Source organism: Pseudomonas sp. UBA6562 (assembly GCF_002434265.1).
Classification (GTDB): domain Bacteria; phylum Pseudomonadota; class Gammaproteobacteria; order Pseudomonadales; family Pseudomonadaceae; genus Aquipseudomonas.
Window position 1 is genome coordinate 114273 of record NZ_DJJS01000002.1, and the last position, 56594, is coordinate 170866.

The following is a 56594-nucleotide window of genomic DNA, read 5'->3' on the forward strand; positions in this document are numbered from 1 at the left end:
TGGCACAAGCAGCCGGGCGACGCCGTCAAGCGTGACGAACTGATCGTCGACATCGAAACCGACAAGGTGGTCCTGGAAGTACTGGCCACCGCCGATGGCGTGATGGGTGACATCGTCAAGGGCGAGGGCGACACCGTCCTGTCCGACGAAGTGCTGGGTTCGATCGTGGAAGGCGGCGCCGCAGCGCCTGCCCCTGCGGCCGCCGCTGCACCGGCTGCCGCGCCAGCCGCCGCTGGCAGCGATGCCGGCGAAGACGACCCGGTCGCCGCACCTGCCGCACGCAAGCTGGCCGAAGAGAACGGCATCGACCTGGCTACCGTTTCCGGTACCGGCAAAGGTGGCCGCGTGACCAAGGAAGACATGGTCGCCGCCATCGCCAACAAGAAGTCCGCGCCGGCCGCAGCGCCCGCTGCCAAGCCTGCTGCCGCCGCTGCCCCGGTCGTCGCCGCCGCCGGTGACCGCACCGAGAAGCGTGTGCCGATGACCCGCCTGCGTGCCAAGATCGCCGAGCGTCTGGTCGAAGCACAGTCGAACATGGCCATGCTGACCACCTTCAACGAAGTGGACATGACCGAAGTCATGGCCCTGCGCTCGAAGTACAAGGACCTGTTCGAGAAGACCCACAACGGCGTACGCCTGGGCTTCATGTCGTTCTTCGTCAAGGCTGCCACCGAGGCGCTCAAGCGCTTCCCGGCCGTCAACGCCTCGATCGACGGCAACGACATCGTCTACCACGGCTTCGCCGACGTCGGTGTGGCCGTGTCCAGCGACCGTGGCCTGGTGGTGCCGGTATTGCGCAACGCCGAATCCATGAGCCTGGCCGAAATCGAAAACGGCATCGCCACCTACGGCAAGAAGGCCCGTGACGGCAAGCTGTCGATCGAGGAGATGACCGGCGGCACCTTCACCATCACCAACGGTGGTACCTTCGGTTCGATGATGTCGACGCCGATCGTCAACCCACCACAAGCCGCGATTCTCGGCATGCACAACATCATCCAGCGTCCCATGGCGGTCAACGGCCAAGTGGCCATCCGCCCGATGATGTACCTGGCGCTGTCTTACGACCACCGTCTGATCGATGGCAAGGAAGCCGTGACCTTCCTCGTCACCATCAAGAACCTGCTCGAAGATCCGTCTCGCCTGCTGCTGGACATCTAATCCCCGAGCTGCCCGCCGCACACTACAAGCTTCATGTAGAAGCCTGTAGTCTTGCGGCCTGTGGCTGGTAGCTAGAAGCTGATTAAGGAATCCTTTATGACCCAGAAATTCGACGTTGTTGTGATTGGTGCAGGTCCTGGCGGCTACGTAGCCGCCATCAAGGCCGCCCAACTCGGTCTGAAGACTGCCTGCATCGAAAAATACACCGACGGCGAGGGCAAACTGGCCCTGGGCGGTACCTGCCTGAACGTCGGTTGCATCCCGTCCAAGGCGCTGCTCGACAGCTCCTGGAAGTACAAGGAAGCCAAAGAGAGCTTCAACGTGCACGGCATCTCCACGGGCGAAGTGAAGATGGACGTGCCGGCGATGGTCGGCCGCAAGGCCAACATCGTCAAGAATCTCACCGGTGGCGTCGCGACCCTGTTCAAAGCCAATGGCGTGACCTCGATCCAAGGCCACGGCAAGCTGCTGGCCGGCAAGAAAGTCGAAGTTACCAAGCCTGACGGCAGCACCGAAATCGTCGAAGCCGACAACGTGATCCTGGCGTCCGGTTCGCGTCCGATCGACATCCCGCCGGCGCCGGTCGACCAGAAGGTCATCGTCGACTCCACCGGCGCCCTGGAATTCCAGAGCGTACCCAAGCGTCTGGGCGTGATCGGTGCCGGCGTCATCGGCTTGGAGCTGGGTTCGGTCTGGTCGCGCCTCGGCGCCCAGGTCACCGTGCTCGAAGCACTGGACACCTTCCTGATGGCGGCCGACACCGCGGTCTCCAAGGAAGCCCAGAAAATCCTGACCAAGCAGGGTCTGGACATCAAGATGGGCGCGCGCGTCACCGGCTCCAGTGTCAATGGCGATGAAGTCGAAGTCACCTACACCGACGCCAACGGCGAACAGAAGATCGTCTTCGACCGCCTGATCGTCGCCGTAGGCCGTCGCCCGGTCACCACCGAGCTGCTGGCCTCTGATTCGGGCGTCAACATCGACGAGCGCGGCTACATCTATGTCGACGACCAGTGCGCCACCAGCGTACCGGGCGTGTACGCCATCGGTGACGTGGTGCGCGGCCTGATGCTGGCGCACAAGGCCTCGGAAGAGGGCATCATGGTCGTCGAACGCATCAAGGGCCATAAAGCCCAGATGAACTACGACCTGATCCCGTCCGTGATCTACACCCACCCGGAAATCGCGTGGGTCGGTAAGACCGAGCAAACCCTCAAGGCCGAAGGCGTCGAAGTCAACGTCGGTACCTTCCCGTTCGCAGCCAGCGGCCGTGCCATGGCAGCCAACGACACCGGCGGTTTCGTCAAGGTCATCGCCGACGCCAAGACCGACCGCGTCCTGGGCGTGCACGTGATCGGCCCATCGGCCGCCGAGCTGGTACAGCAGGGCGCGATCGCCATGGAATTCGGCACCAGCGCCGAAGACCTGGGCATGATGGTCTTCAGCCATCCGACCCTGTCCGAAGCCTTGCACGAAGCTGCACTGGCCGTGAATGGCGGTGCCATCCACGTCGCCAACCGTAAGAAGCGTTAACTATAAGAAACCACGGCGGGCTGCCCGTCGTGAGTCTTGCGTGCACGACTCACCGCGGAACGTTCGCCGGACCAGGCTCGCGGGACAACCCGAGGGCTGAGGGTCACAGGTGGCGCGGCACCGGAAACGGCGCAGCGCCGAAGCGCAGTACCTAACGAAGACGGTAAAAAGCATGAATCTTCACGAGTATCAGGGCAAACAGCTGTTCGCTGAGTATGGCCTGCCAGTATCCAAGGGTTTCGCAGTCGATACCCCTGAAGCTGCAGCAGAAGCCTGCGACAAGATCGGTGGTTCGGAGTGGGTCGTCAAAGCCCAGGTCCACGCCGGTGGTCGCGGTAAAGCGGGCGGCGTCAAGCTGGTTCGCAGCAAGGAAGACGCCAAGGCGTTCGCCGCACAATGGTTGGGCAAGAACCTGGTGACCTACCAGACCGACGCCAACGGCCAACCCGTTTCCAAGATTCTGGTCGAATCCTGCACCGACATCGCCAAAGAGCTGTACCTGGGCGCTGTGGTGGACCGTTCGAGCCGTCGTATCGTGTTCATGGCCTCCACCGAAGGTGGTGTGGACATCGAGAAAGTCGCGCACGAAACCCCCGAGAAGATCATCAAGGCGACTATCGATCCGCTGGTCGGCGCACAGCCGTTCCAGGGCCGTGAGCTGGCTTTCCAGCTGGGTCTGGAAGGCAAGCAAGTTACCCAGTTCGCGAAAATCTTCGTCGGTCTGGCCAAGCTGTTCCAGGACCACGACCTGGCCCTGCTGGAAGTCAACCCGCTGGTCATCAAGGCCGACGGCGACCTGCACTGCCTCGATGCCAAGCTGAACATCGACGCCAACGCCATGTACCGTCAGCCCAAGCTGAAGACCTTCCACGACCCGTCGCAAGATGACGCCCGTGAAGCCCACGCCGCCAAGTTCGAACTGAACTACGTCGCGCTGGAAGGCAACATCGGCTGCATGGTCAACGGTGCCGGCCTGGCCATGGGTACCATGGACATCGTCAACCTGCACGGCGGCAAGCCAGCCAACTTCCTCGACGTAGGTGGCGGCGCAACCAAAGAGCGCGTGACCGAAGCCTTCAAGATCATTCTGTCGGACAGCAATGTCGCGGCCGTTCTGGTCAACATCTTCGGCGGCATCGTTCGTTGCGACATGATTGCCGAAGGCATCATCGGCGCGGTGAAGGAAGTCGGCGTGAAAGTACCGGTTGTCGTCCGTCTGGAAGGCAACAACGCTGAACTCGGCGCCAAAGTACTGGCAGAAAGCGGTTTGAACATCATTGCTGCAACCAGCCTGACCGACGCTGCTCAACAAGTTGTCAAAGCTGCGGAGGGCAAGTAATGAGCGTCCTGATCAATAAAGACACCAAAGTCATCTGCCAGGGCTTCACCGGCTCGCAGGGTACCTTCCACTCCGAGCAAGCCATCGCCTACGGCACCAAGATGGTTGGCGGCGTGACCCCAGGCAAAGGCGGCACCACCCACCTGGGCCTGCCGGTGTTCAACACCGTCAAGGAAGCCGTCGAGACCACCGGCGCCGACGCTTCGGTGATCTACGTCCCGGCTCCGTTCTGCAAGGACTCGATCCTGGAAGCGGCCTTCGCCGGCATCAAGCTGATCGTCTGCATCACCGAAGGCATCCCGACCCTCGACATGCTGGACGCCAAGGTCAAGTGCGACGAGCTGGGCGTGACCCTGATCGGCCCTAACTGCCCAGGCGTCATCACGCCAGGCGAGTGCAAGATCGGCATCATGCCCGGTCACATCCACTTGCCAGGCAAGGTCGGTATCGTGTCGCGTTCCGGCACCCTGACCTACGAAGCGGTCAAGCAGACCACCGACGCCGGTTTCGGCCAGTCGACCTGCGTGGGCATCGGTGGCGACCCGATCCCAGGTTCGAACTTCATCGACATCCTCAAGCTGTTCCAGGAAGACCCGCAGACCGAAGCGATCGTCATGATCGGCGAGATCGGCGGTTCGGCTGAAGAAGAGGCGGCTGCCTACATCAAGGCCAACGTCACCAAACCAGTCGTTTCCTACATCGCCGGCGTTACCGCGCCTGCGGGCAAGCGCATGGGCCATGCTGGCGCCATCATCTCCGGCGGCAAAGGCACTGCGGACGAGAAGTTCGCCGCCCTGCAAGACGCCGGTGTGAAGACCGTGCGTTCGCTGGCCGACATCGGCAAGGCCTTGGCCGAGCTGACCGGTTGGGAAGTGAAGCGCTAATACGCTGACGCCCCCACGCGGCACAGAAACCACCTTCGGGTGGTTTTTGTGTTTTCAGGGACCATACAGCCAGCCGATCGAAAGCATAGGAATTTTCGTACAGACGTTGCGCCATTCGGCGAGTAACTTTCCTACACGTCTGGTCGTTTAGACGACAAGAACAGTCGCCTATCGGACAGGGTGGCGGGGCGCCGTGTGTTTTCCCGGCAAATTGGGTAACCTACGCGCCATTTTGTGCCCGATCCCCAAAAGGGACCGACACGCTAAACGGGTCTGGCTCATCACGCCGGGCAGCATTTCCCTCATCCCTAGGGCAATCCCTTCTCGACTCCCGATTTCAGCAGTGTGGTACTTCCCTAAATGAAAGTGTTAAAAGGCCAGGACATCCTGGCGCTTGGCTTCATGACGTTCGCCCTGTTCGTAGGCGCCGGCAACATCATCTTCCCGCCCATCGTCGGTTTGCAGGCTGGCCCCAACGTGTGGATGGCCGCCTTGGGCTTTCTGGTCACGGCCGTGGGCCTGCCGGTCATCACCGTGGTCGCGCTGGCCAAGGTCGGTGGCGGCATGGACGCGCTGAGCAGCCCGATCGGCAAGTTCTTCGGCGGCCTGCTGGCGGCGGTGTGCTACCTGTCGGTCGGCCCGCTGTTCGCCACCCCGCGCACCGCCACCGTCTCGTTCGAGGTGGGTGTGGCGCCGCTGACGGGTGAAAGCCCACTGGCGTTGTTCATCTACAGCCTGGTGTATTTCCTGATCGTGCTGGCCGTGTCGATGTATCCCGGCAAGCTGCTCGATACCGTGGGCCGCTTCCTGGCGCCGCTGAAGATCATCGCCCTGGCCGCGCTCGGCATCGCCGCCTTCGCATTGCCGGCAGGCGACATCGGTGAAGCGCAGCAGGCCTACGTGGCTTCGCCGTTCTCCCAGGGCTTCATCAGCGGTTATCTGACCATGGATACCCTGGGTGCGTTGGTGTTCGGCATCGTCATCGTCAATGCCATCCGCTCGCGTGGCGTCGAATCGCCCAAGCTGATCACCCGCTACGCCATCATCGCCGGCCTGATCGCCGGTGTCGGCCTGGCACTGGTGTACGTCAGCCTGTTCCGCCTGGGTGCCGGCAGCCACGACATCGCCATGGGAGCCAGCAACGGTGCCGCGGTACTGCACGCTTACGTGCAGCACACCTTCGGTTCGCTGGGCAGCGGCTTCCTGGCGGTGCTGATCGCCTTGGCCTGTCTGGTCACGGCCGTCGGCCTGACCTGCGCCTGCGCCGAGTACTTCAGTCAGATCCTGCCGGTGTCCTACCGTGCGCTGGTGGTGATTCTGGCCGGCTTTTCGCTGCTGGTGTCGAACCTGGGCCTGACCAAGCTGATCATGTTCTCCATTCCCGTGCTGACGGCGATCTATCCGCCCTGCATCGTGATGGTGGCCTTGAGCTTCGTCAAAGGCCTGTTCAATGCCCCAGCACGCGTCCTGGGCCCAGTGATGCTGGTGTCGCTGATATTCGGCGTCATCGACGCCATCAAAGGCAGCAGCCTGGCGCATTACCTGCCGGACCTGGTCGCCAATCTGCCGCTTAGCGAGCAGGGCCTGGCCTGGCTGGTGCCGTCGCTGGCCGCGCTGGTAGTGTGTTTCGCCGTGGACCGCATGCTCGGTCAGTCGCAAGAAGCGCTGGCCTGACGCTTCGCGGCAGGCCGGGTTGGATAACCGGAGGCCTGAGTCGCAAGAAACCCCGCAGTGAGCTGCGGGGTTTTTTTATCTGCGCGAAAAAGGCGTGCCTTTTCACCGCACCGAACGTCGAACATCGGTCTATACCTGTGCATCGTTCAGCGTTCGAGGCCGCCCATGATCTTCATCGAAAACAACCTCAACCACTTGCTGGCTGTCTGCTGGTTCGCCCTGGCTTGGGGCGGCTACACCCGCTATGCCCTCTGGAAAGCCCGGGACACCGCGTGTCTGGCCAGCGTGTTGCACCTGTACCGTGAAGACTGGATGCGACGCATGCTGATGCGCGACAACCGCATCGCCGATGCCAGCGTGATCGGCAATCTGGAACGCAATGCCTCGTTCTTCGCCTCCAGCACCCTGATCATCCTGGCCGGCATCCTCACCGTGCTCGGCGCTTCGGACCGCGCCCTGTCGCTGTTGGCCGATCTGCCCTTGGTGCAGCCAGCTTCCCAAGGCATCTCGGAGCTCAAGCTGCTGTGCCTGGCGATGGTCTTCGTCTATGCCTTCTTCACCTTCAGCTGGTGCATGCGCCAGTACAATTTCGCGGCAGTCGTGGTCGGTTCGGCGCCGATGATCGGCGAACGGCAGGTCAGCGAGCAGCAGCGCAACGCTTTTGCGGCAAGGGCAGCGCGTGTGTTGTCGTTGGCGGCCAACCAGTTCAACCTGGGATTGCGCGCCTACTACTTCGGAATGGCCCTGTTGACCTGGTTCATCAGCCCCTGGATGTTCATGCTGACCACCGTCGGTGTCGTGCTGATTCTCTATCGGCGCGAATTCCATTCGGATGTACTCGAAGTGATGGTGTTCACTGCCACCGAAAGTGCGCCGAATGAAGCGGCCAAAGACGCCGTGCCCGGTCAATCGCAAACGCAATCGGTTTAATCGGCGCATAAAAAAACCCGGCATCGCCGGGTTTTTTATTACCGCCAGGCAATTACTGCTTGGCAGGCTCTGCAGGAACGGTGGTGTTCGGTGCAGTGGTAGCTGGCGTGGCGTCGTCGCGCGCTTCTTCAGCGGCTTTCTGCTGGGCTTCGGCCTGGTCGGCAGCAGCTTTGGCTTTCTCTTCGTTCGCTTCGTTGACCTTGTCCTGAGCGTCGTTCATTTTTTCCTGAGCGTTCTGGGAATGCTCCTGTGCGTCCTGGGCTTTGTCTTCGCTGGCTTTATCGCAAGCGGCCAAGCCCAGGGTAGCGGCCAACATCAGAGCAAAAGCAAAAGGTTTACGCATGATTGTGTATCTCCGTGGGTGAATAACTGACTTGTTGCTTCGAGTTGTGCCCTGCGAAAGAAGTTCCAAGTCCATTTCAGATAAACAGCGGGTTGTCGTGAAAGCACACATACAGGCCTTGTTGCTTCGGCGTGTGTGGCTGAAGGTGCGTTTTATTACTACCTCGGCAAAGGCTCGCACTTGTAAGTGCACGCGCACGCCGCGCATGCGCATGCTTCGGCAGATTCTAGAGCGGTTGTAAATCTCGCCCCTTGAAATGCCTGAGCCAGCCCCCATCTGTTGGACATCCCGCCCTGAAAGCAGGCCTTGGCCGTCACGGCGACCTCCGCCAACCAATTGGAGTTTTGAAGACCATGAGTGTGGATACTCAAAAGGAAACCCTGGGCTTCCAGACCGAAGTGAAGCAACTGCTGCACCTGATGATTCATTCCTTGTATTCGAACAAGGAAATCTTCCTGCGTGAGCTGATCTCCAACGCCTCCGACGCCGCCGACAAGCTGCGTTTCGAAGCCCTGGCCAAGCCCGAGCTGCTCGAAGGCGACTCGGAACTCAAGATCCGCGTCAGCTTCGACAAAGCGGCCAATACCGTGACCCTGGAAGACAACGGCATCGGCATGAGCCGCCAGGACGTCATCACCCACCTGGGTACCATCGCCAAGTCCGGCACTGCCGACTTCATGAAGAACCTCACCGGCGACCAGAAGAAGGACTCGCACCTGATCGGTCAGTTCGGCGTGGGCTTCTACTCGGCCTTCATCGTCGCCGACAAGGTCGACGTGTTCAGCCGTCGCGCCGGCCAGCCGGCCGCCGAGGGTGTGCACTGGTCGTCCAAGGGCGAGGGTGACTTCGAGGTCGAGACCATCGACAAGCCCGAGCGCGGTACCCGCATCGTGCTGCACCTCAAAGCCGGTGAAGACGAGTTCGCCGACGGCTGGCGCCTGCGCAACGTGATCAAGAAGTACTCCGATCACATCGCCTTGCCGATCGAGCTGCCCAAAGAGCAGGCCGAAGCGGCCGAGGGCGAAGAGGCGCCTGCGCAGGAGTGGGAAACGGTCAACCGCGCCAGCGCCCTGTGGACGCGTTCGCGTTCCGAGGTCAAGGACGAGGAGTACCAAGAGTTCTACAAGCACATCGGCCACGACTTCGAAAACCCGCTGACCTGGAGCCACAACAAGGTCGAGGGCAAGCTTGAGTACAACTCGCTGCTGTACGTGCCGGCCCGTGCGCCGTTCGACCTGTACCAGCGCGAAGCGCCACGCGGCTTGAAGCTGTACGTGCAACGCGTGTTCATCATGGACCAGGCCGAGTCGTTCCTGCCGCTGTACCTGCGCTTCATCAAAGGTGTGGTCGACTCCAACGACCTGTCGCTGAACGTGTCGCGGGAAATCCTGCAGAAAGACCCGATCATCGACTCCATGAAAACCGCGTTGACCAAGCGCGTGCTGGACATGCTGGAGAAGTTGGCCAAGAACGAGCCCGAGCAATACAAAGGCTTCTGGAAAAACTTCGGCCAGGTGCTGAAAGAAGGTCCGGCCGAAGACTTCGCCAACAAGGAAAAGATCGCCGGCCTGCTGCGCTTCGCCTCCACCCAGGGCGAGAACGGCGAGCAGGACGTATCGCTGGCCGACTACCTGGCACGCGCAAAGGACGGCCAGGACAAGGTCTACTACCTCACCGGCGAGTCCTACGCGCAGGTCAAGAACAGCCCGCACCTGGAAGTCTTCCGCAAGAAAGGCATCGAAGTGCTGCTGCTGACCGACCGCATCGACGAGTGGCTGATGAGCTACCTCACCGAGTTCGACGGCAAGCAGTTCGTCGATGTCGCGCGCGGCGATCTGGACTTGGGCGCCTTGGATTCCGAGGAAGACAAGAAAGCCCAGGAAGAAGTCGCCAAGGATAAGGAAGGCTTGGTCGAGCGTTTGAAAACCGCACTGGGCGACAGCGTCGCCGAAGTGCGTGTGTCGCACCGTTTGACCGATTCTCCGGCGATTCTGGCCATCGGCGAGCAGGACTTGGGGTTGCAAATGCGTCAGATCCTGGAGGCGAGCGGGCAGAAGGTGCCGGACTCCAAGCCGATCTTCGAATTCAACCCGAGCCATCCGTTGATCGAAAAGCTCGACCATGAGCAGAGCGAAGACCGCTTCGCCGAACTGTCGCATATCCTCTTCGACCAGGCTGCCCTGGCCGCGGGCGACAGTTTGAAAGACCCGGCGGCCTATGTGCGCCGTCTGAACAAGCTGCTGGTCGAGCTGTCTGCTTGAGTTGATGCGTCTGTACGAAAGCCCGCTTCGGCGGGCTTTTTTCATGGGGCCGGCGCACGCTGCGTGGCGGCCGCGACGTGAAAACACAGGAGAAGTACATGAGCAAGGTCATCACCGAATCACTGACCTACCGTTGTTCCGGCCAGACCTTCGAAAGCCGTCTGGTCTATGCCCAGGACGGCCTGCCACGGCCGGCGCTGATCATGGCGCCGAACTGGATGGGCGTTACCCCGGGTGCCGAGCGCATCGCCCAGGAAGTCGCCAGCCGCGGCTACGTGGTGTTGCTGGTAGACCTCTATGGGCAAACGCTGCGCCCGAGCAACGCCGACGAAGCGCTGGCAGCCATGATGCCCCTCAAGGAAGACCGCAATGAGCTGCGCAAGCGCATGAACGAAGCGCTCGCGCAGTTGCTGGGCCAGTCCCGCGTGGTGCTGGCGCCGGGCAAGGTGGCGGCCTTCGGCTTCTGTTTCGGCGGCTGCTGCGCGCTGGAGCAGGCACGCAGCGGGGCGGACCTCAAGGCGGCGATCTCTTTCCACGGCACACTCGATACCCCTGACCCGGACGACGCCAAACGGATCGAAGGTGCCGTGCTGGTGTTGCACGGTGCCCAGGACCCTCTGGTGCCCAAAGAGCAGCTGCCGGCGTTCGAGGCGGAAATGTCCGCTGCCGATGTGGACTGGCAGTTGACCAGCTACGGCGGAGCGGTGCACTCGTTCACCGACCCCGATGCCAACGTGCCGGGTAAGAACCAGTACAACCGTAAAGTGGCGGAGCGGGCGTTCACCGCCATGTACAACCTACTGGACGAGGTGTTCGCACGCTGATCGGACAACCGTCCGTGCCGAGGCGTCGGCCCGTTATTCCAGGGCTGGCGCACAGGGCAGGGCAGGGCTGAACCCTGGGCTCCAGGCGCGGGTCTATCGGGCTTCAATTCGATGAAGGAAGCCCCCGCCATGATCGCCAGAGCGCTCGTCGCCGTGATCTGTTCCGGCCTGCTGTCGCAACCCTGCCTGGCGCGCGAATACCGCTACACCGACGCCCACCTGCATTACGTCGACTTCTTCCAGGAGACTGAAGGCATGCCCGCCTTGCTCAAGGCCATGGACGAGGCGGGCGTCGATCAGTCGATGATTTCCGGCATTCCGGTGGCCAAGAAATGGCACGAAGACGAACCCAAACGGCCTCGCTACTACGCAGGCGACGATGCCAGCGCCTACTGGTACAGCGCCACCGACGTGTACGTCGCCGCAGCCCTGCAGGCCTTGAACCCGGAACAACGTCAGCGCTTCCATCCGTTTCTCAGCGGCTTCAACCCGGTCGACAAGAACTCGGCCAAGCACATCGAGCGCATGCTCGACCTGTACCCAGGGCTGTGGCAAGGCATCGGCGAAGTCTTCACCCGCCACGACGACCTCACGGCTCTGACCAGTGGCGACACGCCCAGGGCCAACAACGAAGCCATGAACCTGATCTACACCTTGGCCGGCAAGCGCGACCTGCCGGTGTTGGTGCACTCCAACATCACCTCCAAGCGCGAGCGCAACGCGCTGTACCTGGAGGAGATCGAGCAGCCGCTGCGCGACCATCCGACCACGCGCTTCATCTGGGCCCATGCCGGCAGCAGCATGGAGATCCATCGCCATCAGACGCAGATGAAATTCCTTCTGCCGACCCTGACGCGGCTGCTGGAAACCTACCCGAACCTGTACGTCGACCTGTCCTGGAGCGTGCTCGAACCCTATCTGCTGGACGAGCAGGGCAAGCCACGGCAGGGCTGGCTCGATCTGGTCCAGCGCTTCCCGGACCGGTTCATGCTCGGCTCCGACGTGGTGGGGCGTTTCGACAGCATCGGCGAGCAGATGAAGGGCTTCGATCCGTTTCTCGACGCCTTGCCCGAGACGGTGGCCCATAAGGTGGCGCGCGACAACTTCCTCGCCTTATTGCCCAAAGGTCGTTGACGCCCAGCCATCAGGCCAACCGCAGAAACGAAAACGCCCCGAACCAGTCGGGGCGTTTTCAGTTGCTGCCTACAGTGTCACTTGCCCTGCCAGCGCTTGAGCACCAGGGTGGCGTTGGTGCCACCGAAGCCGAAGCTGTTGCTCATCACGGTGTCGATCTTGGCGTTTTCGACGGTAGTGCGCTGGATCGGCAGGTCGGCGACCGCTGGGTCCAGTTCGTCGATGTTGGCCGAACCGGCGATGAAGTTGTTTTCCATCATCAGCAGGCAGTAGATCGCCTCGTGCACACCTGCGGCGCCCAGCGAGTGACCGGACAGGCTCTTGGTGGAGCTGATGGCCGGTGCCTTGTCGCCGAACACTTCACGTACGCCCTTCATCTCGGCGACGTCGCCGACCGGAGTGGAGGTGCCGTGGGTGTTGAGGTAGTCGATCGGCGTGTCGACGGTGGACAGCGCCTGCTGCATGCAGCGGATGGCGCCTTCGCCGCTTGGCGCGACCATGTCGTAGCCATCGGAGGTAGCGCCGTAGCCGATGATTTCGGCGTAGATCTTGGCGCCGCGGGCCAGGGCGTGTTCGAGTTCCTCGACCACCACCATGCCGCCGCCGCCGGCGATGACGAAGCCGTCACGGTCGGCGTCGTAAGCGCGCGAGGCCGACTCCGGCGTCTCGTTGCGCTTGGTCGACAGCGCACCCATGGCGTCGAACAGGAACGATTGGCTCCAGTGCTCTTCTTCGCCGCCGCCGGCGAAGACGATGTCCTGCTTGCCCCACTGGATCTGCTCCAGCGCGGTGCCGATGCAGTGTGCGCTGGTCGCGCAGGCCGAGGAGATCGAGTAGTTGATGCCCTTGATCTTGAACGGCGTGGCCAGGCAGGCCGAAACGGTGCTGCCCATGGTGCGGGTGACGCGGTACGGGCCGACGCGCTTGACGCCTTTTTCGCGCAGGGTATCCAGCGCTTCCATCTGGTTCAGCGTGGACGCGCCACCGGAACCGGCGACCAGGCCGGTACGCGGGTTGGAGACCTGCTCTTCGGTCAGGCCGGCATCCTTGATGGCGTCCTGCATGGCCAGGTAGGCGTAGGCGGCGGCATGACCGACGAAGCGGAACACCTTGCGGTCGATCAGTTCTTCGAGGTTGAGGTCGATGGAGCCGGACACCTGGCTGCGCAGGCCTTGTTCCTTGTATTCCGGATTGTAACGGATACCTGGACGGCTGTTGCGCAGGCTTTCGGTGACAGTAGCTTTGTCATTGCCCAGGCACGAAACGATGCCCAAACCAGTAATAACGACGCGGCGCATGCGAATGACCCTTAGAAGTTGTCTGTGGAGGTGAACACGCCGACCCGCAGGCTTTCAGCGGTGTAGATCTCTTTACCATCGACGCTGACCGTGCCGTCGGCAATGGCCATGTTCAGCTTGCCCTTGAGGACGCGCTTGATGTGGATGTTGTAGGTGACCGTCTTGGCGGTCGGCAGGACCTGCCCGAAGAACTTCACCTCACCCGAACCCAGCGCCCGGCCGCGGCCCGGCAAGCCTTGCCAGCCCAGGTAGAACCCGACCAGTTGCCACATGGCATCGAGGCCCAGGCAGCCCGGCATGACCGGGTCGCCTTCGAAGTGGCAGGCGAAGAACCACAGGTCGGGCGTGATATCCAGCTCGGCGACCAATTCACCTTTGCCGTACTTGCCACCCTCGGCGCTGATATGGGTGATGCGGTCCACCATCAGCATGTTCGGGGCGGGCAGTTGCGCATTACCTGGGCCGAACAGCTCACCGCGACTGCAGCGCAGCAGGTCTTCCCGAGTAAAGGCGTTTTGTTTGGTCATGCGAGCTCCTCAATAACCCCCTGTGGCAGGGGACGAATCTTCCCGGCCAACCCCCGAACGCCTTGCGTCAGTGGGGCGGCAGCCTACAGGTAGACTATTGCGTTGTAGTGAAAGTCACAGTGCGTCCGGTAAACAAGTACAGGTGTTCACTGAAACGTGCATTTTCAGGCTATGCGACGGTCCTGTCCAGTGCGGGCAGCACATTAAGACTGCCGCAATTCTTTCTCAATCGCTACCCGACACGTCGTGATCGGGCAGCCAGCGTTGCAAAACGTCCAGCAGTTCGGTGCGTTTGAGTGGTTTGCTCAGGTAGTCGTTCATCCCGGCTGCCAGGCAGCGTTCGCGGTCGCCCTGCAAGGCGCTGGCGGTCAGGGCGATGATCGGCAGGTCGCGCCCTTCGGCCAACGCCCGGATCCGTCGCGTCGCCTCGTAGCCATCCATCAACGGCAAACGGCAGTCCATCAATACCGCCGCGAAGCGTCGTTGCTGGATCTGCTCCAAAGCCTGCTGGCCGTCGCCGGCGACGCAGGTCTGCAAGCCCAGGCTGCGCAGCATGGCTTCGATCACGCTGCGGTTGACCGGATTGTCCTCTACCAGCAGCACCGGCCGTTCCTGGCGGGGGGCGGCAGGCACGGCCGGCGCACGCGGCGCCAAGGTCGGCAGTTGCGACAGCGCGAGCGGCATTTCCAGGGTGAAGGTCGAGCCCAGCCCTTCGCGGCTCTGGGCGTACAGCACGCCGCCCATGCGCTCGGCCAGGGTCCGTGCGATCGACAGGCCCAGGCCGGTACCGCCATAACGGCGCGAGATCGAACTGTCGGCTTGCTGGAAGGCGACGAACATCGTTTCCAGACGCTGGTCGTCGATGCCGATGCCGGTATCGCGCACCGCGCAGACGAAGCGGATCTGCTCGTGTTCGATCAATCGCCACCCAGCCTCGACCACCACCTCGCCACGCTCGGTGAACTTCAGGGCGTTGCCGATCAGATTGAGCAGGATCTGCCGAATCCGCGTCGGATCCCCCTTCACCTGCAAAGCTTCGAGGCTCTCCGGCGCTTGCAGGCGCAAGTTCAGACCGCGTTGGTCGGCGCCATGCTGGAAGGAATGCACGCAGTTGGCGATCAGTTCGCCCAGGTTGAAATCGATCGACTCCAGTTGCAGCGTGGTGCGCTCGATGCGCGAGAAGTCCAGGATGTCGTTGATGACCTTGAGCAGGTGCCCGGTCGATTCGCTGGCCACACTGGTGTACTCGGCCTGCTCGGGCGTCAGTTCCGTAGTGTCGAGCAACTGCAGCATGCCCAGCACACCGTTCATCGGCGTGCGCAGTTCGTGGCTCATCATCGCCAGGAAGTCGGACTTGGCGCGGTTCGCCTGCTCGGCTTCTTCGCGGGCCTGGACCACCTGGGCCATGGCCTGGCGCTGCTCGTCGCTGGCCTGCTCCAAGGCGAAGGCCAGGTTGTTGATGTGCGCCGCCAGGTGGCCGAGTTCGCTGTCGTCCACCACCGGTACATGGGTGGTGAAGTCGCCTTGCTGGATCGCCCGTACCGCCTCGCCCATGGCGCTGATCGGGGTCGACAGCCGGGTCGCCAGGCGCCGCGCGAGGAAAAAGGTGAACAGCAGGGCGCACAAGGCCAGGATGCCGGCCTTGATTACCATCTCCTGCTGGCGCTCGCTGAAGGCGTCGTCCGACATGCCGACGATCACCCGGCCCAGATAGTCGTCGCCGACGTTGGGCGCGGCGGTGCCCGGCTGCAGGAAGTCGTCGTCCAGGCGAATCTGCTGCAAACGGATGGCCGCCTGGAACACTTCCACCCGTTGCGCGCGGTTGAGACTTTCGTCCGCCTGCTCGACGTAGACCAGAATGTGGTTGCGGCTGTCCTGCACTTCGAGAAAGCGCACGTGGGGAATGCTCAAGGTCGCGCGCATGAGGCTTTCGAGCATGTCGTTGTTGCCCGAAATCACGCCGTACTCCGAGCCCGGCGCCAGCTGGTTGGCGATCAGTTGACCGGTGTGGTTGAGTTCCTGGCGCAGGTCCTGCAAGCGTACGAAGGTGAAGAAGCCGATCAGCAGCAGGGTCAACAGCAGGGCAGGGCCGAGGCTGATGATCTGGGTGCGGGTGTGGATGTCCCAACTCAGGCGCTTGCTCATGGGCTTGGCACTTCTTCGATCGCCAGCGCGGCCGCGGTGGAGTCGATGGGCTCGAGCCCCAGGGTATGCGCCACCCGTTGGTTGCCGCTGACGCCGAACTGGCTCGGATAGAGGCTGCGCGGCCACTGCGCGGCGGGCTGGTCGAGCAGGCGGTCGAGCACGGCCAGCCAATCGGTCTGGTCGCTGAAGGTGCTGGCCAGGGCGCCGGCACGCACGAAGCCTGCGGTAGGGCCGATCAACGCGAGCTGGCGGCTGTAACTGCTGAGCAACAGGTTCTTCGCCGTGAGGGCGTTGTACAGCTCGGGGTCGTCCAGGCCCAACAGCACGTCACTGTCGGCCAGTACTTGTTGCAGCGCACGGCTGTTACGCGGGCCGTTCCAGGCTTGCGGCACGATCTCCAGGCCCAGTCGATGGGCGACGGGGCGTAGCTCGTCGAGCAGAAACTGGCTGCGTTCGCTGTGCAGCACCCCGACCCGGCGAGCCTTGGGCAGCAGGTAGTGGATCAGGCGCAGTTGCCGCGCCGGTGGCGGATCGCTCCATAGCAGGGTCAGGAAGGCCGGGCGCTGATGCGGCCAGCGCTGCTGCGCCTGGACGCGGTTGATGCGCAGCACCAGTGCCGTCGGGCCGGCGCTTTGCCCCAGGCGCCAGTCCAGCGCCGCATCGTCGAGCAGGATCAGGCGCACATCGGGCTTGAGGGTGGCCGGTGCGGGCATTTGCCCAACGCTGCGAAATTGCACGACGTCGTCGCTACGGCGCACTTGCAGCCCGGCGCTGAAGCTTCGGTAGCTGGGCTGTGCCTGGGCACCGACCAGCAGCACGTCGGCGGCGGAGGATCCGGCCAAGGGCAACAGCCACAACCCCACGATGCGCAGTGCCCGCCACATCAGCGCCGCGCTCCGGCGACGGCATTGCGCGATGTCGCCTGGGTCTTGGCGACGTTCCTGAATCCTTTGCCCATGGCCATGGTCATACCGCTACGCGCCAGGCCGACAGGCAGTGGCAGGCGAACGCCCACGGCGAAGCCGTCGCGTGGGCCGCAGCAGGATAGGCAAGGGGCTATTGACGCGCCAGGGGACACGGGACGGCCTTGGGTCGGGGGCAAGCCGGCTATGGTAAACCACCGCGCGGCTTTTACCAGCGTGCTCGGCGCGAGCGGCAGCTTGCCTGTCGGCGCTGGTGATGCGCAGGCACACCCGTATAATGCGCCCGGCGCACTCAATTCAACGGTTCGATGGACGACATATGACTCAACAGCAACCCGTCGCGGTGCTTGGAGGCGGCAGTTTCGGCACCGCCGTGGCCAACCTGCTGGCCGAGAACGGCGTGCCGGTACGCCAATGGATGCGCGACCCGCAGCAAGCCGAAACGATGCGTGTGAAACGTGAGAACCCGCGTTACCTCAAGGGCATCCGCGTACACGACGGCGTCGAACCGGTCAGCGACCTGCTCGCCACTCTGCAAGGCTGCGACCTGATGTTCGTGGCCTTGCCTTCCAGCGCCTTGCGCAGCGTGCTGGCGCCCCATGCCGCCTTGCTCGGCGGCAAGGGCTTGATCAGCCTGACCAAGGGCATCGAAGCGCAGAGCTTCAAACTGATGAGCCAGATTCTCGAGGAGATCGCTCCGCAGGCGCGTATCGGCGTGCTATCGGGCCCCAACCTCGCACGCGAAATCGCCGAGCATGCGCTGACCGCCACTGTGGTGGCCAGCGAAGACCAGGCCCTGTGCCAACAGGTGCAGGCAGTGCTGCACGGCCGCACCTTTCGCGTCTACGCCAGCACCGACCGTTTCGGCGTGGAGCTGGGCGGGGCCTTGAAGAACGTCTACGCCATCATCGCCGGCCTGGCCGCGGCCTTGGGGATGGGCGAGAACACCAAGAGCATGCTGATCACCCGCGCCCTCGCCGAGATGACCCGCTTTGCCGTCAGCCAGGGCGCCAACCCCATGACGTTCCTGGGCCTGGCCGGGGTCGGCGATCTGATCGTCACCTGCTCCTCGCCCAAGAGCCGCAACTACCAAGTGGGCCACGCGCTGGGCGAGGGCTTGTCGCTGGCCGAGGCGGTCGAGCGTTTGGGCGAAGTCGCCGAGGGCGTCAACACGATCAAGGTGCTGATGGCCAAGGCCCAGCAGGCGCAGGTGTACATGCCCCTGGTCGCCGGCCTGCATGCCATTCTCTTCGAAGGGCGTACGCTGGATCAGGTGATCGAACACCTGATGCGCGCCGAACCCAAGACCGACGTCGATTTCATTTCGATCGACGGCTTCAACTGAGCCAAGGAGTGACACATGAACCCGACCCCGGAACGCGGTGAACACGAATCGATCCTGCTGCGCGTGCTGTGGATGCTGGTCTTTCTACTGGTCTGGCAACTGGCCGAGGTGCTGCTTGGCGCGTTGGTGCTGGTGCAACTGGTCTACCGTCTGGTCTACGGCGCCCCGAGCGCCAGCGTGATGAACCTGGGCGACAGCCTGAGCCAGTATCTGGCGCAGATCGGCCGCTTCGGCACCTTCCATACCGACCAGAAACCCTGGCCGTTCAGCGACTGGCCAACTCCACGGCCGCCGCAGGGCGAAGCGGCGCACGTGGTCGAACCGGCCGCGCAGCCGGTTCAACCCGTGCAGCCGGCCGCACCTGCTGAAGACGGGACCCCTAAACCATGAAGTTGTGGGTACTGCGCCACGGCGAGGCCGAGCTGCGCGCCAACAGCGATGCCGAACGACGCCTCACCGCCCAGGGACGCGAACAGGTGCTTCGCAGCGCCCTGCACCTGCAAGGCCAGCCGCTTCAGGCGATCCTCGCCAGCCCTTACGTGCGTGCCCAGCAAACCGCTGCGCTGGTGCACGGCGCGTCGAACCTGGCGCCGCCGGTCACCACGGTCGATTGGCTGACGCCCGACAGCGATGCGCAGCACGTCATCGCCATGCTCGAGAAGCTGGAGCTGGAGGAGGTATTGCTGGTCAGCCATCAACCCCTGGTCGGCATTCTGGTGACGTTGCTCGAGCAGGGCCATCGTCAACAGCCCGCGCCGCTAGGGACAGCCAGCTTGGCCGAACTTGAAGGCGACTGGCCGTTGCCCGGTCTGATGACCCTCAAGGCGCTTCATCATTCCTGAAGGCTACGCAACTGACATTTTTGTCAGTTGCCGATCGCTGCGGGCCCTTGCTAGTTTTTCGCTACACGCAGGGGCAGAGCCCAGGGAAGTCGCCTTGATGAGCACTCGGTATCTGGAGTTGGTAGGGTCGGCGGACTTGCGCGCGACCGTGTTGAAAGTGGAGAGCGACCAATCGCTCGATTTTGCCGAGTACCGCCTGCTTCAGGACAGCGCCAACGCCAAGCTCGATCAACTGATCCGCAAGCTTGGCCACCCCGACGACCTCGAAGAGCTGCGCATGCTCAGTGCGCGCATGGCGCACCTGCTGCAAAGCAGTTGCCTGGCCCTGCGCCGGCGCAAGCTCGGGCGCCCGGACCAGACCTTGGCGCGTGAAGCGCTGGAGGCGCAAATCGCGTACATGCAGGCTTGCCTGCGACGCTCGCTGCTCAGTTTCGACCCGCCGTGACTGACCTGATCGCCATGGGCAATGACCGTTCTGGGCATTGCCGGCCTTCGGGGCCGAACAGACAATGGACGCTCACTTCGTCTCCGGACCCGGCGCCATGTCGCAGCCCATCTTCTTCGCCCACGCCAACGGTTTCCCATCGGCCACCTACGGCAAGCTGTTCGCCGCGCTGGCGCCGGATTACACGGTCATCCACCTCGACCGGCATGGCCATGACCCGCGCTTTCCGGTCGATGACAACTGGCTGCAATTGGTCCAGGAACTGCTGCACCACCTGGCTCGCCAGGCGGCGCCGGTCTGGGGGGTAGGGCATTCGCTCGGCGGGCTGCTGCACTTGCACGCCGCGCTGCTCGCGCCGCAGTTCTATCGCGGCATCGTCATGCTCGACTCGCCACTGCTGACCCGTGTCGATCGCTGGATGATCCATCTGGCCAAGCGTCTGGGCTTGATCGACCGCATCACCCCGGCAGGGCGCACCCTGGGCCGTCGCGATTCCTTCGCCGACCGCGACAGCGCACGGACCTATTTCAGTGGCAAGACGCTGTTCCGCCAGTTCGACCCCGAGTGTCTGGACGCCTACCTCGACCACGGCCTGCAACATGCCGAGCAGGGCCTTCGTCTGCGCTTCGACCCAGCTACGGAGATCAGCATCTACCGCACGCTGCCGCATCGCCTGCCCAAACCCGCCCAGCACCTGCGGCTGCCAGTGGCGATGGTGCGTGGGGCGCAGAGCGCGGTGGTGCGGCCGCACCATGGCCGGGCCGTGCGCGGTCTGCCGCTTGGCGAGTATCACTGCCTGCCGGGCGGACACATGTTTCCGCTGGAGCGTCCGATCGACACTGCCAGCCTGCTCAAGACGCTGTTCGCGCGTTGGGGGCAGGCATGAGTAGGCCCGTCGAAGAGGTGCGTCTGGACCTGGGGCACATCGAATTGGCCGCACACCTGTTCGGGCCGGCCGAGGGCCTGCCGGTCATCGCCCTGCATGGCTGGTTGGACAACGCCAACAGCTTCGCCCGCTTGGCGCCCCGACTCGAAGGCCTGCGCATCGTGGCCCTGGACCTGGCCGGGCACGGTCATTCCGCGCACCGTCCGGCGGGTGCGAACTACGGCTTGGCCGACTATGCCTTCGACGTATTGCGCGTCGCCGAGCAACTCGGCTGGCAGCGTTTCGGCCTGCTCGGCCACTCCCTGGGTGCGGTGGTCGCCGTGCAACTGGCCGGCGCCTTGCCGGAGCGGGTCAGCCACCTGGCGCTGATCGACGGCGCGTTGCCGCCCACCGGCGACGAACACAATGCCGCCGAACGGCTGGGCATGGCCTTGAACGCGCAGCTTCGCCGCGAGGCCCGGCCCAAGACGGTCTATCCCACGCTGGAGCAAGGCGTGGGTGCGCGCATGAAGGGCATGGTCGCGGTCAGCCGCGAGGCGGCCGAGCTTCTGGCCCAGCGCGGACTGATGCCGGTGCCTGGGGGCTACAGCTGGCGCAGCGACAGCCGTCTGACCTTGCCGTCGCCGGTGCGCTTGAGCCAAGCGCAGGCACTGGCCTTCGCCCAGCGCGTCGGGTGCCCGACCTGTCTGGTGGTCGCGGCCGACGGGCTGCTGGCCCCACACCCTCGACTGCTGGAACAGCTACCCTTCGAACAGGTGGTGCTGCCAGGTGGCCATCACCTGCACCTTAACGGCGAACCCGGCGCAATCCTTGTTGCAGACTGTTTCAATCGCTTTTTTGGCTTTCCTTGACTTGCACCCGGCAAGTGTCGAGGCTTGCCGGGCCGACTAGGGAGAAAGTCATTCCATGCCAAACGTCCAACCCCCACATCGCCACCTGTGCCACCGCGAGTGTGGCCGATGAGCGCCCTCGTTTTCCTGCGCAGCGCGCTCGCTACCGGCCTGGTGCTGTCCAGTTCGTGTCTCTTGGCAGGCAATCTGCCGGTCCCGCAGGATGCCAAGGTGGTCGACCAACGCCCAGCCACCGAACAGGAACGCGTCTATCCGCTCAGCCCGCTGCGCAAGATCAGCGGTCGCTTGCGCCTGGACGACAAGGTCGAAGCCCGCGGCCAGGTCAGCTCGCTGACCTACGAGTTGCCGGTCGAGCGCAGCGCCCGCGAAGCCTTCACCCAGGCGCGCGAGGCCTTGCAGGCCGAGGGCGGTTACCCGCTGTTCTGGTGCCAGGGCCGCGACTGCGGCGAAGCCAGCCTGTGGGCCAACGACGTATTCGCCAACGCAAGGCTCAATGGCGGCGACGAGCGCCAGGCGTTCATCCTGTTGCGCCGTTCCGCCGAGCAGGCCGACACCCTGGTGGCGTTGTACAGCGTGACACGCGGCAATCGCCGCGCGTACCTGCACGTCGAAGCGTTCGTCGCCGCCGCGCCCCTGGGCGAGCTGCTGCCCACGCCGGCCACCGTGCTGCGCGAGATGCGCGACACCGGCAAGCTCGACTATCCCGACCTCGCCGAGCCGCAAGCGGCCTGGGTCAAGCTGCTCGGGCGCAGCCTCAACCTCGACAGCACTTTGCGCGCCAGCCTCAGCGGCGCCCAGGCCGAAGACTGGCGCCAGCAACTGATCAAAGCCGGTGTGCGCAGCGCCCGCCTGGAAGTGGGCGAGGCCGCCACCGAAGGTTTGCATTTGGAATTGATCCGCTGAGTAGTCCCGTGATGCCCAACAACGATCGTCTGTTCGTGCAGATCCTTCTGCTGGCGCTATTGGGCGCCGCCCTCTGGGTCATGGCACCGTTCATTTCCGCGCTGCTGTGGGGCGCGATCCTGGCCTTCGCCAGTTGGCCGCTGATGCGTCTGCTGACTCGCCTACTGCACGGGCGCGAAACGCTCGCGGCAGGCATCCTTACCAGCGCCTGGATCGTGGTGGTGGTGCTGCCGCTGGTGTGGCTGGGGTTCAACCTGGCCGACCATATCCGCGATGCCACGGCGTTCGTGCGCGATGTCCGGGTCGACGGCCTGCCGCCGGCGCCGGCCTGGCTGGGCGCGTTGCCCCTGGTGGGCGAGCGGCTGGTGGGCATGTGGGACACGGTCGACCAGCAAGGCCCGGCGCTGCTGGCGTCGGTCAAACCCTACCTGGGGCAGACCGGCAATTGGCTGCTGGCACGCAGTGCGCAGATCGGCAGCGGTGTCCTCGAACTCAGCCTGAGCCTGATCTTCGTGTTCTTCTTCTACCGCGACGGCCCGCGCCTGGCGGCCTTCGTGCTGCGCTTGCTGCAGCGTTTGATGGGCGCGCGCGCCGGTTACTACCTGGACCTGGTGGCCGGCACCGTCCAGCGGGTGGTCAATGGCGTGATCGGCACCGCGGCCGCCCAGGCGCTGCTGGCCCTGATCGGCTTTCTCATCGCCGGCGTGCCGGGGGCCATCGTGCTGGGCCTGGTCACCTTCATGCTCAGCCTGATTCCCATGGGGCCGCCGCTGGCCTGGTTGCCGGCCACGGCCTGGCTGGCGTGGAAAGGTGAATACGGCATGGCGGTGTTCCTCGGCATCTGGGGCACGTTCGTCATCAGTGGCGTGGACAACGTGCTCAAACCCTACCTGATCAGCCGTGGCGGCGATCTGCCGTTGGTGATCGTGCTACTCGGGGTGTTCGGCGGCTTGATCGCGTTCGGGTTCATCGGTTTGTTCATCGGCCCCACGCTGCTGGCGGTGGGCTATAGCCTGTTGCTCGACTGGAGCCGCAATGCCGGGGCGGGGGACGACCCCAAGGCGCCCGACGCGTGACGTAGCGGCGGCGGTTGCCTTGAGCGCAGCCGCCTGGTAATCGCCACCGTTCATGGAACGCTCGTGTCGGAGTGGCTGTGCCGCGCCCAGGCTGTCAGATGTCGTCGGCAAGCCGAAACCCACTGTTTTTACGCATTCTTTACGCCTTCCCCCGGCAATCGCCCTCGCGCCTTTACGGCGCGTCCTCGGACAATTTCCCCACGGCGCCGGTCGCCATCACCTGGGGAATGCATCGATGACCATCCTTGACACCGTCTCACTGCTGCTGGCCGTCGCGCTGGCGGCCTACCTGCTGCACGCGCTGCTGCGCAGCGACCGAAGCTAGGGGCAGCCATGCACAGCTACGACTACGCCTTGCTGCTCGGCTTCTTTCTCTTGGTCCTGCTGCCAGCGCCCTGGTTGGGACGCTTCTACTATCGCGCGATGGAAGGCCAGCGCACCTGGCTCAGCCCGGTACTCGGCCCCGTAGAGCGCGGCTGTTATCGCCTTGCCGGGGTCGACACGGGCCTCGAACACACCTGGCGGCAGTACACCCTGGCCTTGCTGGCGTTCAATCTGGCGGGCCTGGCCTTGCTGTTCGGCGTGTTGAGCCTGCAACGGTACCTGCCGCTCAACCCCCAGCAACTGCCCGGGCAGTCCTGGTCGCTGGCGCTCAATACCGCAGTGAGCTTCGTCACCAACACCAATTGGCAAGCCTACAGCGGCGAGACCTCGCTGAGCCCGTTCAGCCAGCTGTTCGGCCTCACCGTGCAAAACTTTCTCAGCGCCGCCACGGGCCTGAGCGTGCTGGTGGCGCTGTGCCGCGGCATCGCACGGCGTTCGGCGAACAGCCTCGGCAATTTCTGGGTCGACCTGACCCGCGCCACGCTCTACGGCCTGTTGCCGCTCAGTCTGCTGCTGGCGCTGCTGCTGGTCTGGCAAGGCGTGCCGCAGACCTTTCTCGACCAAGTGCAAGCCGTCACCCTGCAAGGCAACGGCCAGGCCTTGCCCCTGGGGCCGGTCGCCAGCCAGGTCGCGATCAAGCAATTGGGCACCAACGGCGGCGGCTTCTTCGGCGTCAACTCGGCGCATCCGTTCGAGAACCCCAGTGCCTGGAGCAACCTGTTCGAGTTGGTCGGCATCGTGCTGATCCCGGTGGCGCTGGTGTTCACCTTCGGCCACTACGTCAAGGACCTGCGCCAGAGCCGAGCGATCCTGGGCTGCATGCTGGCGCTGTTCGTGCTCGGCGGCGCCACCGCGTTGTGGGCCGAGCATCAGCCCAATCCGGCGCTGGCGAGCCCGCTGGTGGAGCAGAGCGCACCGCTCGAAGGCAAGGAGGCGCGTTTCGGCACTACCGCGTCGGTACTGTGGGCGGTGACCACCACGGCCGCTTCCAACGGCTCGGTGAACGCCATGCACGACAGCCTCAACCCGCTGACCGGCCTGGTCACGCTGGCCAACATGATGGTCGGCGAAGTGATTTTCGGCGGGGTCGGGGCAGGCCTGTACGGCATGCTGCTGTTCGTGCTGATCGCGGTGTTCCTGGCCGGGTTGATGATCGGCCGTACGCCGCAGTACCTGGGCAAGCCGTTGCAGGCGCGGGAGGTCAAGCTGCTGGTGGCGACCTTGCTGGTGATGCCCTGCGGCGCCCTGGTGCTCGGCGCGCTGGCCAGCAGCCTGCCCGGTGCCCAGGGCGCCTTGAGCAACCCAGGGCCGCACGGGTTCAGCCAACTGCTGTATGCCTTCACCTCCGGCGCCGCCAACAACGGCTCGGCCTTCGCCGGCTGGACCGCTAACACCCCGGCGCACAACCTGCTGCTGGCCCTGGCCATGCTGGTCGGCCGCTTCGGCTACATCCTGCCGGTGCTGGCGTTGGCCGGTAGCCTGGCGGCCAAGCGCGGTAGCGCAGCCGGGGTCGACAGCTTCCCCACCCATGGGCTGCTGTTCACGAGCCTGCTGTTGATGACCGTACTGCTAGTGGGCGGGCTGACCTTCCTGCCGACCCTGGCCCTGGGGCCGATCGCCGAACACCTGAGCCTGGGTTTCTGAGGAATCGAACGATGAACCTACCTGTTGCCGATCTCGGCACCCCTGCCGACCCGAACCAGGCCACGCGCTTCAGTGCACTGTGGCGTCCGGCCCTGCTGCAAGCCTTTCTCAAGCTCGACCCGCGCCAGCTCAAGCGCTCGCCGGTGATGCTGGTGGTGCTGCTGACCGCTATGCTGACCACCGTCTTGTGCCTGGCGCCAAACAGCGGCGTCGAGACGGGCGTCGCGGTGCAGATCACCTTGTGGCTGTGGTTCACGGTGCTGTTCGCCAACTTCGCCGAAGCCTTGGCCGAAGGCCGCGGCAAGGCCCGCGCCGACAGCCTGCGCGCCGGTAGCCAGGGCCTGAGCGCCCGGCGTCGCGGCGTCGACGGCCGCTTCGAAGAGGTCGCCGCCAGCCGCCTGGTCAAAGGGGACGTGGTCGAAGTGCTGGCGGGCGAACTGATCCCTGCCGATGGCGAAGTGCTCGAAGGCATCGCCGCGGTGAACGAGGCGGCCATCACCGGTGAGTCGGCCCCGGTGATCCGCGAGTCCGGTGGCGACCGCTCGGCCGTCACCGGCAATACCTGCCTGGTGTCCGACCGCCTGCTGGTGCGCGTCACCAGCGACCCCGGCGAGTCGACCCTGGACCGCATGGTGGCGCTGGTCGAAGGCGCCAAGCGGCAGAAGACCCCGAACGAGGTGGCGCTCGACCTTTTGCTGATCGGCCTGACCCTGGTTTTTCTCATCGTCGTGGTGACCTTGCAGCCGTTCGCGCGTTTCTCCGGTGCCGGCCTGCCGCTGATCTTCCTCGCCGCATTGCTGGTGACGCTGATCCCCACCACCATCGGCGGCCTGCTGTCGGCCATCGGCATCGCCGGCATGGACCGACTGGTGCGGCTCAACGTCATCGCCCGCTCGGGCCGCGCGGTGGAGGCGGCCGGCGACGTGCAGACCCTGCTGCTGGACAAGACCGGCACCATCACCTTCGGCAACCGCCGCTGCACGGCGCTGCACAGCGCGCCTGGCGTGAGTGCCGAAGCACTGGCCGAGGCGGCACTGTTCGCTTCGCTGGGCGACGACACCGCCGAGGGCAAGTCGGTGGCCGAGTTCGTGCGTGCCGAACGGGCGTTGATCGAACCCTCCGCCAGCCAGTACCAGACCATCGCTTTCACCGCGCAGACCCGCCTGTCGGGCATCGATGTGTGCGGCCAGCGCTACCGCAAGGGCGCGGTCGATGCGGTGCTGGACTTCGTCGGCCTTGCGCTCGAGCAGCTACCCGCGTCGTTACGCGTCGAGGTGGAGCGCATCGCGCAAAGCGGCGGCACACCACTGCTGGTCTGCGTCGACGACCGCGTGCTGGGCGCGGTCCACCTCAAGGACGTGGTCAAGCCCGGCATTCGCCAGCGTTTCGCCGAATTGCGGGCCATGGGCATCCGCACGGTGATGATCACCGGCGACAACCCGCTGACCGCCGCCGCCATCGCCGCCGAAGCCGGGGTCGACGACGTGCTGGCCCAAGCCACGCCGGAGAAGAAACTGGCGCGCATCCGCCAGGAGCAGCAGGAAGGCCGCTTGGTCGCCATGTGCGGCGACGGCGCCAACGACGCCCCGGCGCTGGCCCAGGCCGACGTCGGCATGGCCATGAACGAAGGCACCCAGGCGGCGCGCGAGGCGGCCAACATGGTCGACCTGGACAGCGACCCGACCAAGCTGCTCGACGTGGTGCAGGTGGGCAAGGCGTTGCTGGTCACCCGCGGTGCGCTGACCACGTTTTCCATCGCCAACGACGTGGCCAAGTACTTCGCCATCCTGCCGGCACTGTTCGCCGCCATCTACCCGCAACTGGGCGCGCTCAACCTGATGCAGCTGCACAGTCCGCAGAGCGCGATCCTGTCGGCCATCGTCTTCAACGCCTTGATCATCGTCGCGTTGATCCCGCTGGCGCTGCGCGGTGTTGCGGTGAAAGCGGCCAATGCCGCGCAACTGCTGCGGCGCAACGTGCTGATCTACGGGCTGGGCGGGCTGTTGGTGCCGTTCGCCGGGATCAAGCTGATCGACCTGTTGCTCACTGCCTTGAATCTGGTCTGAAGGAGACTGCCATGCTCGCTTACCTGCGTCCGGCCCTGTGCCTGTTGCTGTTGATGACGCTGTTCACCGGAGGGCTGTATCCGTTGCTGGTCACAGGCCTCGGCCAATGGCTGTTCCCGGCCCAGGCCAATGGCAGTTTGCTGCGCGACGAAACCGGGCACGTGCGGGGTTCGGCCTTGCTCGCCCAACCGCTGGCGGGTGCCGGCTGGTTCCAGTCGCGGCCCTCGGCAGCCGACTATGCCACGCTGCCCAGCGGCGCCAGCAACCTGGCACCGAGCAACCCGGCGTTGGCCGCGCGCGTGCTGGCCGATGCGCAGCGTTGGCAGAGCGCGAGCCAGGGAGCCGTTCCGCTGGCCCTGCTGACCACCTCCGCCAGCGGCCTCGACCCACACCTGCCGCCCTCGGCGGTGGCCTGGCAGATGCCCGCTGTGGCAAGGGCGCGCGGTCTGCCGTTGGCGGACTTGCAAGGCCTGGTCGATGGGGCCACGCTGCGACCTTTGCTCGGTCCTCCGGTGGTCAATGTGCTGTTGCTCAACCAGGCGTTGGCGCGCAGGGCGCCGATGGCCAAAGAAGGATGATCCATGACTGACTCGCAACGCGCCGATGCGCTGCTCGGCGCACTGCCGCGCCAGGGTCGCGGCCGGCTGAAAGTGTTTCTCGGTGCGGCGCCCGGCGTCGGCAAGACCTACGCCATGCTCCAGGCCGCCCATAGCGACCGACGCCAGGGCGTCGAGGTGTTGGCGGCGGTGGTGCAGAGCCATGGCCGCAGCGAAACCGAGGCGCTGCTGCTCGACCTGCCGCAGTTGCCCTTGCTGCGCTGCGAGTACCGTGGCGCGCTGTGGCAGGAGATGGACCTCGACGGCCTGCTGGCCGCGGCGCCGCAACTGGCCCTGGTGGACGAGCTGGCGCACAGCAACGTGCCCGGCAGCCGCCACGCCAAGCGCTGGCAGGACGTGCAGGAACTGCTGTCGGCCGGTATCGACGTGTACACCACGGTCAACGTCCAGCACCTGGAAAGCCTGAACGACAAGGTGCGCGGCATCACCGGCGTGCAAGTGCGCGAGACCGTGCCCGACTGGGTGGTGCAGGAGGCCTTCGAACTGGTGCTGATCGACCTGCCGCCACGCCAGCTCCTGGAGCGCTTGCGCCAGGGCAAGGTGTACGTGCCCGAGCAGGCGCGGGCGGCCATCGACGCGTTCTTTTCCCCGACCAACCTCAGCGCCTTGCGCGAGCTGGCCTTGCAGACCGCCGCAGCCCAGGTCGATGCCGACCTGGCCCAGGGCTATCGCCAGCGCGGCGAGCAGGCACCGGCCGTGCAGGGGCGCCTGCTGGTCGGCGTCGACGGCGACGCCCAGGCCGAGCGCCTGGTGCGCCATGCCAGCCGCATCGCGCAGCGTCGCCATCTGCCCTGGAGCTTGGTGCACATCGAGCGTGACCGACCCCGCGACGAGGCCAGCCGGCTGCGCTTGCAAGCCGCCCAGCAACTGGCCGAGCGGTTGGGTGGCGAGGTGGTGGTGCTGCGTGCGGCCGAAGTGGCCCGCAGTTTGGTCCAGCATGCCCGCGAGCGCCGCGCCAGCGTATTGCTGGTCGGGCAGAGCCGGCGGCGTTGGTATCGTCCGTGGCTGGGAGCCGGAGTTGGGCAGCGCCTGTTGCGCCAGCGTTGCGGCCTGGAAGTCACGGTGCTCGATGACGAGCTGGACGCCGTAGCCACCCCACCCACGCCGCGGCGGCCCCTGGGGCCGCTGCGGCATTACCTTCAGGCGGTGCTGGCCACGGTACTGGCCGCCGCGTTGGCCTGGTCGGTCGCCAGCGTGCTGGAACTGCCGAACATCTCCCTGGTGTTCCTCGCGGCGGTGTTGCTGGTGGCGGTGCGCAGCAGCCTGGGCCCGGCCCTGACCTGCGCGGTGCTGTCGTTTCTGAGCTACGACTTCCTGTTCATCGCGCCGAGCTTTTCCCTGAGCATCCAGCGCGAAGAAGACGTGCTGACCTTGCTGTTCTTTCTCCTGATGGCGGCCCTGACCGGCAACTTGGCGGCGCGCCAGCGTCGTCAGTTGCAGGTGTTGCGCCAGACCCAGGACGAAACCCGACAACTGCTCGAACTGTCGCAGCGCCTGGCCCGGGCAACCGACCGTGAGGCGGTGTTCGCCGCCGCAGGCCAGCACCTGGCCGATGCCACGGGGCTACAGGTGTACCTGGTACGCCGCGACGCTGAGGCAGGCCTGAGCGTGACCGGTCCTGAGCCGCAAACGTTTGCGGTCAACGAGCGCGCTGCCGCCGAATGGGCCTGGCAGCACGGGCAGGCGGCCGGCGCTGGCACCGACACCTTGCCCGAGGGCCGCTGGTGGTGGTGGCCGCTGCGCGACGATGAGCAGCCCTTGGCCTTGCTCGCGGCGCGCTCCACCAATGGCCGGCCGTTGGCGCGGCAAGCGTTGGGGCGGTTGCGTGCGCTGGCCCAGCCCCTGGCCCTGGCCCTGACCCGTGTGAACCTGGCCGAGCAACTGGCGGCGGCACGCCTGCAAGGGGAGACCGAGCAGTTGCGCAGTGCCCTGCTGGCCTCGGTGTCCCACGATTTGCGCACACCGTTGACGGCCATGCGCGGCAGCATCGACAGCCTTCTGGCCTTGGGCGAAATGATTGCGGCCAGCGATCGCCGCGAGCTGCTCGAAGGCACCCGCGACGAGGCCGAGCGGCTGGACCGCTACATTCAGAACCTGCTCGACATGACCCGCCTGGGCCATGGCGCCCTGGCCCTGGCGCGCGACTGGGTGGCGCCGGCCGACATCGTCGGCAGCGCCTTGCAGCGCCTGCGCGGCGTACTCGCACCCTTGCGGATCGAGCTCGACCTGCCCGGCGACCTGCCGCTGCTGTTCGTCCACGCCGCGCTGATCGAACAGGCGCTGGTCAACGTGCTGGAAAACGCCGCGCGCTTCTCGCCCGTCGATGGCCGCCTACGGCTACAGGTCAGCACCCGCGGGCGGCTCCTGTGTCTGGCGGTCAGCGACCAGGGGCCGGGCATCCCCGAGGCCGAGCGCAGCCGGATCTTCGACATGTTCTACACCGCCGCCCGCGGTGATCGCGGCGGGCAGGGCACGGGCCTGGGCCTGGCCATCTGTCAAGGGATGGTGGGCGCCCATGGTGGGCAGATCGAGGTCGCGGACGGGATCGATGGCCATGGCACCTGCATCACCCTATGCTTGCCGCTGCCCGAGCAACCCGAACCCGACATCGAGACGCCATGAACCCACCCGCGACCGTACTGGTCATCGACGACGAACCGCAGATCCGCAAGTTCCTGCGCATCAGCCTGGCTTCCCAGGGCTATCGAGTGGTCGAGGCCGCCACGGGCCAGGAAGGGCTGGCCCAGGCGGCGCTGGCTCAGCCGGATCTGGTGGTACTCGATCTGGGGCTGCCCGATCTGGACGGCCAGGACGTATTGCGCGGCCTGCGCGAATGGAGCGATGTGCCGGTGATGGTGCTGTCGGTGCGCGCCAGCGAGGTGCAGAAGGTCGACGCCCTGGACGGCGGCGCCAATGACTATGTCACCAAACCGTTCGGCATTCAGGAGTTCCTGGCACGGGTGCGGGCGCTGTTGCGCCAGCCACGGGGCGGCAGTTCGGTAGCTGGGGCTGGGGAGCCGACGGTCAGTGTCGGCCTCCTGACCATCGACCTGGCCGAGCGCCGCGTCACCCTCGCCGGCGCCGCCATCGAGCTGACCCGCAAAGAATACAGCTTGCTGGCGCAACTGGCCCGCCACCCCGGCCGGGTGATCACCCAGCAGCAACTGCTCAAGGACATCTGGGGCCCGAGCCACGTCCACGACACCCACTACCTGCGCATCGTGGTTGGCCACCTCCGGCAAAAACTCGGCGACGACCCCACCGCGCCGCGCCTGATCCACACCGAAGTCGGCGTCGGCTACCGCCTGCTGGCACCTTAGACGGCCTTACCCGGCGCAAGGAAGGCCGCCTCCAGCAACTGCCGGGTGTAGGCATGCTGCGGATCGCGGAAGATCGCCTGCGCCTCGCCTTGCTCGACGACCTGGCCCTGCTTGATCACCATCAGTTGATGGCTCAGTGCTTTGACCACTGCTAGGTCGTGGCTGATGAACAGGTAGGTGAGGTTGTACTTGCTCTGCAACGAGCGCAACAGCTCCACCACCTGCCGCTGCACGGTACGGTCCAGGGCCGAGGTAGGCTCGTCGAGCAGGATCAGCGCCGGCTTCAACACCAGCGCCCGCGCGATGGCGATGCGCTGGCGCTGGCCTCCGGAGAATTCATGGGGGTAGCGGTGGCGGGTGGCCGGGTCCAGACCCACCTCCTGCAACGCGGCGACGATCGCCGCTTCGCGTTCCTGGGCAGTGCCGATGCCATGAATCTGCAACCCCTCTCCGACGATATCGGCCACGCTCATGCGCGGGCTGAGGCTGCCGAACGGGTCCTGGAACACCACCTGCATCTGCCGGCGTAGCGGCCTGACCTGCTTGGCGTCGAGGTGTTCCAGCGCCTGGCCGTCGAAGCGGATATGCCCTTGGCTGGCGATCAGGCGCAGAATCGCCAGGCCCAAGGTCGACTTGCCCGACCCGCTCTCACCGACGATGCCCAGGGTCTGGCCTCTGGGCAGGCTGAAGTGGATGCCGTCCACCGCCTTGACGTGATCGACCGTGCGCCGCAGCAGGCCTTTCTTGATCGGGAACCAGACCTTGAGCGCGTCCACCTCCAGCAACGGCGGTGCGACGGGATTGGCGGCTGGCTCGCCGGTCGGTTCGGCGTTGATCAGCATCTGCGTGTAGGGGTGTTGCGGGGCGTCGAACAGTGTGGCGCAGTCGGCCTGCTCGACGATCTTGCCCTGCTGCATCACGCACACCCGATGGGCGATGCGCCGCACCAGGTTGAGGTCGTGGCTGATCAGCAGCAGCGCCATGCCCAGGCGCGCCTGCAAGGACTTGAGCAACTCGAGAATCTTCAACTGTACGGTGACGTCCAGCGCCGTGGTCGGCTCGTCGGCGATCAGCAGCTCCGGCTCGTTGGCCAGGGCCATGGCGATCATCACGCGCTGGCGCTGCCCGCCAGACAGCTCGTGGGGTAGGGCCTTGAGGCGCTTGTGCGGCTCGGGAATGCCCACCAGCTCCAGCAGTTCAAGGGTGCGCGCGGTGGCCTGGGGGCCAGTCAGGCCCTTGTGCAGCAGGAGGATTTCGTTGATCTGCTTTTCGATGTTGTGCAGCGGGTTCAGCGAAGTCATCGGCTCCTGGAAGATCATCGCGATGCGGTTGCCGCGAATGCGCTGCATGGGCTTTTCCCCCAGTTGCAGCAGGTCCTGGCCTTGATAGCCGATGCTGCCGCTGGGGTGGCGGGCGATGGGGTAGGGCAGCAGGCGCAGGATCGAGTGCGCGGTGACCGACTTGCCCGAACCGCTTTCGCCGACCAGGGCCAGGGTCTCGCCCCGGCGGATGTCGAAGCCGATGCCATCGACCACGCGGTTGATCTGCTCGCCGCTGCTGAACTCGACGGCCAGGTCGCGCACTTCGATCAGGTTGTCTGGGTGCATGTCATTTCCTCGGATCGAAGGCATCGCGGGCGGATTCGCCGATGAACACCAGCAGGCTCAACATCACCGCCAGCACGGCGAAAGCGCTGATGCCGAGCCACGGCGCCTGCAGGTTGGATTTGCCCTGGGCCACCAGCTCGCCGAGCGACGGCGCACCGGCCGGCAGACCGAAGCCAAGAAAGTCCAGGGCGGTCAGAGTGCCGATGGCGCCGGTGAGGATGAACGGCATGAAGGTCATGGTCGAGATCATCGCGTTGGGCAGGATGTGCCGGTACATGATCGCCCCGTCGCGCATCCCCAGGGCGCGGGCGGCGCGCACGTACTCCAGGTTGCGCCCGCGCAGGAATTCGGCGCGCACCACATCGACCAGGCTCATCCACGAGAACAGCAGCATGATGCCCAGCAGCCACCAGAAGTTGGGCTGCACGAAGCTCGCCAGGATGATCAGCAAATACAGCACCGGCAGCCCCGACCAGATTTCCAGGAAGCGCTGCCCGGCCAGGTCCACCCAGCCGCCGTAGTACCCCTGCAAGGCGCCGGCGAGCACGCCGATGATGGAACTGGCCAAGGTCAGGGTCAGGGCGAACAGCACCGAGATGCGGAAGCCGTAGATGACCCGCGCCAGCACGTCGCGGCCCTGGTCGTCGGTGCCCAGCCAGTTCTGCGCCGAGGGCGGCGCGGGGGCTGGCACCTTGAGGTCGTAGTTGATGCTCTGGTAGCTGAACGGTATCGGCGCCCATAGCACCCAGGCCTTCTGTTCGGCTAGCAGTTGGCGGATATAGGGGCTCTTGTAGTTGGCCTCCAGCGGGAATTCGCCGCCGAAGGTGGTTTCCGGGTAGCGCTTGAAGGCCGGGAAGTACCATTGCTCGTCGTAGTGCACGGCGATGGGCTTGTCGTTGGCGATCAGCTCGGCGCCCAGGCTCAGGCCGAAGAGGATGAGGAACAGCCACAGCGACCACCAGCCGCGCCGGTTGGCCTTGAACCGCTCGAAGCGTCGACGGTTGAGGGGAGATAGGGCCATGTCAGTGCTTCCTGCTGGCGAAATCGATGCGTGGATCGACCAGGGTATAGGTCAGGTCGCCGATCAGCTTCACCACCAGCCCGAGCAGGGTGAAGATGAACAGGGTGCCGAAGACCACCGGGTAGTCGCGGTTGATCGCCGCCTCGAAGCTCATCAGGCCCAGGCCGTCGAGGGAGAAGATCACCTCAATCAGCAACGAGCCGGTGAAGAAGATGCCGATGAACGCCGAAGGGAAGCCGGCGATCACCAGCAGCATGGCGTTGCGGAACACGTGCCCGTACAGCACCCGCGAACGGCTCAGGCCCTTGGCTTTGGCGGTCACCACGTACTGCTTGTTGATTTCGTCGAGGAAGCTGTTCTTGGTCAGCAAGGTCATGGTGGCGAAGTTGCCGATCACCAGGGCGGTGATCGGCAGCACCAGGTGCCAGAAGTAGTCGAGCACCTTGCCGGTGGTCGACAGCTCCTCGAAGTTGTTCGACGTCAGCCCGCGTAGAGGGAACCAGTCGAAGTAGCTGCCGCCGGCGAACAGCACGATCAGCAGGATGGCGAACAGGAACGCGGGGATGGCGTAGCCGACGATGATCGCCGAGCTGGTCCACACGTCGAAGTGGCTGCCGTGGCGCACCGCCTTGGCGATGCCCAGGGGGATGGACACCAGGTACATGATCAGCGTGCTCCACAACCCCAGCGAGATCGACACCGGCATCTTCTCGGCGATCAGGTCGATGACCTTGGCGTCGCGGAAGAAGCTGTCGCCAAAGTCCAGGTGGGCGTAGTTCTTGATCATGATCCACAGCCGCTCGGGTGCCGGCTTGTCGAAGCCGTACATGTGCTCGATCTCGGCGATCAGGGCCGGGTCCAGGCCCTGCGCGCCCCGGTAGTTGGAGCCGGCCACCGACACTTCCGCGCCGCCGCCGGCGATGCGGCTGGTGGCGCCTTCGAAGCCTTCGAGCTTGGCGATCATCTGCTCCACCGGCCCGCCAGGCGCGGCCTGGACGATGAGGAAGTTGATCACCAGGATGCCCAGCAGGGTGGGAATGATCAGCAGCAGGCGCCGCAGGATGTAGGCCAGCATGTCAGTGCGCCTCGTCGGCAGGGGTGGCAGGCTCGGGCGCGGGCGGGGTCACGTCGGGCTTGATCCACCAGGTGTTGATGCCGATCTCGGATTTGGGCGAGGCCGGGGGATGGCCGATGTGGTTGGCGTACACCACCCGCCAGGTCTTGATGTGCCAGTTGGGGATCACGTAGAAGCCCCATAGCAGGACGCGGTCCAGGGCGCGGGTATGGTCGATCAGCGATTGACGCGAATCGGCGCCGATCAAGGATTCGACCAGTTGGTCGATGGCCGGGTCGCGCAACCCGATGGTATTGCGGCTGCCGGGGTTGTCGGCGGCGATGCTCGACCAGAACTCCCGCTGCTCGTTGCCCGGCGAGCTGGATTGGCCGAAGCTGCCGACCATGATGTCGAAGTCCCGCGAGCGTACGCGGCTGATGTACTGCGAGACGTCGACCCGGCGGATGTTCAGCTCGATGCCCAGGTCGGCGAGGTTGCGCTTGAACGGCAACAGCACGCGCTCGAATTCGGGCTGTACCAGGAGGAACTCGATGGACACTGGTTTGCCTTGGGTATCGACCATCTTGTCGTCGACGATCTTCCAACCGGCGGCCTGTAACAGGCCATAGGCCTTGCGTTGCTGTTCGCGGATCATGCCGCTGCCGTCGGTGACCGGATTGTGGAACGCCTCGGTCAAGGCGCGTTCGGGGATCTTGCCGCGCAGCGGTTCGAGGAGGGCCAGTTCGGCCGGGCTCGGCGTGCCGCGAGCGGCCATGTCGGAGTTCTCGAAGTAGCTGCCGGTACGGGTGTAGGCGCCGAAGAACAGTTGCTTGTTGGTCCACTCGAAGTCGAACAGCTGGCTCAGGGCTTCACGCACGCGCACGTCCTGGAACAACGGCCGACGCAGGTTGAAGACGAAGCCCTGCATGCCGCTGGGCGTGCCGTTGGGCAGCTCTTCGCGCAACAGGCGGCCGTCGCGCACCGCCGGCACGTTGTAGGCGGTGGCCCAGTTCTTGGCGATGCGCTCTTCCCAGAAGTCGAACTCGCCGGCCTTCAGGGCCTGCAGAGCGACCACGTTGTCACGGTACGAGTCGAAGGTCATGGCATCGAAATTGTACTGGCCGCGGTTGATCGGCAGGTCTTTGGCCCAATAGTCCTTGACACGCTCGTAGCGGATCGAACGCCCCGGCTTGACCTCGGCGACCTTGTACGGCCCGCTGCCCAGCGGAATGTCCAGGCTGCCGCGGTCGAACTCGCGTTCGGCGTACCAGTGCTTGGGCAGTACCGGCAGCTCGCCGAGGATCATCGGCAGTTCGCGGTTGTTGCCATGTTTGAAGTCGAAACGCACTTGCAATGGGTTTTCCACCACCACGTCGGCGACGTCGCCGTAATACTGGCGATAGAGCGGCGAGCCTTTGGTAACCAGGGTGTTGAAGGTGAAGGCGACGTCTTCGCCGCGGATCGGATGGCCGTCGTGGAAGCGCGCCTCGGGGCGCAGGTAGAAGCGCACCCAACGATTGGCCGGGTCTTTCTCGATCTTGCCGGCGACCAGGCCGTATTCGGTGAACGGCTCGTCCAGGCTTTTGCGGGTCAGGGTGTCGTAGATCAACTCGATGCCATCGGCCGGTACGCCCTTGGTGACGTAGGGGTTGAGGCTGTCGAAGCCGCCGAAGCTGGACTGGCGGAACGTGCCGCCCTTGGGCGCGTCGGGGTTGACGTAGTCGAAATGGCTGAAGGTGGCCGGGTACTTGGGCGGCTCGTCGTACAGGGTCACGGCGTGCTGGGGGGCAGCCGTGGCGCTCAGGTTGAGGCAGGCGAGCAGCAGGCCGGCGGCCAGGGCGCACAGGCGCGGCATCGGCGTCATGGGTGGGTCTCCGGGTGTTTGAGCCACCAGCTGTTCAGCCCCAATGTATAGGGCGGCGTGGTGACGAAGGCGAAGCGGTTGCGGTAGGCCAGGCGGTGGTTGTCGAGGTACCAGTTGGGGATCATGTAGGAGTGCCACGACAGCACACGGTCCAGGGCCTTGGCCGCGGCGATCTGGTCGTCGCGGTTCTGCGCGGCGAGCAGGGTGTCGAGCAGGTGGTCGACCACGGGGTCGTTGATCCCGGCGTAGTTCTTGCTGCCCTTGATCGAGGCCTGGCTGGAGTGGAAGTACTGCCACTGTTCCAGACCTGGGCTGAGGGTCTGGCCGAGGGTCATGAGGATCATGTCGAAATCGAACTGGTCCAGGCGCTGCTTGTACTGCGCGCGGTCGACGGTGCGCAGGCCCGCCGCGATGCCGATGCGCCTGAGGTTTTCCACGTAGGGCTGGAAGATCCGCTCCAGGTTCGGGTTGACCAGCAGGATCTCCAGGCGCAGCGGCTCGCCTTTGGCATCGACCAGGCGCTGACCGTCGAGGGTGTAGCCGGCCTTTGCAAACAGCGCCAGCGCCTGGCGCAGGGTCTGCCGCTCGATGCCGTGGCCATGGGTACGGCTGACCTGATAGGGCTCGGTGAACAGCTTGGCGGGCAGTTGGTCACGGAATGGCTTGAGCAGCAGCCATTCCTTGCCCACCGGCAGGCCGCTGGCAGCGAACTCGCTGTTGGGGTAGTAGCTGGTCGAGCGCTTGTAGGCGTCGCTGAACAGGGCGCGGTTGCTCCACTCGAAGTCCAGCATCAGGCCCAGCGCCTGGCGCACGTGGGCATCGTCGAACGGCGCGCGGCGGCTGTTCATGAACAGGCCTTGGGTCTGGGTGGGTATGCGGTGGGGGATTTGCGCCTTGATCACCTCGCCACGGCGCACGGCCGGGAAGTTGTAGCCGTTGGCCCAGTTTTTCGCCTGGTGCTCGATGTACAGGTCGAATTCGCCGGCCTTGAAGGCTTCGAACGCCACTGTGGCATCCCGGTAGAACTCGAATTCCACCCGGTCGAAGTTGTATTTGCCACGGTTGACGGGCAAATCCTTGCCCCAGTAGTCCTTGACCCGCTCGAACACCAGGCGCCGGCCCGGGCGCACCTCGCTGATGCGGTATGGGCCGCTGCCCAGCGGCGGTTCGAAGGTGGTGGCCTTGAAGTCGCGCTGTTCCCAGTAGTGCTTGGGCAGCACCGGCATTTCACCCAGGCGCAGGATCAGCAGCGGATTACCCGCGCGTTTGAACACGAAGCGGATGCGCCGTGGGCCGAGGATGTCGACCCGCTGCACTTCCTGCAGGCTGGTGCGGTACTGCGGGTGGCCCTCCTTGAGCAGGGTGCGGTAGCTGAAGGCGACGTCGGCGGCGGTGATTGGCTTGCCGTCGTGGAAGCGTGCCTGGGGTCGTAGATTGAACACCACCCAGCTGCGGTCTTCGCTGTATTCGACCGAACGGGCGATCAGGCCATAACTGGAGGTGGGTTCATCGCCCGAGGGGTCGTATTGGCCCGTTCCGACCATGAGCGTTTCGTTCAGCTCGCTGACCCCATATTGCTGGAAATTCGGCGTGCTGACCGGGCTCGAACCCTTGAAGGTGTAGGGGTTGAGCGTGTCGAACGTGCCAAACGCCATGGCCCGCAACGTACCGCCCTTGGGCGCTTGCGGATTGACCCAGTCGAAATGGGTGAAACTGGCGGGGTATTTGAGCGTGCCGAACTGCGCGTAACCGTGGCTTTCGCTCACGGCGGCGCTGGCGCAAAAGCTCAAGGCCAGACTGATTGACAGCAGGAGGGGACGTATCAAGTCGGCATCCGATCCACAGGCGTTGGGCTTGGGTCGGGCTACAGTAACAGCTTGTCCGGATTGGAAAAAGATGCCTGTGCGTGGTGCCGGATGATGTGCCCGGGGGCTGTGTCGACGCCTCGTGGTTAAAGGCGTCGATCAGCTGGGCAAGGGCAGGACCGAATGGCTCAGCGACCCACGTACACGGTCAGGGTCTGGCCTGGTTTGAGGGCTTTGCCGCTGCGCGGATTCCAGCGCTTGAGGTGCTGCATCTCGACGTTGAAGCGTTTGGCGACCAGGTACAGGGAATCGCCTTGGCGCACCTTGTATTGGGTCGAGCGCTTCTGCGCGGCGGCCACCCGATTGGCGGCGGCGCTAGGTGCGCTAGAGGCCTTGCCGCCCCGCAGCGCCAGTACCTGACCGGCCTTCAGGCTGCTGCCGGACATGCGGTTCCAGCGCTGCAGGTCACGCACCGAGACGCGATTGGCGCGGGCGATGGCGGCGAGGTTGTCGCCACGCTTGACCCGATAGTTGCGTGTAGCCGCTGCCGGCGCCTTGGCTTCGGCCAGGGCTGCCTGGAACACGGCTTTGTTCGGCTGCAGGCTGACCAGTTGCTCAGGCTTGAGGTTGGACAGGCTGGCGGCCAGCAATTGGGCTTTGGCGGTGGGCACCAGCAATTGCTGCGGGCCATCGACGGTCATACGTTTCTTGAACGCGGGGTTGAGCTGGATCAACTCGTCTTCGTCGATGTCGGCGAAAGCCGCGACCCGCGACAGGTCCAGGCGTTCGTTGATGGCGACCGCTTCGAAATAGGGTTCGTTGGCGATGGGGCTGAGGGTGATGCCATACGCTTCCGGGGCGTTCACCACCTGCGACAGGGCCAGCAGCTTGGGCACGTAGTCGCGGGTTTCCTGGGGCAGCGGCAGGTTCCAGTAGTCGGTAGGCAGGCCCAGCCGCTCGTTGCGCTCGATGGCCCGGCTGACCGTGCCTTCGCCCGCATTGTAGGCGGCGAGGGCCAGCAGCCAGTCGCCATTGAACATGTCGTGCAGGCGGCTCAGGTAGTCCAGCGCAGCGTTGGTCGAGGCGGTGATGTCGCGTCGGCCATCGTAGAAATTGGTCTGGCGCAGGTTGAAGTGCTTGCCGGTGGAAGGGATGAACTGCCAGAGGCCGACGGCGTGGGCACGCGAGTACGCCATGGGGTTGTAGGCGCTTTCGATGGCGGGCAGCAGGGCCAGCTCGAGCGGCATGTCGCGCTCTTCGAGGCGCTCGACGATGTAATGCATGTAGAGACTGCCGCGCTCGCCGGTGATTTCCACCGAACGCGGGTTGCTGGCGAACCACAGGCGTTGCTGCTCGATGCGCGGGTTGGCGTCGATGTCCTGCAAGGCGAAGCCCTGGCGCATGCGCACCCAGACGTCCTGCGGCGGTTGCGGGGCGACGGGCGCGAGCACACGAACGACGGGCTTGTGCTTGATCCGAGCCTGGTAGTTGGGCGCGCGAACGCTATCGGTTTCGTCGACCTTGGGTGTGCTCTGGCAACCCACCAAGGTGGCTGCAAGGGCCAGGGCGCTGGCTTGGGCCAAGCGCCTGAGGGCGATGGAATGAGAGGGTCTGCGGCTACGGAATGACATCGGCAGGCACGTTTATCCGGGCAAAAAAGTTGGGCGATTCTAGGAACCGCTTCCCGGATGGTCAACCTTGGTGCAGCCTTGCGATATATCTTGGGGTTATCAGAAGGCGTTCTTCCAGGCCCGCAAGGCAGCAAAAACCTCGATGGAACTAGGGTTTACCCGATCTGTCCGCTCGTCTGCTTTTTGTTTAACGGATGTTTCAGCGGTGCGTAGGAAAGGGTTGGTTCGAAGCTCCAGACCCAAGGTGGAGGGCAGGGTGATGCGCTGCTGCGCACGCAGCTTCTCCACCTCGCCCAGGCGTTGGCGCACCTCTGCGTTCTCGGGTTCGACGGCGGCGGCGAAGCGCAAGTTGCTCAGGGTGTATTCATGGGCGCAGTACACCTCTGTGGCCTGGGGCAAGGCCGCCAGCCGTTCCAGCGAGGCATGCATCTGCGCGGGCGTGCCCTCGAACAGGCGCCCGCAGCCACCGGCGAACAAGGTGTCGCCACTGAACAGCAAAGGGGTCTGGGGTTGCGCGCTGTAGAAGGCGATGTGCCCCAGGGTATGCCCTGGCACGTCGATGACTTCGAACGTCAGGTCCAGCACCGTGACCCGGTCGCCGTCGCGCAGGGCCACGTCTCGGCCGGGAATACGCTCGCTGGCCGGGCCGTGCACCCGCGCGCCGGTCCTGGCCTTGAGCGCCTCGACGCCGCCGACGTGGTCCTGGTGGTGGTGGGTGATGAGGATGTCGGTCAGGCGCCAGTCAGGGTGGGCGTCGAGCCAGGCTGCCACAGGTTGGTCGTCCCCCGGGTCGACCACCACGCAGCGCTGTGTGGCAGTATCCTGCAACAACCAGATGTAATTGTCGGAGAAAGCAGGCAGTGCATCGATCTGTATCATGGCGCGGATCCGAATCTCTAGGTGGGACATACAGGCATCTTAGCCTTTCAGACCCGGTCTGATGCTGGAGGTGCGGCCAGAGAACTACCCGAGGAATATGCAATGAGCGACCAAGCGTTTGCCCAGGCCGATGCCGAGTGGGTCGAACTGATCGGGCAGGCCCGGCATTGGTTCGACAGCCCCATCGGGCAATTGATGCTGAACGAAGAGCAGGCGCTGCTCGAAGAAGAGCTGGCGCGGTTCTTCGGCGGCTTTCTGGTGCATTACGGGCCCTGCGCCGAAGCGCCGCCCAGCGCGCCGCAGGTCCAGCGCAACGTGCGTCTGGGCGCGCCGTTTCCAGGGGTCGAGATCGTGTGCGAAGAGCAGGCGTGGCCGCTCAGCGAGCATGCGGCCGATGTCGTGGTGTTGCAGCATGGTCTGGACTTCAGCCTGTCGCCCCACGGCCTGCTGCGCGAGGCCGCCATGGCCGTGCGCCCCGGTGGTCACCTGCTGGTGGTCGGCATCAACCCTTGGAGCACCTGGGGTGTGCGCCACCTGTTGGGCAAGGGCGCTCTGCGCAGGGCGCGCTGCATCTCGGCGTCGCGGGTCGGCGACTGGCTCAACCTGTTGGGCTTCGCGCTGGAGAAACGTCGTTTCGGGTGCTATCGTCCGCCGCTTTCCTCGAGGGCTTGGCAGCAGCGCCTGATGGGCTGGGAACAGCGTGCCGGTCGTTGGCAGTTGGGCGGCGGCGGGGTCTACGTATTGGTGGCGCGCAAGATGGTGGTGGGCCTGCGGCCCTTGCGCCAGGCACGCCGCGAGCCGATGGGCAAGCTGTTGCCCCTGCCACTGGCCAAGGTCAATCGCCGGCGCAGCGATGGCTGAACGTCGCCGCTGCCGAGCCTCGATCATTTCAAGCGAATAGGCAGTACATGACCGATAGCGTCGAGATCTACACCGATGGTGCCTGCAAGGGCAACCCCGGCCTGGGTGGCTGGGGCGTTCTGATCGTCTACAAGGGTGCTGAAAAGGAACTCTGGGGGGGCGAACTCAACACCACCAACAACCGCATGGAGCTGATGGCCGCCATCCAGGGCCTGATGGTGCTGACCCGCGAATGCGACGTGGTGCTGACCACCGACTCGCAATATGTCATGAAGGGCATCACCGAATGGATGAGCAACTGGAAAAAGCGCGGCTGGAAAACCGCCGCCAAGGAGCCTGTGAAGAACGCCGATCTGTGGGTCCTGCTCGATGAACAGGTGAACCGCCACAACGTGACCTGGAAATGGGTCCGCGGCCACATCGGCCATCCGGGTAACGAGCGTGCCGACCAGTTGGCCAACCGCGGCGTCGACGAGGTCCGCGCCAGCCGTTGACCGGTCGTACCTTGGCTCGGCGTCATAGGCTGGGCTGGGGTACAATCCAGGTCATTTCCTGTGATGCAAGTTGGAGTCATCCGCGTGGAGCAGCAGCAAGACAAACGGCTCATCATCCTCGACACCGAAACCACCGGCATGCCCGTGACCGAGGGTCACCGGGTCATCGAAATCGGTTGCGTCGAAGTCATCGGCCGGCGCCTGACCGGCCGCCACTTCCATGTCTACCTACAGCCCGACCGCGAAAGCGACGAAGGCGCCATCGGCGTGCACGGCATCACCGATGCGTTTCTGATCGGCAAGCCGCGCTTTGCTGAAGTGGCCGACGAATTCTTCGACTTCATCCAGGGCGCCACCCTGGTCATCCATAATGCGGCGTTCGACGTCGGCTTCATCAACAACGAATTCGCCTTGGTCGGCCAGCAGGATCGCGCCGACATCTCGGTGCACTGCCCGATTCTCGACACCCTGATGATGGCGCGCTCGCGCCACCCGGGGCAGCGCAACAGCCTCGATGCCCTGTGCAAACGCTACGGCATCGACAACTCCGGGCGCGACTTGCACGGCGCCTTGCTCGATGCGGAATTGCTAGCCGACGTCTACCTGGCCATGACCGGTGGGCAGACCAGCCTGTCGCTGGCAGGCAACGGCGCCGAGGAAGGAGACGGTTCAGCCGCCAGGCCCAGCGAGATTCGCCGCATCAGCGGTCGCCAGCCGGGTCCGGTGTTGCTGGCCAGTGCCGCGGAGCTGGAGGCCCACGCCGAGCGCTTGGCCGCCATCGCCAAGGCAGCGGGCGCGCCAGCGCTTTGGGAAAACCTGGGGTAAGAAGGGTAGCAGGCCTGCGTGCGGGAAACGCTTGCCGGGCCGTGCGCAAGCGATAAAGGGGCGTGGATGAAAGCTGGCCCCTGCATATCGCTATCGCATGCGGGACCAGTCGGGGTAGAGCGCTGCGTCCGTGGCCAACCTACGCACGGGGTAGAACACCATCTCCGATCACACTTATGGAACGCGGATCAGTTCCACGCCATTGCTGACCAGCTCGAAGCGGTTCTCACCCAAGTGATTGACGCGATCGCCGATCGCCAGGCGGTAGGTGACGATGGGCGAACCCAGTGAGCTGCCATCTTCTTGCAGGGTAGACTCCTGGAATTCATGAACGGGATAGATACGGCCTTCGGCGTCACGAGCGTGGAACTGGCCGACCATTACTGCTGCCATGGGCGAGGAAACCTCTGAAATATTAGGAAATGTCTGTAGCCATAGACCGGTAGAGCAGCCAGTAAGTTTTCCGTCCAATCGAAAAAACCCTGGGCGCGCGTAGTGGTCATCTACAACGACAGCCTTTCATTCACAGCAGAGTCAGGAAATCGCCATGAGCCATCAGTATTCGGTAGCCGTCGTCGTCGGCAGTCTGCGCAAGGATTCCTATAACCGTAAGGTAGCCCGCGCGCTCGCCGAGCTCGCCCCCTCCAGCTTGTCGCTCAAGATCGTCGAGATCGGCGACCTGGCCATGTACAACGAGGATATCGAGGCGCATGCCCCTGAGGCCTGGACGCGTTTTCGCGATGAGATCCGCGCGAGCGATGCGGTACTGTTCGTCACCCCCGAATACAACCGCTCGATTCCCGGCTGCTTGAAAAATGCTATCGACGTAGGTTCACGACCTTACGGCCAGAGCGCCTGGAGTGGCAAGCCAACGGCGGTTGTGAGCGTCTCGCCCGGCGCGCTGGGCGGCTTTGGCGCCAATCACGCCGTGCGCCAGACCTTGGTGTTCGTCGACATGCCGTGCATGCAGATGCCCGAAGCCTATATTGGCAGTGCTGCCAACTTGTTCGACGACGCCGGCAAGCTGAACGAAAAAACCCGCCCCTTCCTGCAATCGTTCATCGACCGCTTCGCCGGTTGGGTGAAGCTCAACCGTTCGGTCTGATTCAAGCGGGTTTGTCCGGGTGGGCCAGCTAGGTAAGATGGCCCATTTCCTTGCGCCTGGATGCCCGCGCCGATGAGCGACAAAGACACCATTTCCATGCACTTGGTGCGCGAAGCACTTCTGCAAAGTTGCCCAGCCGGATCTGACAGCAACGCCCTGTTGCAACGTCTGGGCATCGACCCCCAGTCCGTTCAGCAGCCCGACGGCCGTCTCCCCAGCCAGACCTACGCCGCCTTGTGGCGGCACCTGGCGCGGCGGTGCGACGACGAATTCTTCGCCATGGACCCACGCGGTTTGCCGCTCGGCAGCCTGGCCTTCATGGGGCGTGCGAGCCTGGTCCAGGCGAGCGTCGGCGACGGGCTCGATACCGCACTGCAATACCTCAGCCTGGCATTGGCTCACCTCAAGCCTCGACTGCTGCGCGAGCGCAGCATCGCGCAGATCGTGTTCGACGAACCCTGTTCAGCGCCCCAACGCGCTTTCACCTACTTCACGTTGTGGATGATCGTCCATGGGTTGGCCTGCTGGCTGGCAGGGCGACGCATCGCCATTCTGGCCGTAGACCTGCGCTGCGCGCCGCCACCTTTTTGCGATGACTACCGAGTGATGTTTTCCGAAAATTTGCGCTTCGATCGCGCCAGCACGCGCATGATCATCGCGGGGGACAGCCTGGACCAGCCGATTCGGCGCACCCCCGAAGATCTGCAGCGGTTTCTGGCCCACGCGCCGGGCAACATCCTGGTTCGCTACCGAGACCCCTCCAGCCTGGGGCGGCGCATCCGTACCGACCTTCTGGTGCTCGACCCGGCGCAATGGCCGGATGCGGGCCGGCTGGCCGAGCGCCTGTGCCTGTCGCTGTCGACCCTGCGTCGACGGCTCGCCGAAGAAGGGCAGAGCTACCAGGGCGTGAAGGACAGCGTACGCCGTGAACTGGCCGTACGTTGGCTGGCCGATCCACAGATCAGCATGGAACAGGTCGCCGAGCGGCTTGGCTACGCCGACAGCAGCTCGTTCTACAAGGCGTTTCGCAAATGGTTCGGGTGCAACCCCGGCCAGTACCGCACACTCAGCGACGCTGCGAACAGGTCCTGACCCTTGGAGTGGGTTCCAACTGCCGTCGCCGCCTTCGCATCCGCACCTTAGGCTCCTTTCGTCCAGGAGCTGCCCATGACCACTCCCACCGATCCGCAAAGCGCGCGTTACACCGATCAGTTCATCAGAACACTGCTCAAGCCCTGGCTGGCCGACGCCACGCCGGCCCAGATCAACGGCCTGCGCGACCGCTTCCAGGCCTATCGCACCAGCCACGAGCGGATGCGCCAAGCCACCGTCGAGCTTATTTCGCTGCAGGACTTCGCCAAGCGCGAATTCAATCGGCATCTGGCCGGACTTCTACCTCAAGGCACGACGGTCGAGCAGCTCGAATGGCGGGTGGTGAAGCCGAGCATTCCCAGCATCTCGCTTCCCGGCTGGACCATTCTGCAACCGGTCTATCGGCGCGAACCTGCGCTGCTGAGGCTGATGCAGAACTTTCCTGCCGACACGTCCTACTACGCCGGTACAGGCTTGGTGGCGGCGGGGGGCTTCGACCTCGTGGTGTCCGACACCGATGCGTTGATCGCGCAGTGCCGTCTTGCCGATGTCGGCAGTGCTTACCAGCGGTTGCTCGACGAGGTCTTCACCGACCGGACCTGCGCCTTGCTGGTCGAAGACAAGCGTGCCGGCTGTCTGCTGACCGCCGAAGTGGCCTTGCTCAAGGGGCAGCTGGCGGCGCCTGCGCATGCCGCGCTGCAGAATTTGCTCAGCCCAGCCGCGCCCACTCGCGGCGATTATCTGCAAGCGAGCGTGGTTCGCGTAAGCATGCTCGGGCGTTTGCTGGCCGACGTGCTGGCCATCGAACTGCGCGATGCCGGGGGTCGGTTGCACAGCGTGGTGCTGTACCTGCCGAGCGATCCGACTCAGGCATTGCGTACGTTCGCCGACTGGACGGAGCTGAGCGCGGCGCTGCTAGACGATTTGCGCCTGCAGACCGATCACCAGGCGTTCGCTCGACTCATCGGTCTGGAACAGCGCCCCGCGTTTCTCAAGCAGCTCGCTCAACGGCTCAAGGACGACGTGCCCGATCTCGCGGTACAGGCGCAGGCGATCGAAGGCGACCCGTTCGCAGGGCTGGTGGCTTCGCAGGTCGAGGGCCTCAAGGCCGACGCCAAACTGCTCTTGGTGCCATCGTCGCTGGCCGATGCAACAGCGGCCCGGGAGCGGCTCCGGCAATGGGAGAACGCCGGCTTGGCGTTGGTGGGCCTGACCGGTTTTTTCATTCCGCTGGTGGGCGCCGTGTTGCTTGGGCAAATGGTGGTGCAGGTGCTGTCTGAAGCCTTCGAAGGCGTGCAGGACTGGAGCCATGGGCACCAGCATGAGGCGCTGGAGCATTTTTTGGGAGTGGCCGAAACCGTCGCCGTGACTGCGGCTGTCGCTGGCGGCGCCACGGTGGTGGCGCGCGGTTTCGCCCGCAGCGGGCGGGTCGATGGGTTGCAGCCCGTCATTCTGGACAACGGCGACAGGCGTTTGTGGTCGGCCGACCTCAGTGCTTACGAGGTCCCGGCCCCGCAGGCCCCCCTGCGGCCCAATGGCCTGTACGGCGAGGGCGAACGCCGTTGGTTGCGCCAGGGCCAAGCCTGGTACGAAGTGCATCGACCCGATCCCGATGGCCCCTGGCGGCTGCGCCATCCGCAGCGCTCTCAGGCCTATACCCCGATCTTGCAGCACAACGGCCAGCGTGGCTGGCGGCTGTTCCTCGCTCGGCCTCTGGAGTGGCAGGACGATGTACGGATGCTCGACACCCTCTGGCCCCATGACCCGCCGCTGGACGCCGGACAGGTCAGGCAAGTGCTGCGCGTCGCCGGGATGGACAGCGATGAGCTACGTGGCGTGCTGGTGGAGAACCGGGCGCTGCCGGTGAATTTGCGTGAGGCGCTGCGCCGCTTCGAAACGCGCTCGCGTATCGACCGGTTCTTCACTGGGCTGGCCCAGGGGTATCCGGTGGTCGATGAGCAGATTCAGGCCTGGTGCCTGAGGCAGCCAGGCATCGACGGACTCTACGGCGACCTCATGCGTGAAACGCTGCTGGAGCAGGAGGCGGGTTTGCGTCGCCCGCTGTTCGACTATCTGAACCAGGTGCGCTTGCCGGACGATGCGTTGATGCGCCTGGTGCAGCGGGACTTTCCGGGGTTGACGGATGCGTATGCCCAAGAGGTGGTGCGCGACGCCAGCGAGGTCGAGCGACAACTGGCGTTGGTCGAGCGCCGCGTCCCCTTGGCCCTGGCACGGCGGGCGCGTTCGCTCAGGCAGCATGCCCGCCTGAGTCGGGCGATCGAAGGGCTGTATTTCGATGAAGCGTACAACGACGACACGGCCGACCTGAGCATCGCGTTGCTACGCCGTCTGCCCCATTGGCCATCGGCGCTCAACATCGAGGTGCGCGAGGGCAGCGTATGGGGCCGCCGCGTTTCGATCATCGACCCCCAGGGCGACCCACAGGCGCTGCGTATACTGGTGCGCAACGGCGGCCGCTGCGCGTTGTACGACAGTGAAGAGCGAGCCCTGGAACTGGAGATAGAGGATCCGCAAGGCCCGTTCCAGGCAATCGCAGCGTTGCTCTCCCATGAGCAGGCCGAACGGCTTGGGCTGGGTGCAGGCACCTGGGCCACCGACCTGCGCAACAAACTGCTCGAACAGCTACCTGATACCCTCGACCGTCGGTTGCAATTGGTAGGCTGGCGCGCCGAAGCGCCTTGGTTCAACCCTGGGCAGCGACTGCCCGATGGTCGGGTAGGCTACCCGCTCAGCGGTCGAGGCCAGGCCACGGCCTCCAGTGAGGTGCTGCGCCAGCGTATTCGCGCGTTGTATCCCGGTCTCGACGAGCAAGGCGTCGAGCAATACCTGCAGATTCTCCTCACCTCGAGCGATTCACCGTTCGACCTGCTACTGGAGCAGGAAGTCGGTTGGCAGCGCCTCGACAGGACGCTCGCAGGCTGGGAACGCGAGCAGTCAGCGAGTAGCGTCCATGGCTGGCGCCAGCAACTGGCACTGCGGCTACGCAACTGTTGGCGTTTGATTGGCGTACCCCCGCCGACCCCGGGAGGTTTTTCTTTCGAGGTACGTCTGGACCTGAGCGGCATACCTGTGCTCGAACTGCCGGTATTTCCGGCCCAGGTGGAGTTCGACCACATCACGGTACTGGTATTGCGCAACATGCGCCTGCGTGAGATCCCGACCAGTTTTCTGAGGGCGTTCGGCAACCTGCGCAGACTTAACATCGGCAGCAACGAACTGGGCCATATTCCCCGAGGTCTGGGCTACCTCGTCCATCTGCGGATACTGGGCCTGGACCATAACCGGATCGTGCTGGACGAAGCGAGCGAAGCCCTGCTCAGCGGGCTGCCCCGGCTTTCCTCGTTGAACATGAGCTACAACCCGCTAGGTCGTTTCAGCATGCGTTTCCACCTATTGAATCGACTCTCCTGGATCAGCCTGCGGCATTGTCAACTGACGGCATGGCCCATAGGGCTGGACCTCTGCGGCCTGTTGGAATCGGCCGACCTGCGCGACAACCAGTTGACCAGCATACCCGACGCCGTTCTGCAGATGCCCCTGGCCTATCGCCGGGCGCTGATGGTGCAGGGCAATCCCATCGAGGTTCAGCACATGCAGGCCCTGGTCAGCCTGGAAAGCCATGTGGCCGAGCATCCGGGTGCGCAGGCAATCCCCGGCGAGGAGCGGGCGCCGGCCGCCGTGCGGGCCGAGTGGCTGAGCAGGGTCGAGCTTGCCGAGCGCACCGCGCATGCGCAGCGCTGGGATCGTCTGTCCGGGCTGCCGGGCAGTGGCGGACTGTTCGACCTGTTCGGCGAGTTGTGGCGTACGGCCGACTTTGCGCGCGCGCGTGGTCATCTGAGCGAGCAGGTCTGGTCCATGGTGACCGCATTGGATACCCACACCGAACTGCGCGAAGCCCTGTTCGCCCGCGCCAATGAACCGACGACCTGTGCCGATAGCGTGGCCGAGCGTTTCAGCGACCTGCAGGTACAGTTGCTGGAGGCCCAGGCCAATGCCGAGTCGCCCGGCCAAGCCCAGGCAGACGAAGGACGGGCGGGACGCCTCGTCAACCTGGGCCGCCGCTTGTGGCGTCTGGCGCGTGTCGAAGCCTTCGCGCGCCAGGACATGCAGCAGCGGGTCGCAGAAGCGCGGGGTGTCGATGAAATCGAAGTGAGCCTGTATTACCGCATCCATCTGGCGACAACGCTCGATCTGCCGTTCCAGCCGACCAGCATGCACTTCACGCAGATCGCCAACGTCACGCCGCAGCAGCTCGATGAGGCCTTGCAGTACGTCAGGACAGGCGAAACCCGGGAGGCACTGGCCGAGAGCCTGACCGAGCGTCCGTTCTGGCAGCGTTACCTGCATGAGCAGCATGAGCAGGCCTTCGTCCAGGTGCAGGAGGATTTCGATGAGCAAGGCTCGCAGTTGGATGAGCAGATGGACAGCCTTGGTAGCGAGGAGTACCGCCAGCGGTGGGATGCCTTGAGTGTGCGGCGTGAAAGCGCGTTGCAGGCATTGCGTTTGCAGTTGACCCTCGACCTGCTGGAAACGCTGGAGACACCTCCATCGTCTCGATGAGCGAGCATGGCCAAAGCGGTCATCCAGGCTGACCGCTTTGGCCATTGTTCTCGCCCTAAGGCAGCGAGACTATCGCGGTTGCGACGGTGACCGCGATTCCTCTGCCAACGATGCCCTTCCTCAGTCACCGTCGTCGGGCTAAAGGACGACACACATGCTCATCGGCAACTCCCACTTCATGGTCAGCGGCGCAGCGTCCGGATTGGGCGCGGCCACCGCGCGGATGCTCATCGAGGCCGGGGCGCGGGTTACCCTGGTCGATTTCAACGCCATTGCAGTCGAGGCCAAAGCCGCTGAGCTGGGTGCCAACGCCCGCTTCGCAGTCGCCGACATCAGCGACGAGGGCGCGACGCAGAAGGCCGTGGAGCAGGCGCTGCGCGACTTCGGCAGCTTGCACGGGCTGGTCAACTGCGCAGGAGTCGTGGCTGGCGAAAAGGTGCTCGGCAAACAAGGACCGCATGCGCTGGACAGCTTCGCCCGGGTTATCGGCATTAACCTGATCGGCAGCTTCAACCTGATGCGCCTGGCCGCCGCTGCCATGGCCGAAAACCCTGGCAACGCCGAGGGCGAACGGGGCGTGATCATCAATACCGCCTCGGTTGCCGCGTTCGACGGGCAGATCGGCCAGGCCGCCTATGCGGCGTCCAAGGGCGCCATCGCCAGCATGACGTTGCCCGTGGCACGCGAGCTGGCCCGCCACGGTATCCGGGTGATGACCATCGCCCCCGGCATCTTCGAAACGCCCATGATGGCAGGGATGAGCGAAGAAGTACGTGTCTCGCTCGCCGCTGGCGTGCCGTTTCCGCCGCGCCTGGGACGGCCCGAGGAATACGCGGCGCTGGCGCGCCACATCATTGAAAACAGCATGCTCAATGGCGAGGTGATCCGTCTGGACGGCGCCTTGCGCATGGCCGCTCGCTGACGCTTTCTAAGGAAACCATCATGACGCTTCCCGCTGATCCCATCGTCATTGTCAGTGCCGTGCGCACGCCCATGGGCGGGCTGCAAGGCGATCTTGCGTCGAAAACCGCGCCGCAGCTGGGCGCCATCGCCATCGCGGCTGCCGTCGAACGTGCCGGCATCGCGCCTACCGAGGTCGACCAGGTGCTGTTCGGCTGCGTACTGCCCGCAGGCCTGGGCCAGGCCCCGGCGCGTCAGGCCGCACTGGGCGCGGGGCTGCCGACCTCGACCACCTGCACCACCTTGAACAAGATGTGCGGTTCTGGCATGCAGGCGTTGATCCTGGGCCACGACCTATTGCGTGCCGAGAGCGCCGGCGTGGTTGTGGTCGGCGGCATGGAAAGCATGAGCAATGCACCTTACCTGCTCGACAAGGCCCGCAGCGGTTACCGCATGGGCCATGGCAAGGTGCTCGACCACATGTTCCTCGACGGCCTGGAAGACGCCTACGACAAGGGTCGGCTGATGGGTACCTTCGCCGAGGACTGCGCGCAAACCCACGGCTTGAGCCGCGAGCAGCAGGACGCCTTCGCCATTGCCTCGCTGACCCGTGCGCAACAGGCCATGGCTACGGGCCGTTTCAGCGCCGAGATCGTTTCGGTGCAAGTCACCGAAGGCAAGCAAACCCGTCTGGTCAGCGAAGACGAGCAGCCGCCCAAGGCGCGCCTGGAAAAGATTCCGCAGTTGCGCCCTGCGTTTCGCGCCGACGGCACGGTGACCGCCGCCAACGCCAGTTCGATCTCCGATGGCGCCGCAGCGCTGTTGCTGATGCGTCGCTCCCAGGCCGAGCGGCGCGGGCTGAAGCCGTTGGCGGTGATCCATGGCCATGCGGCCTTCGCCGACGCGCCCGCGCTGTTCCCCACGGCGCCCATCGGCGCCATGGAGCGCCTGATGGCATGCACCGGCTGGTCCCTGGCCGAGGTCGACCTGTTCGAAATCAACGAAGCCTTCGCCGTGGTGACCTTGGCAGCCATGCAGCGCCTGGCGCTGCCGCATGACAAGGTCAATGTGCACGGTGGCGCCTGCGCCCTGGGCCATCCCATCGGCGCCTCGGGCGCGCGCATCGTGGTGACGCTGTTGTCGGCGCTGCGCCAGAACGGCCTGCGCCGGGGCGTGGCCGCCATCTGCATAGGCGGTGGCGAAGCCACGGCGATCGCCGTCGAATGTCTGTACTGAGGTAAGCCATGTTGATCAACGAAGAGCAGCAACAGATTGCCGACGCCATCCGTGGGTTCGCCCAGGAGCGGCTCAAGCCTTTCGCCGAGCAGTGGGACAAGGCCCATCGGTTTCCTCGCGAAGCCATCGACGAAATGGCCGCCCTGGGTTTGTTCGGCATGCTGGTGCCGGAACAATGGGGCGGCAGCGACACTGGCTACGTGGCCTATGCCCTGGCCCTCGAAGAGATCGCAGCCGGTGACGGTTCCTGTTCGACCATCATGAGCGTGCACAACTCGGTAGGTTGCGTACCGATCCTCAACTTCGGCAACGAGGCGCAGAAACGGCGCTTCCTCATGCCCTTGGCGCAAGGCGAGATGCTCGGTGCCTTCGCCCTGACCGAACCCCAGGCCGGCTCCGATGCCAGCGGCCTGAAAACCCGCGCTCGGCGTGACGGTGAGCACTACGTGCTCGACGGCAGCAAGCAGTTCATCACCTCGGGGCAAAACGCCGGCGTGGTGATCGTCTTTGCCGTGACCGATCCTGAGGCAGGCAAGCGTGGCATCAGCGCCTTCATCGTGCCGACCGATACGCCGGGCTACCAGGTCGCGCGGGTCGAAGATAAACTCGGCCAGCACGCCTCCGACACCTGCCAATTGCATTTCGACGGGCTGCGCATTCCGCTTGCCAATCGGCTGGGCGAGGAAGGCGAGGGCTATCGTATCGCCCTGGCCAACCTCGAAGGCGGGCGTATAGGCATTGCTGCGCAGTCGGTGGGCATGGCCCGAGCGGCGTTCGAGGTGGCGCGCGACTACGCTCGCGAACGGCAAAGCTTCGGTAAAGCGCTGGTCGAGCACCAGGCGGTGGCGTTCCGCCTGGCCGACATGGCAACGCGTATCGCCGTGGCGCGGCAGATGGTGCTACACGCCGCAGCGCTGCGCGATGCGGGGCGGCCGGCACTGGTCGAGGCGTCGATGGCCAAGCTGTTCGCCTCCGAGATGGCCGAGCAGGTCTGCTCCGATGCCTTGCAGACCTTGGGCGGATATGGCTATCTGAGCGACTTTCCGCTGGAGCGTATCTACCGGGATGTGCGTGTATGCCAGATTTACGAGGGCACCAGCGACATCCAGCGCATGGTCATTGCGCGCAACCTTTGAAGGAGCAGACTGCATGGCATTCGAAAGCATCGTGTTGGACATTCACGGCAAAGTCGGCCTGATCACACTCAATCGCCCCCAGGCTCTCAATGCCCTGAACGCGCAGATCGTCGCCGAGATCAATCAGGCTCTCGATCAGCTCGAACGCGATCCACAGATCGGCTGTGTGGTGCTGACCGGTTCGGCCAAGGCTTTCGCCGCCGGTGCCGACATCAAGGAGATGGCCGAGCTCAGCTACCCGCAGATCTACACCGAAGACCTGTTCAGCGACGCGGACCGCATCGCCAGCCGGCGCAAGCCGATCATCGCGGCGGTGTCGGGCTTCGCCCTAGGCGGCGGCTGCGAACTGGCGATGATGTGCGATTTCATCTTGGCCGCCGACAACGCCAAGTTCGGTCAGCCAGAGATCAATCTCGGTGTGCTGCCGGGCATGGGCGGCACCCAGCGTCTGACCCGCGCTGTGGGCAAGGCCAAGGCCATGGAGCTGTGCCTGAGCGGTCGCCTGATGGACGCCGAAGAGGCCGAGCGCGCCGGATTGGTGGCGCGTATCGTGCCCCAAGCCGATTTGCTCGAAGAAGCCTTGAAGGTGGCGGCCACCATCGCCAGCAAGTCGATTCCTGTGGCGATGATGGTCAAGGAAAGCGTCAACCGCGCGTTCGAAGTCACGCTGAGTGAAGGTGTGCGTTTCGAGCGGCGCGTGTTCCATGCAGCCTTCGCCACTGAGGACCAGAAAGAGGGGATGGCGGCTTTCGTCGCCAAACGCGCGGCCCAGTTCAAAGACTGTTGAGGCGGCGTTTTGCTCGATTTCCAACCATGAAGACGACCAGCGGCATCTGCGGGCGCCCCCTTTTCAGGGTGAGTCGATTCATTTAGGTTGCCCACCGCGACGCGGCACCTTAGACTGCCGCCCCCTGCAAACGAGCGTCGCACCGGCGCTCGAACAATTCCGTTGCCTCTGCGCGACGCTGGCGGCCCACGGACCGCCCAAATGCACCTTTTTTCATAGAGAAGTCGATGACCAAGGAACAGTTACTGGCCATGTCGGCCGATGACTACATGAACGCCGATCAGCTCGCCTACTTCACGTCGCTCTTGCAAGCGATGAAAGTCGACACCCATGAGCGCATCGAGCTGAGCCGTAGCACCATCGAGAGCCTGGACACCCCGTCGGACCCGGCCGACGTCGCTTCCGTCGAAGAAGAGCGGCACTGGCTGGTCAATGCCATCGAGCGCGACCAGCGTCTGTTGCCACAACTGGAAATGGCCCTGGGTCGCATTCAGGACGAAAGCTTTGGCTGGTGCGACGACAGCGGCGAACCTATCGGCTTGCAGCGTTTGTTGATCAGCCCGACAACCAAATACTGCATCGAGGCCCAAGAGCGCCACGAGCAGCTTGATCGCCACTTGCGTCAAGTGTGATCGACAGGTTGCCGGAAAGCCCCAGAGAGCGATCCCTGGGGCTTTCGCATGTCTGCGGCAAATAGAAGGTTGAACCTGTGTGTGGGCATGGGGTCAGGTGCTGGCGTCACGCGATGTCAAGGCTCGAGCGATTTGGCCAGTAAGCAGGCATCCAAGTGCAGTCGGCGAAACCCCTTGATCCGGCCGGTAGCGCTTTCGATGATATGAAAGAAGTCGACACCTGCTGGAATGACAATAAATCGTGGTAAGTCTATGCCGAGTTTTGCGTAGGGATCGTCCATTTCCTCTCGACGAATTTTGGTGTTTTCGTGCATATTCTTTTCTCGGAATGTTTAGGTGGGTACCAAGGCTGATTCTCTCTGAACGCCTGGATATCTATCGCACCTTTGTTGGCCCTTTTGTTGTCAGACGTTACGTCTCTTTCCGACAGAAAACACCGTATGCCTGATCGGGGAAACGACCTAGGCATGGAAGCCACCATTCCTGCGCGAGTCGTAGCCTAGTTCGACAGACATCGTATGTGGTGATCAGTAGTCTTCCCCTTCAATTTGAAGTCCCGCTGCCCGGTCGTGCGCGCATGCCGTCCGGGGGCAGGGTGTAACCGTTTCGAGGATTTATTCATTGGCAGTCAGTACGCTGGATACACACGCATTGTTTGTCCTGGGTGATTTGCGTGCCCAACTCGTCAAATTGTTCCAGGGGCGTTTCGTTTACATCAGCGAACAAAGCCCGGAAGGGTTGTACATGGCTGAAGTTGACCTTGAAAGCGCGCTGGTGGTCGACGATAAACAGCGCCTGGAGCTCAAGGTCGGTGACCATTTTCGCGCCGCCGTGTTGCCGAGCCGTGAGGGTGGCAAGCTGGAACTACGCTTTCGCGATATCAAATTCAACGTTTATGGCGTAGGCGACTACGCGTTCGTTTCGGTCGAGCAAGGCGAAGGCATCGTGTTCCGCGAGGGGCAGGGCGTCATGTTGGTGTTCGCCGCGCACCAGCAAGTGCCTGAGGGGCTGGGCAAGCTCCTCAAGGCGGTCACGGGCAAAGTGGCGAAGTGGCGTAAAGGCGAGCTGACCACGTTCAAAGCCAGCGAATGACGTCTGGCCAGGCTCAGTGCGGGGGTGAGGACGGTTTTGGACATCAAGCTGCGGCGCTGGCCGAGCAATGGCTGAGCAGGCGTGGCGAACTCCAGGGGAGGTGGCACGATTGAGTCGCGACGCAGCTCTATCAGACACGTCCCCTAGCGTTGGCCAAGCATGCGCGACGCGAGCTGCAGCGTCTTGTAGAAGGCCAACGCGCTTAGTTGCCGCCGTCCCGTCCGCTCACCTCTTCAGGAACATCCTCGCCTGCGGCACGTTTGCGAAACAGCGCTGCCCTGGCCAATAGCAGCGTCGTGACCGGCACAGTGATCGACAACAGAATCGGTATCAGCCAGGCATGCAGCACCAGGCTGTGCTTGAGGCTGGAAAAGTACAGGATCGATGCCAACGCCACACACCAGGCGCCCAGGGTCGAGGCAAGTGCCGGAGGGTGCATGCGTTGGAAATAGTCTTTCAAACGCACCAGCCCAAACGCACCCAACACTGCGAACAGACTACCCGTTAGCAGTAGCGCCGCTGTGATCGCTTCCAGCCAGAAGGGCAGTTCTACAGTCTCGGTCATTCGATCACCTCGCCTCTCAACAAGAATTTGGCCAGCGCGAATGAACCCACGAAGCCGAACAGCGCAATCAGT

At 64.5% G+C, this 56594-nt stretch carries 51 protein-coding genes (2 of these 51 cut by a window edge); 35 read left to right on the forward strand and 16 right to left on the reverse strand.

Annotated features, from left to right (window positions below; genetic code table 11):
- The 6 genes from odhB to B4M43_RS02380 form a co-directional block, all read left to right on the forward strand.
- Positions 1–1161, forward strand: partial view of a 2-oxoglutarate dehydrogenase complex dihydrolipoyllysine-residue succinyltransferase gene (gene odhB, locus B4M43_RS02355; protein ID WP_296263818.1) — the 3' portion only. It extends 63 nt beyond the left edge of the window; 1161 of the gene's 1224 nt are visible here — the last part of the coding sequence; its start codon lies off the left edge, out of view; the stop codon is at positions 1159–1161.
- A 96-nt stretch (positions 1162–1257) separates the two neighbouring features.
- Positions 1258–2694, forward strand: a complete 1437-nt coding sequence (lpdA, locus tag B4M43_RS02360; RefSeq protein ID WP_296263820.1) for a dihydrolipoyl dehydrogenase — start codon at positions 1258–1260, stop codon at positions 2692–2694.
- A 172-nt stretch (positions 2695–2866) separates the two neighbouring features.
- Positions 2867–4033, forward strand: coding sequence for an ADP-forming succinate--CoA ligase subunit beta (gene sucC / locus B4M43_RS02365; protein ID WP_296263821.1), 1167 nt, complete (start codon positions 2867–2869; stop codon positions 4031–4033).
- Complete coding sequence (sucD, locus tag B4M43_RS02370) at positions 4033–4917, forward strand: succinate--CoA ligase subunit alpha (protein WP_296263823.1); 885 nt, start codon at positions 4033–4035, stop codon at positions 4915–4917. The genes sucC and sucD overlap by 1 nt, the downstream gene beginning before the upstream one ends.
- A 360-nt stretch (positions 4918–5277) precedes the next feature.
- Complete coding sequence (gene brnQ / locus B4M43_RS02375; protein WP_296263825.1) at positions 5278–6591, forward strand: branched-chain amino acid transport system II carrier protein; 1314 nt, start codon at positions 5278–5280, stop codon at positions 6589–6591.
- A 165-nt stretch (positions 6592–6756) separates the two neighbouring features.
- Positions 6757–7521 (forward strand): DUF599 domain-containing protein, encoded by a 765-nt coding sequence (locus B4M43_RS02380; RefSeq protein WP_296263826.1) that lies wholly within the window; start codon positions 6757–6759, stop codon positions 7519–7521.
- 52 nt (positions 7522–7573) lie between these two features.
- On the opposite strand, the gene B4M43_RS02385 is transcribed toward B4M43_RS02380, so the two are convergent.
- Positions 7574–7864 (reverse strand): hypothetical protein, encoded by a 291-nt coding sequence (locus B4M43_RS02385; RefSeq protein WP_296263931.1) that lies wholly within the window; start codon positions 7862–7864, stop codon positions 7574–7576.
- A 353-nt stretch (positions 7865–8217) separates the two neighbouring features.
- Between B4M43_RS02385 and htpG the strand changes: the two genes are divergently transcribed.
- The 3 genes from htpG to B4M43_RS02400 all read left to right on the forward strand — a co-directional run bounded on the left by htpG (position 8218) and on the right by B4M43_RS02400 (position 12083).
- Positions 8218–10125 carry a molecular chaperone HtpG gene (htpG, locus tag B4M43_RS02390; RefSeq protein ID WP_296263828.1) on the forward strand — a complete coding sequence of 636 codons (1908 nt, stop codon included), beginning with the start codon at positions 8218–8220 and terminating at the stop codon, positions 10123–10125.
- Positions 10126–10223: 98 nt separating this feature from the next.
- Positions 10224–10949 carry a dienelactone hydrolase family protein gene (locus B4M43_RS02395; RefSeq protein WP_296263830.1) on the forward strand — a complete coding sequence of 242 codons (726 nt, stop codon included), beginning with the start codon at positions 10224–10226 and terminating at the stop codon, positions 10947–10949.
- 129 nt (positions 10950–11078) lie between these two features.
- The gene (locus B4M43_RS02400) at positions 11079–12083 is read left to right on the forward strand and encodes an amidohydrolase family protein (protein ID WP_296263832.1); all 1005 of its coding nucleotides are present in this window, start codon (positions 11079–11081) and stop codon (positions 12081–12083) included.
- A 77-nt stretch (positions 12084–12160) separates the two neighbouring features.
- On the opposite strand, the gene fabB is transcribed toward B4M43_RS02400, so the two are convergent.
- The 4 genes from fabB to B4M43_RS02420 form a co-directional block, all read right to left on the reverse strand.
- On the reverse strand, positions 12161–13381 hold the full coding sequence (gene fabB / locus B4M43_RS02405; protein ID WP_296263834.1) for a beta-ketoacyl-ACP synthase I: 1221 nt from the start codon (positions 13379–13381) through the stop codon (positions 12161–12163).
- A gap of 11 nt (positions 13382–13392) precedes the next feature.
- Entirely contained in the window at positions 13393–13908 is a 516-nt protein-coding gene (gene fabA / locus B4M43_RS02410; RefSeq protein WP_296263835.1) for a 3-hydroxyacyl-[acyl-carrier-protein] dehydratase FabA, read from the reverse strand.
- A 225-nt stretch (positions 13909–14133) separates the two neighbouring features.
- Entirely contained in the window at positions 14134–16053 is a 1920-nt protein-coding gene (locus B4M43_RS02415) for a response regulator (protein ID WP_296263837.1), read from the reverse strand.
- Entirely contained in the window at positions 16050–16937 is an 888-nt protein-coding gene (locus B4M43_RS02420) for an ABC transporter substrate-binding protein (protein ID WP_296263839.1), read from the reverse strand. The genes B4M43_RS02415 and B4M43_RS02420 overlap by 4 nt, the downstream gene beginning before the upstream one ends.
- Before the next feature lie 358 nt (positions 16938–17295).
- Here B4M43_RS02420 and B4M43_RS02425 point away from each other — a divergent pair, with 358 nt between their 5' ends.
- From B4M43_RS02425 to B4M43_RS02490, 14 genes are all read left to right on the forward strand, one after another.
- Positions 17296–18321 carry an NAD(P)H-dependent glycerol-3-phosphate dehydrogenase gene (locus tag B4M43_RS02425; protein ID WP_296263841.1) on the forward strand — a complete coding sequence of 342 codons (1026 nt, stop codon included), beginning with the start codon at positions 17296–17298 and terminating at the stop codon, positions 18319–18321.
- Between the two features lie 15 nt (positions 18322–18336).
- Positions 18337–18711, forward strand: coding sequence for a DUF4389 domain-containing protein (locus B4M43_RS02430; protein WP_296263842.1), 375 nt, complete (start codon positions 18337–18339; stop codon positions 18709–18711).
- Complete coding sequence (gene sixA, locus B4M43_RS02435) at positions 18708–19163, forward strand: phosphohistidine phosphatase SixA (RefSeq protein WP_296263844.1); 456 nt, start codon at positions 18708–18710, stop codon at positions 19161–19163. The genes B4M43_RS02430 and sixA overlap by 4 nt, the downstream gene beginning before the upstream one ends.
- A 97-nt stretch (positions 19164–19260) precedes the next feature.
- Positions 19261–19608 (forward strand): hypothetical protein, encoded by a 348-nt coding sequence (locus tag B4M43_RS02440; RefSeq protein WP_296263846.1) that lies wholly within the window; start codon positions 19261–19263, stop codon positions 19606–19608.
- A gap of 97 nt (positions 19609–19705) precedes the next feature.
- On the forward strand, positions 19706–20494 hold the full coding sequence (locus B4M43_RS02445) for an alpha/beta fold hydrolase (protein ID WP_296263848.1): 789 nt from the start codon (positions 19706–19708) through the stop codon (positions 20492–20494).
- A complete protein-coding gene (locus B4M43_RS02450) occupies positions 20491–21345 on the forward strand; it encodes an alpha/beta fold hydrolase (RefSeq protein WP_296263850.1) in 855 nt (284 codons plus the stop codon). The genes B4M43_RS02445 and B4M43_RS02450 overlap by 4 nt, the downstream gene beginning before the upstream one ends.
- A 108-nt stretch (positions 21346–21453) precedes the next feature.
- Positions 21454–22248 (forward strand): DUF4892 domain-containing protein, encoded by a 795-nt coding sequence (locus B4M43_RS02455; protein ID WP_296263852.1) that lies wholly within the window; start codon positions 21454–21456, stop codon positions 22246–22248.
- 11 nt (positions 22249–22259) lie between these two features.
- Entirely contained in the window at positions 22260–23324 is a 1065-nt protein-coding gene (locus B4M43_RS02460) for an AI-2E family transporter (RefSeq protein ID WP_296263854.1), read from the forward strand.
- Positions 23325–23559: 235 nt separating this feature from the next.
- Positions 23560–23649, forward strand: a complete 90-nt coding sequence (kdpF, locus tag B4M43_RS02465) for a K(+)-transporting ATPase subunit F (protein WP_296263856.1) — start codon at positions 23560–23562, stop codon at positions 23647–23649.
- Positions 23650–23657: 8 nt separating this feature from the next.
- Positions 23658–25352: a potassium-transporting ATPase subunit KdpA gene (gene kdpA / locus B4M43_RS02470; protein ID WP_296263858.1), complete on the forward strand. Its 1695-nt coding sequence runs from the start codon at positions 23658–23660 to the stop codon at positions 25350–25352.
- Between the two features lie 11 nt (positions 25353–25363).
- On the forward strand, positions 25364–27418 hold the full coding sequence (kdpB, locus tag B4M43_RS02475) for a potassium-transporting ATPase subunit KdpB (protein WP_296263859.1): 2055 nt from the start codon (positions 25364–25366) through the stop codon (positions 27416–27418).
- An 11-nt stretch (positions 27419–27429) separates the two neighbouring features.
- Complete coding sequence (gene kdpC / locus B4M43_RS02480) at positions 27430–27996, forward strand: potassium-transporting ATPase subunit KdpC (protein WP_296263861.1); 567 nt, start codon at positions 27430–27432, stop codon at positions 27994–27996.
- Between the two features lie 3 nt (positions 27997–27999).
- Positions 28000–30657: a sensor histidine kinase gene (locus B4M43_RS02485; RefSeq protein ID WP_296263863.1), complete on the forward strand. Its 2658-nt coding sequence runs from the start codon at positions 28000–28002 to the stop codon at positions 30655–30657.
- Positions 30654–31355 carry a response regulator gene (locus B4M43_RS02490; protein WP_296263865.1) on the forward strand — a complete coding sequence of 234 codons (702 nt, stop codon included), beginning with the start codon at positions 30654–30656 and terminating at the stop codon, positions 31353–31355. The genes B4M43_RS02485 and B4M43_RS02490 overlap by 4 nt, the downstream gene beginning before the upstream one ends.
- On the opposite strand, the gene B4M43_RS02495 is transcribed toward B4M43_RS02490, so the two are convergent.
- From B4M43_RS02495 to gloB, 7 genes are all read right to left on the reverse strand, one after another.
- A complete protein-coding gene (locus B4M43_RS02495) occupies positions 31352–32962 on the reverse strand; it encodes an ABC transporter ATP-binding protein (RefSeq protein WP_296263867.1) in 1611 nt (536 codons plus the stop codon). The genes B4M43_RS02490 and B4M43_RS02495 overlap by 4 nt on opposite strands.
- 1 nt (position 32963) lies before the next feature.
- Positions 32964–33983, reverse strand: coding sequence for an ABC transporter permease (locus B4M43_RS02500; RefSeq protein ID WP_296263869.1), 1020 nt, complete (start codon positions 33981–33983; stop codon positions 32964–32966).
- Position 33984: 1 nt separating this feature from the next.
- On the reverse strand, positions 33985–35058 hold the full coding sequence (locus tag B4M43_RS02505) for a microcin C ABC transporter permease YejB (RefSeq protein WP_296263871.1): 1074 nt from the start codon (positions 35056–35058) through the stop codon (positions 33985–33987).
- A 1-nt stretch (position 35059) separates the two neighbouring features.
- Positions 35060–36901, reverse strand: coding sequence for an extracellular solute-binding protein (locus tag B4M43_RS02510; protein WP_296263873.1), 1842 nt, complete (start codon positions 36899–36901; stop codon positions 35060–35062).
- Positions 36898–38727 carry an extracellular solute-binding protein gene (locus B4M43_RS02515; protein WP_296263875.1) on the reverse strand — a complete coding sequence of 610 codons (1830 nt, stop codon included), beginning with the start codon at positions 38725–38727 and terminating at the stop codon, positions 36898–36900. The genes B4M43_RS02510 and B4M43_RS02515 overlap by 4 nt, the downstream gene beginning before the upstream one ends.
- 167 nt (positions 38728–38894) lie before the next feature.
- Complete coding sequence (locus B4M43_RS02520) at positions 38895–40337, reverse strand: transglycosylase SLT domain-containing protein (protein ID WP_296263876.1); 1443 nt, start codon at positions 40335–40337, stop codon at positions 38895–38897.
- 99 nt (positions 40338–40436) lie between these two features.
- Positions 40437–41216, reverse strand: coding sequence for a hydroxyacylglutathione hydrolase (gene gloB, locus B4M43_RS02525; RefSeq protein WP_296263878.1), 780 nt, complete (start codon positions 41214–41216; stop codon positions 40437–40439).
- Between the two features lie 102 nt (positions 41217–41318).
- Between gloB and B4M43_RS02530 the strand changes: the two genes are divergently transcribed.
- The 3 genes from B4M43_RS02530 to dnaQ all read left to right on the forward strand — a co-directional run bounded on the left by B4M43_RS02530 (position 41319) and on the right by dnaQ (position 43396).
- Positions 41319–42077 (forward strand): methyltransferase domain-containing protein, encoded by a 759-nt coding sequence (locus B4M43_RS02530; RefSeq protein WP_296263880.1) that lies wholly within the window; start codon positions 41319–41321, stop codon positions 42075–42077.
- Positions 42078–42124: 47 nt separating this feature from the next.
- Complete coding sequence (gene rnhA / locus B4M43_RS02535; protein ID WP_296263882.1) at positions 42125–42571, forward strand: ribonuclease HI; 447 nt, start codon at positions 42125–42127, stop codon at positions 42569–42571.
- An 84-nt stretch (positions 42572–42655) separates the two neighbouring features.
- Complete coding sequence (gene dnaQ, locus B4M43_RS02540) at positions 42656–43396, forward strand: DNA polymerase III subunit epsilon (RefSeq protein ID WP_414707809.1); 741 nt, start codon at positions 42656–42658, stop codon at positions 43394–43396.
- Between the two features lie 174 nt (positions 43397–43570).
- Here the strand turns inward: dnaQ and B4M43_RS02545 are convergent, their stop codons facing one another.
- Complete coding sequence (locus B4M43_RS02545) at positions 43571–43789, reverse strand: hypothetical protein (protein WP_296263886.1); 219 nt, start codon at positions 43787–43789, stop codon at positions 43571–43573.
- Positions 43790–43943: 154 nt separating this feature from the next.
- On the opposite strand from B4M43_RS02545, the gene B4M43_RS02550 reads away from it, so the two are divergent.
- From B4M43_RS02550 to B4M43_RS02585, 8 genes are all read left to right on the forward strand, one after another.
- Positions 43944–44501, forward strand: coding sequence for an NADPH-dependent FMN reductase (locus B4M43_RS02550; protein WP_296263888.1), 558 nt, complete (start codon positions 43944–43946; stop codon positions 44499–44501).
- Between the two features lie 72 nt (positions 44502–44573).
- On the forward strand, positions 44574–45593 hold the full coding sequence (locus tag B4M43_RS02555; RefSeq protein ID WP_296263890.1) for an AraC family transcriptional regulator: 1020 nt from the start codon (positions 44574–44576) through the stop codon (positions 45591–45593).
- A 75-nt stretch (positions 45594–45668) separates the two neighbouring features.
- Positions 45669–50174, forward strand: a complete 4506-nt coding sequence (locus tag B4M43_RS02560; protein ID WP_296263891.1) for an NEL-type E3 ubiquitin ligase domain-containing protein — start codon at positions 45669–45671, stop codon at positions 50172–50174.
- A gap of 154 nt (positions 50175–50328) precedes the next feature.
- Positions 50329–51096: an SDR family NAD(P)-dependent oxidoreductase gene (locus B4M43_RS02565; RefSeq protein WP_296263894.1), complete on the forward strand. Its 768-nt coding sequence runs from the start codon at positions 50329–50331 to the stop codon at positions 51094–51096.
- A 20-nt stretch (positions 51097–51116) separates the two neighbouring features.
- Positions 51117–52310: an acetyl-CoA C-acyltransferase gene (locus B4M43_RS02570; protein ID WP_296263896.1), complete on the forward strand. Its 1194-nt coding sequence runs from the start codon at positions 51117–51119 to the stop codon at positions 52308–52310.
- A gap of 8 nt (positions 52311–52318) precedes the next feature.
- Complete coding sequence (locus B4M43_RS02575; RefSeq protein WP_296263898.1) at positions 52319–53446, forward strand: acyl-CoA dehydrogenase; 1128 nt, start codon at positions 52319–52321, stop codon at positions 53444–53446.
- Positions 53447–53459: 13 nt separating this feature from the next.
- The gene (locus tag B4M43_RS02580; RefSeq protein WP_296263900.1) at positions 53460–54233 is read left to right on the forward strand and encodes an enoyl-CoA hydratase; all 774 of its coding nucleotides are present in this window, start codon (positions 53460–53462) and stop codon (positions 54231–54233) included.
- Between the two features lie 227 nt (positions 54234–54460).
- Positions 54461–54865, forward strand: coding sequence for a TraR/DksA family transcriptional regulator (locus B4M43_RS02585; protein WP_296263902.1), 405 nt, complete (start codon positions 54461–54463; stop codon positions 54863–54865).
- 116 nt (positions 54866–54981) lie between these two features.
- On the opposite strand, the gene B4M43_RS02590 is transcribed toward B4M43_RS02585, so the two are convergent.
- Entirely contained in the window at positions 54982–55179 is a 198-nt protein-coding gene (locus B4M43_RS02590) for a hypothetical protein (RefSeq protein ID WP_296263932.1), read from the reverse strand.
- 307 nt (positions 55180–55486) lie between these two features.
- On the opposite strand from B4M43_RS02590, the gene B4M43_RS02595 reads away from it, so the two are divergent.
- The gene (locus B4M43_RS02595; RefSeq protein ID WP_296263904.1) at positions 55487–55957 is read left to right on the forward strand and encodes a hypothetical protein; all 471 of its coding nucleotides are present in this window, start codon (positions 55487–55489) and stop codon (positions 55955–55957) included.
- Positions 55958–56159: 202 nt separating this feature from the next.
- Here B4M43_RS02595 and B4M43_RS02600 read toward each other — a convergent pair whose 3' ends face one another.
- Together B4M43_RS02600 and B4M43_RS02605 are read right to left on the reverse strand one after the other, a co-directional pair.
- A complete protein-coding gene (locus B4M43_RS02600; RefSeq protein WP_296263906.1) occupies positions 56160–56522 on the reverse strand; it encodes a Na+/H+ antiporter subunit G in 363 nt (120 codons plus the stop codon).
- On the reverse strand, positions 56519–56594 hold the 3' end of the coding sequence (locus B4M43_RS02605; protein ID WP_296263909.1) for a K+/H+ antiporter subunit F. Its footprint extends 203 nt past the window's final position; the window shows 76 of its 279 coding nt (coding positions 204–279); its start codon lies beyond the right edge, outside the window; its stop codon occupies positions 56519–56521. Before B4M43_RS02605 ends, B4M43_RS02600 begins: the two co-directional genes overlap by 4 nt.

Bases quoted from the DNA above. Each gene is read 5' to 3' on its own strand.
- lpdA (WP_296263820.1), top strand. From the start codon at position 1,258: ATGACCCAGAAATTCGACGTTGTTGTGATTGGTGCAGGTCCTGGCGGC.
- sucC (WP_296263821.1), top strand. From the start codon at position 2,867: ATGAATCTTCACGAGTATCAGGGCAAACAGCTGTTCGCTGAGTATGGC.
- sucD (WP_296263823.1), top strand. From the start codon at position 4,033: ATGAGCGTCCTGATCAATAAAGACACCAAAGTCATCTGCCAGGGCTTC.
- brnQ (WP_296263825.1), top strand. From the start codon at position 5,278: ATGAAAGTGTTAAAAGGCCAGGACATCCTGGCGCTTGGCTTCATGACG.
- B4M43_RS02380 (WP_296263826.1), top strand. From the start codon at position 6,757: ATGATCTTCATCGAAAACAACCTCAACCACTTGCTGGCTGTCTGCTGG.
- B4M43_RS02385 (WP_296263931.1), bottom strand. From the start codon at position 7,864: ATGCGTAAACCTTTTGCTTTTGCTCTGATGTTGGCCGCTACCCTGGGC.
- htpG (WP_296263828.1), top strand. From the start codon at position 8,218: ATGAGTGTGGATACTCAAAAGGAAACCCTGGGCTTCCAGACCGAAGTG.
- B4M43_RS02395 (WP_296263830.1), top strand. From the start codon at position 10,224: ATGAGCAAGGTCATCACCGAATCACTGACCTACCGTTGTTCCGGCCAG.
- B4M43_RS02400 (WP_296263832.1), top strand. From the start codon at position 11,079: ATGATCGCCAGAGCGCTCGTCGCCGTGATCTGTTCCGGCCTGCTGTCG.
- fabB (WP_296263834.1), bottom strand. From the start codon at position 13,381: ATGCGCCGCGTCGTTATTACTGGTTTGGGCATCGTTTCGTGCCTGGGC.
- fabA (WP_296263835.1), bottom strand. From the start codon at position 13,908: ATGACCAAACAAAACGCCTTTACTCGGGAAGACCTGCTGCGCTGCAGT.
- B4M43_RS02415 (WP_296263837.1), bottom strand. From the start codon at position 16,053: ATGAGCAAGCGCCTGAGTTGGGACATCCACACCCGCACCCAGATCATC.
- B4M43_RS02420 (WP_296263839.1), bottom strand. From the start codon at position 16,937: ATGTGGCGGGCACTGCGCATCGTGGGGTTGTGGCTGTTGCCCTTGGCC.
- B4M43_RS02425 (WP_296263841.1), top strand. From the start codon at position 17,296: ATGACTCAACAGCAACCCGTCGCGGTGCTTGGAGGCGGCAGTTTCGGC.
- B4M43_RS02430 (WP_296263842.1), top strand. From the start codon at position 18,337: ATGAACCCGACCCCGGAACGCGGTGAACACGAATCGATCCTGCTGCGC.
- sixA (WP_296263844.1), top strand. From the start codon at position 18,708: ATGAAGTTGTGGGTACTGCGCCACGGCGAGGCCGAGCTGCGCGCCAAC.
- B4M43_RS02440 (WP_296263846.1), top strand. From the start codon at position 19,261: ATGAGCACTCGGTATCTGGAGTTGGTAGGGTCGGCGGACTTGCGCGCG.
- B4M43_RS02445 (WP_296263848.1), top strand. From the start codon at position 19,706: ATGTCGCAGCCCATCTTCTTCGCCCACGCCAACGGTTTCCCATCGGCC.
- B4M43_RS02450 (WP_296263850.1), top strand. From the start codon at position 20,491: ATGAGTAGGCCCGTCGAAGAGGTGCGTCTGGACCTGGGGCACATCGAA.
- B4M43_RS02455 (WP_296263852.1), top strand. From the start codon at position 21,454: ATGAGCGCCCTCGTTTTCCTGCGCAGCGCGCTCGCTACCGGCCTGGTG.
- B4M43_RS02460 (WP_296263854.1), top strand. From the start codon at position 22,260: ATGCCCAACAACGATCGTCTGTTCGTGCAGATCCTTCTGCTGGCGCTA.
- kdpF (WP_296263856.1), top strand. From the start codon at position 23,560: ATGACCATCCTTGACACCGTCTCACTGCTGCTGGCCGTCGCGCTGGCG.
- kdpA (WP_296263858.1), top strand. From the start codon at position 23,658: ATGCACAGCTACGACTACGCCTTGCTGCTCGGCTTCTTTCTCTTGGTC.
- kdpB (WP_296263859.1), top strand. From the start codon at position 25,364: ATGAACCTACCTGTTGCCGATCTCGGCACCCCTGCCGACCCGAACCAG.
- kdpC (WP_296263861.1), top strand. From the start codon at position 27,430: ATGCTCGCTTACCTGCGTCCGGCCCTGTGCCTGTTGCTGTTGATGACG.
- B4M43_RS02485 (WP_296263863.1), top strand. From the start codon at position 28,000: ATGACTGACTCGCAACGCGCCGATGCGCTGCTCGGCGCACTGCCGCGC.
- B4M43_RS02490 (WP_296263865.1), top strand. From the start codon at position 30,654: ATGAACCCACCCGCGACCGTACTGGTCATCGACGACGAACCGCAGATC.
- B4M43_RS02495 (WP_296263867.1), bottom strand. From the start codon at position 32,962: ATGCACCCAGACAACCTGATCGAAGTGCGCGACCTGGCCGTCGAGTTC.
- B4M43_RS02500 (WP_296263869.1), bottom strand. From the start codon at position 33,983: ATGGCCCTATCTCCCCTCAACCGTCGACGCTTCGAGCGGTTCAAGGCC.
- B4M43_RS02505 (WP_296263871.1), bottom strand. From the start codon at position 35,058: ATGCTGGCCTACATCCTGCGGCGCCTGCTGCTGATCATTCCCACCCTG.
- B4M43_RS02510 (WP_296263873.1), bottom strand. From the start codon at position 36,901: ATGACGCCGATGCCGCGCCTGTGCGCCCTGGCCGCCGGCCTGCTGCTC.
- B4M43_RS02520 (WP_296263876.1), bottom strand. From the start codon at position 40,337: ATGTCATTCCGTAGCCGCAGACCCTCTCATTCCATCGCCCTCAGGCGC.
- gloB (WP_296263878.1), bottom strand. From the start codon at position 41,216: ATGATACAGATCGATGCACTGCCTGCTTTCTCCGACAATTACATCTGG.
- B4M43_RS02530 (WP_296263880.1), top strand. From the start codon at position 41,319: ATGAGCGACCAAGCGTTTGCCCAGGCCGATGCCGAGTGGGTCGAACTG.
- rnhA (WP_296263882.1), top strand. From the start codon at position 42,125: ATGACCGATAGCGTCGAGATCTACACCGATGGTGCCTGCAAGGGCAAC.
- B4M43_RS02545 (WP_296263886.1), bottom strand. From the start codon at position 43,789: ATGGCAGCAGTAATGGTCGGCCAGTTCCACGCTCGTGACGCCGAAGGC.
- B4M43_RS02550 (WP_296263888.1), top strand. From the start codon at position 43,944: ATGAGCCATCAGTATTCGGTAGCCGTCGTCGTCGGCAGTCTGCGCAAG.
- B4M43_RS02555 (WP_296263890.1), top strand. From the start codon at position 44,574: ATGAGCGACAAAGACACCATTTCCATGCACTTGGTGCGCGAAGCACTT.
- B4M43_RS02560 (WP_296263891.1), top strand. From the start codon at position 45,669: ATGACCACTCCCACCGATCCGCAAAGCGCGCGTTACACCGATCAGTTC.
- B4M43_RS02565 (WP_296263894.1), top strand. From the start codon at position 50,329: ATGCTCATCGGCAACTCCCACTTCATGGTCAGCGGCGCAGCGTCCGGA.
- B4M43_RS02570 (WP_296263896.1), top strand. From the start codon at position 51,117: ATGACGCTTCCCGCTGATCCCATCGTCATTGTCAGTGCCGTGCGCACG.
- B4M43_RS02575 (WP_296263898.1), top strand. From the start codon at position 52,319: ATGTTGATCAACGAAGAGCAGCAACAGATTGCCGACGCCATCCGTGGG.
- B4M43_RS02580 (WP_296263900.1), top strand. From the start codon at position 53,460: ATGGCATTCGAAAGCATCGTGTTGGACATTCACGGCAAAGTCGGCCTG.
- B4M43_RS02585 (WP_296263902.1), top strand. From the start codon at position 54,461: ATGACCAAGGAACAGTTACTGGCCATGTCGGCCGATGACTACATGAAC.
- B4M43_RS02590 (WP_296263932.1), bottom strand. From the start codon at position 55,179: ATGCACGAAAACACCAAAATTCGTCGAGAGGAAATGGACGATCCCTAC.
- B4M43_RS02600 (WP_296263906.1), bottom strand. From the start codon at position 56,522: ATGACCGAGACTGTAGAACTGCCCTTCTGGCTGGAAGCGATCACAGCG.